General features: G+C 63.0%; 51 protein-coding genes and 4 tRNA genes. 19 read left to right on the forward strand and 36 right to left on the reverse strand.

The genetic code is table 11. The features are described 5' to 3' along the window. From ACSQ22_RS25090 to ACSQ22_RS25115, 6 genes are all read right to left on the reverse strand, one after another. A partial coding sequence (locus ACSQ22_RS25090; RefSeq protein WP_421561726.1) for a GTP-binding protein occupies positions 1-198 on the reverse strand: 198 nt, incomplete at its 3' end. A 74-nt stretch (positions 199-272) separates the two neighbouring features. Further along, positions 273-347: transfer RNA gene (locus ACSQ22_RS25095), tRNA-Thr, on the reverse strand. A 61-nt stretch (positions 348-408) separates the two neighbouring features. Beyond that, a tRNA-Gly gene (locus ACSQ22_RS25100) sits at positions 409-482 on the reverse strand. A gap of 74 nt (positions 483-556) precedes the next feature. Next, positions 557-642, reverse strand: a tRNA-Tyr gene (locus ACSQ22_RS25105). Between the two features lie 104 nt (positions 643-746). Further along, a tRNA-Arg gene (locus tag ACSQ22_RS25110) sits at positions 747-822 on the reverse strand. A gap of 98 nt (positions 823-920) precedes the next feature. Beyond that, the gene (locus ACSQ22_RS25115) at positions 921-1,580 is read right to left on the reverse strand and encodes a TetR family transcriptional regulator (protein ID WP_121507808.1); all 660 of its coding nucleotides are present in this window, start codon (positions 1,578-1,580) and stop codon (positions 921-923) included. Positions 1,581-1,772: 192 nt separating this feature from the next. Here ACSQ22_RS25115 and ACSQ22_RS25120 point away from each other — a divergent pair, with 192 nt between their 5' ends. The 4 genes from ACSQ22_RS25120 to ACSQ22_RS25135 all read left to right on the forward strand — a co-directional run bounded on the left by ACSQ22_RS25120 (position 1,773) and on the right by ACSQ22_RS25135 (position 8,646). Beyond that, on the forward strand, positions 1,773-3,032 hold the full coding sequence (locus tag ACSQ22_RS25120) for an efflux RND transporter periplasmic adaptor subunit (RefSeq protein WP_121422023.1): 1,260 nt from the start codon (positions 1,773-1,775) through the stop codon (positions 3,030-3,032). A gap of 13 nt (positions 3,033-3,045) precedes the next feature. Beyond that, a complete protein-coding gene (locus ACSQ22_RS25125; protein ID WP_436131862.1) occupies positions 3,046-6,201 on the forward strand; it encodes an efflux RND transporter permease subunit in 3,156 nt (1,051 codons plus the stop codon). Then, positions 6,194-7,609, forward strand: a complete 1,416-nt coding sequence (locus tag ACSQ22_RS25130; protein ID WP_436131863.1) for an efflux transporter outer membrane subunit — start codon at positions 6,194-6,196, stop codon at positions 7,607-7,609. The genes ACSQ22_RS25125 and ACSQ22_RS25130 overlap by 8 nt, the downstream gene beginning before the upstream one ends. A gap of 170 nt (positions 7,610-7,779) precedes the next feature. Beyond that, positions 7,780-8,646: a c-type cytochrome gene (locus ACSQ22_RS25135; RefSeq protein ID WP_121422021.1), complete on the forward strand. Its 867-nt coding sequence runs from the start codon at positions 7,780-7,782 to the stop codon at positions 8,644-8,646. Positions 8,647-8,737: 91 nt separating this feature from the next. Here ACSQ22_RS25135 and ACSQ22_RS25140 read toward each other — a convergent pair whose 3' ends face one another. The 3 genes from ACSQ22_RS25140 to ACSQ22_RS25150 all read right to left on the reverse strand — a co-directional run bounded on the left by ACSQ22_RS25140 (position 8,738) and on the right by ACSQ22_RS25150 (position 10,839). Continuing rightward, the gene (locus tag ACSQ22_RS25140; RefSeq protein WP_121422020.1) at positions 8,738-9,310 is read right to left on the reverse strand and encodes a DUF2946 family protein; all 573 of its coding nucleotides are present in this window, start codon (positions 9,308-9,310) and stop codon (positions 8,738-8,740) included. Next, positions 9,303-10,325, reverse strand: coding sequence for a YheT family hydrolase (locus ACSQ22_RS25145; protein WP_436131864.1), 1,023 nt, complete (start codon positions 10,323-10,325; stop codon positions 9,303-9,305). The genes ACSQ22_RS25140 and ACSQ22_RS25145 overlap by 8 nt, the downstream gene beginning before the upstream one ends. Positions 10,326-10,389: 64 nt before the next feature. After that, a complete protein-coding gene (locus ACSQ22_RS25150) occupies positions 10,390-10,839 on the reverse strand; it encodes a YybH family protein (RefSeq protein WP_055401297.1) in 450 nt (149 codons plus the stop codon). Positions 10,840-11,064: 225 nt separating this feature from the next. Here ACSQ22_RS25150 and ACSQ22_RS25155 point away from each other — a divergent pair, with 225 nt between their 5' ends. The 6 genes from ACSQ22_RS25155 (at position 11,065) to ACSQ22_RS25180 (ending at position 15,297) form a co-directional block, all read left to right on the forward strand. Then, positions 11,065-11,676, forward strand: coding sequence for a LemA family protein (locus ACSQ22_RS25155; RefSeq protein WP_436131865.1), 612 nt, complete (start codon positions 11,065-11,067; stop codon positions 11,674-11,676). 37 nt (positions 11,677-11,713) lie between these two features. Next, a complete protein-coding gene (locus tag ACSQ22_RS25160) occupies positions 11,714-12,658 on the forward strand; it encodes a TPM domain-containing protein (RefSeq protein WP_436131866.1) in 945 nt (314 codons plus the stop codon). Between the two features lie 2 nt (positions 12,659-12,660). Next, a complete protein-coding gene (locus ACSQ22_RS25165) occupies positions 12,661-13,206 on the forward strand; it encodes a TPM domain-containing protein (RefSeq protein WP_436131867.1) in 546 nt (181 codons plus the stop codon). A gap of 457 nt (positions 13,207-13,663) precedes the next feature. Beyond that, positions 13,664-13,951, forward strand: coding sequence for a DUF4148 domain-containing protein (locus tag ACSQ22_RS25170; protein WP_121419970.1), 288 nt, complete (start codon positions 13,664-13,666; stop codon positions 13,949-13,951). Between the two features lie 82 nt (positions 13,952-14,033). Continuing rightward, complete coding sequence (locus ACSQ22_RS25175; protein WP_121419969.1) at positions 14,034-14,327, forward strand: DUF4148 domain-containing protein; 294 nt, start codon at positions 14,034-14,036, stop codon at positions 14,325-14,327. Positions 14,328-14,502: 175 nt separating this feature from the next. Then, positions 14,503-15,297: a hypothetical protein gene (locus ACSQ22_RS25180; RefSeq protein ID WP_436131868.1), complete on the forward strand. Its 795-nt coding sequence runs from the start codon at positions 14,503-14,505 to the stop codon at positions 15,295-15,297. Positions 15,298-15,391: 94 nt separating this feature from the next. On the opposite strand, the gene ACSQ22_RS25185 is transcribed toward ACSQ22_RS25180, so the two are convergent. The 9 genes from ACSQ22_RS25185 to ACSQ22_RS25225 all read right to left on the reverse strand — a co-directional run bounded on the left by ACSQ22_RS25185 (position 15,392) and on the right by ACSQ22_RS25225 (position 22,564). Beyond that, positions 15,392-15,808, reverse strand: coding sequence for a F0F1 ATP synthase subunit epsilon (locus tag ACSQ22_RS25185; RefSeq protein ID WP_010467232.1), 417 nt, complete (start codon positions 15,806-15,808; stop codon positions 15,392-15,394). A gap of 75 nt (positions 15,809-15,883) precedes the next feature. Beyond that, entirely contained in the window at positions 15,884-17,290 is a 1,407-nt protein-coding gene (gene atpD / locus ACSQ22_RS25190) for a F0F1 ATP synthase subunit beta (RefSeq protein ID WP_055396243.1), read from the reverse strand. Positions 17,291-17,323: 33 nt separating this feature from the next. Continuing rightward, entirely contained in the window at positions 17,324-18,190 is an 867-nt protein-coding gene (gene atpG, locus ACSQ22_RS25195; protein WP_055396242.1) for a F0F1 ATP synthase subunit gamma, read from the reverse strand. An 18-nt stretch (positions 18,191-18,208) separates the two neighbouring features. After that, positions 18,209-19,762, reverse strand: a complete 1,554-nt coding sequence (gene atpA / locus ACSQ22_RS25200; RefSeq protein WP_055396240.1) for a F0F1 ATP synthase subunit alpha — start codon at positions 19,760-19,762, stop codon at positions 18,209-18,211. Between the two features lie 42 nt (positions 19,763-19,804). Further along, positions 19,805-20,347, reverse strand: a complete 543-nt coding sequence (locus ACSQ22_RS25205; protein WP_436131869.1) for a F0F1 ATP synthase subunit delta — start codon at positions 20,345-20,347, stop codon at positions 19,805-19,807. A gap of 10 nt (positions 20,348-20,357) precedes the next feature. Then, positions 20,358-20,828, reverse strand: a complete 471-nt coding sequence (locus ACSQ22_RS25210; protein ID WP_007847746.1) for a F0F1 ATP synthase subunit B — start codon at positions 20,826-20,828, stop codon at positions 20,358-20,360. 34 nt (positions 20,829-20,862) lie between these two features. Continuing rightward, a complete protein-coding gene (gene atpE, locus ACSQ22_RS25215) occupies positions 20,863-21,132 on the reverse strand; it encodes a F0F1 ATP synthase subunit C (RefSeq protein WP_007847749.1) in 270 nt (89 codons plus the stop codon). Between the two features lie 60 nt (positions 21,133-21,192). Next, on the reverse strand, positions 21,193-22,071 hold the full coding sequence (gene atpB / locus ACSQ22_RS25220; RefSeq protein WP_121422014.1) for a F0F1 ATP synthase subunit A: 879 nt from the start codon (positions 22,069-22,071) through the stop codon (positions 21,193-21,195). Between the two features lie 19 nt (positions 22,072-22,090). Further along, a complete protein-coding gene (locus ACSQ22_RS25225; protein WP_436131870.1) occupies positions 22,091-22,564 on the reverse strand; it encodes an ATP synthase subunit I in 474 nt (157 codons plus the stop codon). A 275-nt stretch (positions 22,565-22,839) separates the two neighbouring features. Between ACSQ22_RS25225 and ACSQ22_RS25230 the strand changes: the two genes are divergently transcribed. The 5 genes from ACSQ22_RS25230 to ACSQ22_RS25250 all read left to right on the forward strand — a co-directional run bounded on the left by ACSQ22_RS25230 (position 22,840) and on the right by ACSQ22_RS25250 (position 26,554). After that, entirely contained in the window at positions 22,840-23,157 is a 318-nt protein-coding gene (locus ACSQ22_RS25230) for a YbeD family protein (protein ID WP_436131871.1), read from the forward strand. A gap of 26 nt (positions 23,158-23,183) precedes the next feature. Further along, the gene (gene lipB / locus ACSQ22_RS25235) at positions 23,184-23,879 is read left to right on the forward strand and encodes a lipoyl(octanoyl) transferase LipB (RefSeq protein WP_055396228.1); all 696 of its coding nucleotides are present in this window, start codon (positions 23,184-23,186) and stop codon (positions 23,877-23,879) included. 15 nt (positions 23,880-23,894) lie between these two features. Then, positions 23,895-24,875: a lipoyl synthase gene (lipA, locus tag ACSQ22_RS25240; RefSeq protein WP_055396226.1), complete on the forward strand. Its 981-nt coding sequence runs from the start codon at positions 23,895-23,897 to the stop codon at positions 24,873-24,875. A 32-nt stretch (positions 24,876-24,907) separates the two neighbouring features. Beyond that, the gene (locus ACSQ22_RS25245) at positions 24,908-25,618 is read left to right on the forward strand and encodes an AraC family transcriptional regulator (protein WP_436131872.1); all 711 of its coding nucleotides are present in this window, start codon (positions 24,908-24,910) and stop codon (positions 25,616-25,618) included. Positions 25,619-25,720: 102 nt separating this feature from the next. Continuing rightward, the gene (locus ACSQ22_RS25250; protein ID WP_055396222.1) at positions 25,721-26,554 is read left to right on the forward strand and encodes a DMT family transporter; all 834 of its coding nucleotides are present in this window, start codon (positions 25,721-25,723) and stop codon (positions 26,552-26,554) included. An 84-nt stretch (positions 26,555-26,638) separates the two neighbouring features. Here the strand turns inward: ACSQ22_RS25250 and ptsP are convergent, their stop codons facing one another. From ptsP to ACSQ22_RS25275, 5 genes are read right to left on the reverse strand one after another with little or no spacing between them, the layout of a single operon-like run. Beyond that, a complete protein-coding gene (ptsP, locus tag ACSQ22_RS25255) occupies positions 26,639-28,408 on the reverse strand; it encodes a phosphoenolpyruvate--protein phosphotransferase (RefSeq protein WP_055395009.1) in 1,770 nt (589 codons plus the stop codon). After that, complete coding sequence (locus ACSQ22_RS25260; RefSeq protein ID WP_055395006.1) at positions 28,405-28,674, reverse strand: HPr family phosphocarrier protein; 270 nt, start codon at positions 28,672-28,674, stop codon at positions 28,405-28,407. The genes ptsP and ACSQ22_RS25260 overlap by 4 nt, the downstream gene beginning before the upstream one ends. Further along, positions 28,643-29,095, reverse strand: coding sequence for a PTS sugar transporter subunit IIA (locus ACSQ22_RS25265; protein ID WP_055395004.1), 453 nt, complete (start codon positions 29,093-29,095; stop codon positions 28,643-28,645). The genes ACSQ22_RS25260 and ACSQ22_RS25265 overlap by 32 nt, the downstream gene beginning before the upstream one ends. Further along, the gene (locus ACSQ22_RS25270; RefSeq protein WP_436131873.1) at positions 29,092-30,378 is read right to left on the reverse strand and encodes an MFS transporter; all 1,287 of its coding nucleotides are present in this window, start codon (positions 30,376-30,378) and stop codon (positions 29,092-29,094) included. The genes ACSQ22_RS25265 and ACSQ22_RS25270 overlap by 4 nt, the downstream gene beginning before the upstream one ends. Beyond that, entirely contained in the window at positions 30,375-30,923 is a 549-nt protein-coding gene (locus ACSQ22_RS25275) for a hypothetical protein (RefSeq protein ID WP_436131874.1), read from the reverse strand. Before ACSQ22_RS25275 ends, ACSQ22_RS25270 begins: the two co-directional genes overlap by 4 nt. 211 nt (positions 30,924-31,134) lie before the next feature. On the opposite strand from ACSQ22_RS25275, the gene ACSQ22_RS25280 reads away from it, so the two are divergent. Then, positions 31,135-31,638 (forward strand): peroxiredoxin family protein, encoded by a 504-nt coding sequence (locus ACSQ22_RS25280; protein ID WP_121422005.1) that lies wholly within the window; start codon positions 31,135-31,137, stop codon positions 31,636-31,638. Between the two features lie 236 nt (positions 31,639-31,874). Here the strand turns inward: ACSQ22_RS25280 and ACSQ22_RS25285 are convergent, their stop codons facing one another. Continuing rightward, complete coding sequence (locus ACSQ22_RS25285; RefSeq protein ID WP_055394996.1) at positions 31,875-32,330, reverse strand: c-type cytochrome; 456 nt, start codon at positions 32,328-32,330, stop codon at positions 31,875-31,877. A gap of 159 nt (positions 32,331-32,489) precedes the next feature. Between ACSQ22_RS25285 and ACSQ22_RS25290 the strand changes: the two genes are divergently transcribed. From ACSQ22_RS25290 to ACSQ22_RS25300, 3 genes are all read left to right on the forward strand, one after another. Beyond that, entirely contained in the window at positions 32,490-33,170 is a 681-nt protein-coding gene (locus ACSQ22_RS25290) for a cytochrome b/b6 domain-containing protein (protein WP_436131875.1), read from the forward strand. Positions 33,171-33,216: 46 nt separating this feature from the next. After that, positions 33,217-33,708 carry a GNAT family N-acetyltransferase gene (locus tag ACSQ22_RS25295; RefSeq protein ID WP_207402132.1) on the forward strand — a complete coding sequence of 164 codons (492 nt, stop codon included), beginning with the start codon at positions 33,217-33,219 and terminating at the stop codon, positions 33,706-33,708. Positions 33,709-34,654: 946 nt separating this feature from the next. Next, the gene (locus ACSQ22_RS25300) at positions 34,655-35,545 is read left to right on the forward strand and encodes a reverse transcriptase family protein (RefSeq protein ID WP_436131876.1); all 891 of its coding nucleotides are present in this window, start codon (positions 34,655-34,657) and stop codon (positions 35,543-35,545) included. A gap of 142 nt (positions 35,546-35,687) precedes the next feature. On the opposite strand, the gene ACSQ22_RS25305 is transcribed toward ACSQ22_RS25300, so the two are convergent. The 12 genes from ACSQ22_RS25305 to rpsJ all read right to left on the reverse strand — a co-directional run bounded on the left by ACSQ22_RS25305 (position 35,688) and on the right by rpsJ (position 41,866). Next, positions 35,688-36,197, reverse strand: a complete 510-nt coding sequence (locus ACSQ22_RS25305; RefSeq protein ID WP_055394989.1) for a peroxiredoxin — start codon at positions 36,195-36,197, stop codon at positions 35,688-35,690. A gap of 258 nt (positions 36,198-36,455) precedes the next feature. Continuing rightward, entirely contained in the window at positions 36,456-36,725 is a 270-nt protein-coding gene (gene rpsQ, locus ACSQ22_RS25310; RefSeq protein ID WP_055394987.1) for a 30S ribosomal protein S17, read from the reverse strand. A 9-nt stretch (positions 36,726-36,734) separates the two neighbouring features. After that, positions 36,735-36,929, reverse strand: a complete 195-nt coding sequence (gene rpmC / locus ACSQ22_RS25315; protein WP_055394985.1) for a 50S ribosomal protein L29 — start codon at positions 36,927-36,929, stop codon at positions 36,735-36,737. A gap of 16 nt (positions 36,930-36,945) precedes the next feature. Continuing rightward, on the reverse strand, positions 36,946-37,362 hold the full coding sequence (rplP, locus tag ACSQ22_RS25320; RefSeq protein ID WP_015012190.1) for a 50S ribosomal protein L16: 417 nt from the start codon (positions 37,360-37,362) through the stop codon (positions 36,946-36,948). 2 nt (positions 37,363-37,364) lie between these two features. Then, on the reverse strand, positions 37,365-38,246 hold the full coding sequence (rpsC, locus tag ACSQ22_RS25325; RefSeq protein WP_055394983.1) for a 30S ribosomal protein S3: 882 nt from the start codon (positions 38,244-38,246) through the stop codon (positions 37,365-37,367). A gap of 15 nt (positions 38,247-38,261) precedes the next feature. Next, positions 38,262-38,594, reverse strand: a complete 333-nt coding sequence (gene rplV, locus ACSQ22_RS25330) for a 50S ribosomal protein L22 (protein WP_007847806.1) — start codon at positions 38,592-38,594, stop codon at positions 38,262-38,264. A gap of 9 nt (positions 38,595-38,603) precedes the next feature. Further along, positions 38,604-38,879: a 30S ribosomal protein S19 gene (gene rpsS, locus ACSQ22_RS25335; RefSeq protein WP_010467177.1), complete on the reverse strand. Its 276-nt coding sequence runs from the start codon at positions 38,877-38,879 to the stop codon at positions 38,604-38,606. Positions 38,880-38,889: 10 nt separating this feature from the next. Beyond that, a complete protein-coding gene (gene rplB / locus ACSQ22_RS25340; RefSeq protein ID WP_010467175.1) occupies positions 38,890-39,714 on the reverse strand; it encodes a 50S ribosomal protein L2 in 825 nt (274 codons plus the stop codon). Positions 39,715-39,716: 2 nt separating this feature from the next. Further along, positions 39,717-40,031, reverse strand: coding sequence for a 50S ribosomal protein L23 (gene rplW, locus ACSQ22_RS25345; RefSeq protein ID WP_010467173.1), 315 nt, complete (start codon positions 40,029-40,031; stop codon positions 39,717-39,719). Next, entirely contained in the window at positions 40,028-40,648 is a 621-nt protein-coding gene (gene rplD / locus ACSQ22_RS25350; RefSeq protein ID WP_008906425.1) for a 50S ribosomal protein L4, read from the reverse strand. Before rplD ends, rplW begins: the two co-directional genes overlap by 4 nt. Continuing rightward, positions 40,648-41,322, reverse strand: coding sequence for a 50S ribosomal protein L3 (rplC, locus tag ACSQ22_RS25355; protein WP_055394981.1), 675 nt, complete (start codon positions 41,320-41,322; stop codon positions 40,648-40,650). The genes rplD and rplC overlap by 1 nt, the downstream gene beginning before the upstream one ends. Positions 41,323-41,554: 232 nt before the next feature. Next, positions 41,555-41,866, reverse strand: coding sequence for a 30S ribosomal protein S10 (gene rpsJ / locus ACSQ22_RS25360; RefSeq protein WP_005796953.1), 312 nt, complete (start codon positions 41,864-41,866; stop codon positions 41,555-41,557). Positions 41,867-41,890 lie beyond the last annotated feature (24 nt).

Genomic DNA, 41,890 nt, shown 5'->3' on the forward strand with positions numbered 1-41,890 from the left:
AGCGGTGTTGATCGTGATACCGCGGGCCTTTTCTTCGGGCGCTGCATCGATCTGGTCGTATGCCTTGGCTTCACCGCCGAACTTGGCGGACAGCACGGTAGCGATGGCTGCCGTCAACGTCGTCTTGCCATGGTCCACGTGGCCGATTGTGCCCACGTTGACGTGAGGCTTGGTGCGCTCGAACTTACCTTTTGCCATTTTTCCGACTCCGAAAAAAATCTATACCAATACAACTGGATCTCGGCGCAACCAGAATCGGACGCACCTGAAAGTGGTGCCCATGGCGGGAATCGGACCCGCGACCTCTCCCTTACCAAGGGAGTGCTCTACCACTGAGCCACATGGGCAACTTGACACCGCTCGCGCGACATCAAAATCTCTAACTCAACAAACCAGCACAACAAGCAATGGAGCGGGAGACGGGAATCGAACCCGCGTCATTAGCTTGGAAGGCTAGGGTTCTACCATTGAACTACTCCCGCATCGACCAACAGTCTCTGCGCACCCAGCCCCGCAAACAACGAGACCAAGCACCAACCTCATCACTTCTATTCACTGGTGGAGGGGACTGGATTCGAACCAGTGTAGGCGTAAGCCAACAGATTTACAGTCTGCCCCCTTTAGCCACTCGGGCACCCCTCCGGAGAATTTCGAATTATAGCACCAGTTTTTTGCAGCCCAGAGAAATTCATAAGGCCAAGCCACCACGCCAAGTTCATGACAGGAGGCAAAGCTATACAAATCCATGGTGCGGCTGGCGGGGATCGAACCCACGACCCTTGGCTTCGGAGGCCAATACTCTATCCACTGAGCTACAGCCGCACGACCGAAATGGCACAGCTTCGTATTATCGCACGCCACCACACGTCGAAGGAATCAATCACAACCGACTCCCGCACAACGACGAAATGGATGGCACATCAGGAAGGAAGACTACAAACCTCGGCACCCGAGGACACCGGCAGCGAGAGCCCCAGCCCCAACAAAAAGGCATCGGTGCAGGCACCACCAACACCCACAAGATCAAAACCACCCTCGCTCAGGATCCAGTTTCGAATCAAGCCATCGAACAGGGCATGCAAACCAATCGCCGCCTCGATCGGAGCCATCGGCAAGACAACCCCCTGGTGCTGCGCCCCCAACGCGAAATCACGCGCCAGCTGCTGCGTAAAACCCTCCGACGCAGCCACATGGCGGTCACGCACCCCCACAAGCTCACTCACATACTCTACTTTGTAGAGCGCAATCTCAAAAACCCTGCGCGTTCGCTCATCTGAGGCAACGCCGCGCAGCACGAGCGCCATCACCGCGCGTAATCGCTGCACAGGGTCTGGGCAGGTACTGCTCTCAAACTCCCCGTAGCCTTGCTCCAGCGGAAGTGTCACCCGATCCATCATGGCATTGAAAAGATCCACTTTGTCCTTGAAGTGCCAGTAGATCGCTCCCCGCGTAGCCCCCGCAGCCTGCGCAATATCACTCAGCGAAGCGCGTGAGACCCCCTTCTCCCGAAAAACCTGCTCCGCCGCATCAATCAAGCCGTTGCGCGTGGCAACCGCATCTTCCTTGGTTCGACGCGCCATTGGTATTTGTCTCCTCGTTCTACACACTACGTACCCACACGATCCACAAAGGCATCGGCCGTCACAATTATACATTCATGTCTGTATGTATAATTGCGCACTTATTTTGTCGGGCTCTGGCCTGGTCGGGCCCTCGGCAAGCGGCCCATCCCCTACAACCCGATTCCTTGACGCCCATCAAAAAGGACTCCCATGCTGCGTGATGCATCTGCAACCCCCTCCTTTAGCGCCTTTCCCACCCGCAGGGCTGTCTCTCTGGTTGCCTTGACAGCAACAACACTGTTTCTCGCCTCTTGTGGCAAGACGGATGGCCAAGCACCCGCTGGAGGGCCGCAAATGCCACCTGTTGAGGTGGGTGTGGTGACGGCAACTCCTGGCGATGTCGGCTTGATCACCGAATTGCCGGGGCGTGTGGAGGCCTCGCGGGTTGCACAGGTACGTGCTCGCGCCGCAGGCATCCTGCAGCAGCGCCTTTTCAAGGAAGGCAGTGATGTGAAGGCAGGGCAGTCGCTGTTCCGCATTGACCCCGCCCCCTACGCCGCCGCATCGGAAAGCGCGCGCGCTGGCCTGGCCAAGGCCCAGGCCAACCTCGCACAGGCCAGTGCTCAAGTGGAACGCTACCGCCCGCTGGTGAGTGCCAACGCCATCAGCAAACAGGATTTTGTGAATGCCGAAGCTGCCGAAAAGCAGGCACAGGCAGATGTGGCCACCGCCCGGGCTGCCGTACGTACGGCAGACATCAACCTGGGTTATGCCAGTGTGACCTCGCCCATCTCGGGCCGCATCGGCCGGGCTCTGGTTACCGAAGGTGCGCTCGTGGGACAAGGCGAAGCAACGCCCCTGGCGGTGGTGCAGCAGATCGACCCCGTGTACGTGAACTTCACCCAGTCGGCGGGCGACGTCTTTCAGTTGCGACGGGCCATGGAAAGTGGACAGTTCAAGCGTGCTGGCAGCGCAGAGGCCGCCAGTGTCAAACTCGTGATGGGCGATGGTTCGGAGTACGCCCAGACAGGAAAGCTGCTGTTCACCGACCTGTCGGTGGACGCCACCACGGGCCAGGTCACGCTGCGCGCCGAGGTGCCCAACCCCAAGGGCGAGCTGCTGCCCGGCCTGTACCTGCGCGTGCGCATTGAGCAAGCCCAGGCCAGCAATGCCATCACCCTGCCTCAGCAGGCTGTCACGCGCACCCAGCAGGGCGACACCGTGAGCGTGGTGGGCGAAGACGGCAAGGTGTCCCAGCGCACCATCAAGGTCAGCGCCGCACAAAACAACCGGTGGGTGGTTCTTGAGGGGCTGAAGGCCGGAGAAAAGATCATGGTGGACGGTTTCCAGAAGCTGCAGATGCTGCCTCCCGGCACGCCCGTAAAACCCGTCCCGTGGCAAGCTCCGGGGGCGCCTTCGGCACAGGCCGCCACACCTGCTGCATCGGCCGCTTCGGCATCGAAGCCATAAGGGGCATTCCAGCATGGCCAAGTTCTTTATCGACCGCCCCATCTTTGCATGGGTGATTGCCTTGTTCATCATGGTGATGGGCGGGGTGGCGATCACGCAGTTGCCGATCGCCCAGTATCCCCCTGTCGCGCCGCCGTCCATCGTCATCAACGCGGCCTACCCCGGCGCCTCCGCGCAAACCCTCGAAGACAGCGTGCTATCGGTGATTGAACGCGAGATGAACGGCTCACCCGGGCTGATCTACATGGAGTCGGTCGCGCAGGCCGATGGCTCCGGCAGCATCACCCTGAGCTTCCAGCCCGGCACCAACGCCGACCTGGCGCAGGTCGATGTGCAGAACCGGCTCTCGCGAGCCACGCCACGCCTGCCCTCGGCCGTGACCCAGCAAGGCGTGCGCGTGGACAAGTCGCGCTCCAACTTCCTGCTGTTCACCATGCTCTCGTCCACCAATCCGGCCACGGACACTGTGGCCCTGGGCGACTACGCATCGCGCAACGTGGTGCCCGAACTGCAGCGCCTGAAAGGCATTGGCCAAGCTCAGCTGTTCGGTACCGAGCGTGCCATGCGCATCTGGATCGACCCGGCCAAGATGGTGAGCTTCAACCTCTCGGCGGCCGAGATCACAGCCGCCATCCGTGCGCAGAACGCGCAGGTGGCCAGCGGCACCATCGGCGACCTGCCCAATGTGGCGGGCCAGGGCATCGCAGCCACCGTGGTGGTCAACGGACAGCTCTCCAGCGTGGAGCAGTTCGGCAACATCGTGCTGCGCGCCAATACCGATGGCTCCACGGTCCGCATCAAGGACGTGGCGCGTGTCGAGCTGGGCGGACAGGCCTATGCCACGGCTGCACGCCTGAACGGCAAGCCCGCCGTAGGCATCGGCGTCCAACTGTCCCCCAGCGGCAATGCCCTCGAAGCCGCCAAGGCCGTGCGCACCAAGATGGATGAACTCTCGCGCTACTTCCCCGAGGGCATGAGCTGGAGCATCCCCTACGACAGCTCGCGCTTCGTGGACATCTCCATCACCCAGGTGGCCAAGACACTGCTGGAAGCCGTGGCGCTGGTGTTCCTGGTGATGTTCCTGTTCCTGCAGAACTGGCGCTACACCATCATCCCGACCATCGTGGTGCCCATCGCACTGCTGGGTACGTTCGCCACACTGCTGGCGCTGGGTTTCTCGATCAACGTGCTGACCATGTTCGGCATGGTGCTGGTCATCGGCATCGTGGTGGACGATGCCATCGTGGTGGTGGAGAACGTCGAGCGCATCATGAGCGAGGAGGGTCTTTCGCCACTGGAGGCCACCCGCAAGGCCATGCGCCAGATCTCGGGCGCCATCATCGGCGTGACCGTGGTGCTGATCTCGGTGTTCGTACCTTTGGCCTTTTTTGCCGGGTCCACCGGCAACATCTACCGCCAGTTCTCGGCGGTGATGGTGGCATCCATCGCTTTCTCGGCCTTCATGGCGCTGTCGCTCACACCGGCACTGTGCGCGACGCTGCTCAAGCCCGTAGAAGCCGGCCACCACCATGAAAAACGCGGCTTTTTCGGCTGGTTCAACCGCAGCTTCTCACGCACGGCCAAGGGGTACGAAGGCTTTGTTGCGCGCATGCTCAAGCGGGGCGCGCGCTACCTGGTCATTTACGCCGCCATCATCGGCGCCGTGACCGTGGTGTACATGCGCTTGCCCACCTCGTTCCTGCCCAGCGAAGACCAGGGCAACATCATCGTCAATGTGCAACTGCCCCCCGGTGCGACACAGGAACGCACGCTGGCCGTGATGCAACAGGTTGAGGAATTCATCCTCAAGCAGCCCGAAGTTCAAAGCATGGTTGGTGTGCTGGGTTTCAGCTTTTCCGGCCAGGGCCAGAATGCGGCCCTCGCCTTTGTGACCCTGAAGGACTGGAGCGAGCGCCACGGCCCGGGTCAGTCTGCGCAAGACGTGGCCAATCGCGCTTTTGGCGGGCTGATGGGCATCCGCGACGCGTTCATCTTCCCGCTGAGCCCTCCCCCCATTCCCGAACTGGGCAACGCCAGCGGCTTCACATTCCGCCTGCAGGACCGAGGAGGCGCCGGGCACGAGGCATTGGTGAAGGCACGCAATCAGCTGCTGGGCATGGCCTCGCAAAGCAAAGTGCTGACCCAGGTGCGCCCGGATGGACTGGAAGACGCACCCCAGCTGCAGATCGATATCGACCGCGACAAGGCCAATGCGCTGGGTGTGCCGTTTGATGCGATCAACTCTGCACTGTCCACGGCACTGGGTTCGAGCTATGTGAACGATTTCCCGAACCAGGGCCGCCTGCAGCGTGTGGTGGTGCAAGCCGATGCGCCTGCACGCATGCAGCCGGACGATCTGCTGAAGATCAACGCCGCCAACAGCCAGGGCAAACCTGTGCCACTTTCGGCATTTGCCACAACGCGCTGGGTCAACGGCGCACAGCAGACGGTGCGCTACAACGGTTATCCCGCCATGCGCATCTCGGGCGCACCGGCCCCTGGTTTCAGCACGGGCGCAGCGATGGCAGAGATGGAAAAACTCGCCGGCCAGTTGCCTGCAGGCTTCGGCTTCGAATGGACCGGCCAGTCGCGCGAGGAAAAACTGGCGGGCTCACAATCGCTGATCCTCTACAGCTTTGCCATCCTGGCCGTGTTCTTGTGCCTGGCCGCGTTGTATGAGAGCTGGTCGATTCCGCTGGCCGTGATTCTCGTGGTGCCGCTGGGGGTGCTGGGTGTGCTGCTGGCCACCCTGCTGCGCGGCTATGCCAATGACGTGTACTTCCAGGTGGGGCTGATCACCATCATCGGGCTGTCAGCCAAGAACGCGATTTTGATCATCGAATTTGCGAAGGACCTGCAAGCCCAGGGCAAGAGCGTGATCGAGTCGGCACTGGCGGCGGCCCACCTGCGGTTCCGCCCCATCGTTATGACGTCGATGGCCTTTGGCCTCGGGGTGTTGCCACTGGCCATTGCGTCGGGGGCCGGCTCGGCCAGCCAGCGCGCCATCGGCACCGGCGTGCTGGGCGGGATGATCACCGGCACGGTGCTGGCCGTGTTCTTCGTGCCCGTGTTCTTCGTAGTGGTGCGCAGTCTGTTCAAGGGCAGCGCGCGCCAGCAGGAGATGAACCGCCGCCACGCAGAAGAAGCAGGAGTTGGAACCCATGACTAATAACCCCCGCACTACCGCCATCGCCCTGGCAACGGCCCTGCTTCTGGCCGGCTGTTCGTTCATAACCACGTACGAGCGCCCTGCAGCGCCAGTGCCGGCCACCTATGCCACCACGGACGCGGCAGCCCCAGGCACAGCAACTGCCGCGCCCTGGCAAGATTATTTTGCCGAGCCCCGGCTGCGCCAGCTCATCGAGGTGGCCCTGGCCAACAACCGCGACCTGCGCGTGGCCGTGCTCAACATCGAGCAGGCCCGCGCCACATTCCAGGTGCGCAGGGCCGACCTGTACCCCGGCGTGGGCCTGGCCGCCAACGCGAGCCGCGCGCCCGCCGCAGGGTCCGGCGATCTGACCAACTCGTTCAGCGTGGGCCTGGCCGTTTCGGCCTGGGAGATCGACTTCTTTGGCCGCATTGCAAGTCTCAAGGAACAGGCCCTTGCCCAGTACCTCGCCACCGAAGAAGGCCGCAACGCCACACAGGTCAGCCTCGTGGCTGCCGTGGCCAACGGCTGGTTGAACCTGCTGGCCGATGAAGAACTGCTGGACCTGTCGCGCCAGACCCTCGCCTCGCGCGAGGAGTCCATCCGATTGACCAAGATGCGCCTCGATGCAGGCGTGGCTTCGGAGCTGGACTTTCGCCAGGCCGAGTCACTGACCCAGGCGGCGCGGGCCACGCTGGCCCAGCAGCAGCGCCAGCGCGCGCTCGACGAAAACGCCCTGGCGTTGCTGTTGGGACAAGCCCTGCCCGATGACATTCGTGCCAGCCTCACAGGCAGCAGACTGGCAGCCGCCCCCGCCATGGCACAGCTGCCGGCGGGGCTCCCATCCGAACTACTGACCCGCCGCCCCGACATCCGCCAAGCGGAGCAGCAGCTGATTGCTGCCAATGCCAACATTGGCGCCGCCAGGGCCGCGTTCTTCCCGCGCATCTCGCTCACAGCGCAGGCAGGCACCGCCAGCGGCGAGCTGTCGGGCCTGTTCAAGAGCGGCTCGTGGGGGTTCACGCTTGCACCCTCCCTGCTGCTGCCCATCTTTGATGCAGGGCGCAACCAGACCAACCTGGAAAGCGCCCAAGCGGGCCGCAGCATCGCCGTCGCGCAATACGAAAAAGCCATCCAGACGGCCTTTCGCGAAGTGTCGGACGCGCTGGCCGGCCAGGCCACACTGGGCGAGCAGGCGCAGGCGCAACAGCTGCAGGCGCAGGCCGAGGCCTCCCGGCTGCAACTGTCTGATCTGCGCTACCGCAATGGCGTGTCGAGCTACCTGGACCTGCTGGACGCCCAGCGCTCGCTGTTCACGGCGCAACAGGCTGTAGTGCAGGTGAAACTTGCCCAATTGCAAAACCAGGTGGCTCTGTACAAGGCCCTGGGCGGCGGTGCACCCGAAACGACAGCAGGCAACCCCTCCTGACGCAGGCGGCGGCAAGCTTGGCGCGGCCCCCATGGTTTTCGGGCGCGTGCCAGGCTCAGGCTGTGTGGGGTGAGATACAGGGCGCGCGCGGGCCTGACCCGAAGGCAACAGCCCCGCAGATATAATTTAAGGTTGATTTCATCAAAGCCCCCGATACACCAGAGGACGTCATGAGCGACAACCACCACGAAGAAGCCCATACCGGCCCGATCAAGAACCCCAAGCAGTTGCTGGTCGCGGTACTTTTCTCGTTTGTGATTCCGATCTTTGCCATCATTGGCTTGGTCCTGTACGTCACGTCGGCAGACAAGCCTGCCGCTGGTGCCGTCAATCCTGAGAAAGCCATTGCCGAGCGCATCCAGAAGGTGGGCATGGTCGAGATCCGTGACGCCAACCGCCCTCTCCGGGCTGGCGAAGAGGTGTACAAGGGCCAGTGCGCCGCCTGCCATGCAACCGGCGCCGCTGGTGCTCCCAAATTTGCCGACGCTGGCGCCTGGACGGCCCGCATCGCCACCGGCTTTGAAACGCTGGTGCAATCCGCCCTGAAGGGCAAGGGTGCGATGGCACCGCAAGGTGGTGGCGACTTCAACGACACCGAAATCGCACGGGCCGTGGCCTATATGGCCAATGCTGCCGGTGCCAAATTTGCCGAGCCTGCAGCACCCGCTGCGGCTGGTGCTGCTCCGGCAGCCGCAGAAGCCGCTCCCGCCGCCCCCGCCACGCCGGTGGCAGCAGCAGCCCCCGCCGCAGAAGCCGCGCCAGCCGCTGCCGCGCCGGTGGCAGCGGCCGCCGCCGCGGGCGCAGGCGAAGCCCTGTACAAGCAGGCCTGCCAGGTGTGCCATGCTGCAGGCGTAGCCGGTGCTCCCAAGTTTGGTGACAAGGCCGCCTGGTCGGCCCGCCTGCCTGCCGGCATCGATGCGCTGTACAACAGCGTGGCCAAGGGCAAGGGCGCAATGCCTCCCCGTGGCGGTGCAGCCCAGGCGTCAGACGCCGACCTGCGCGCAGCGGTCGAGTTCATGGCTGCCGCCGCCAAGTAAGCCTTCCCCTTGCGGCATGTGCGGTGCACCCTTTGGGGCATTGCATGCAGGCATAAAAAAAGCCGGTTCAGTGGACCGGCTTTTTTGCTTTTCAGGATTGCTTTGTATCCACCATGCGCGGTGACCCAGGGGTTTCGCGGGCACCCCACTGGCCCTGCGGGCTCATGACAAAGCCGTAGCGATCAGGCAACTCTTCCGCCAGCACTTCCTGCGGCAGCCAGCGCCCCGCTTCCACGGCTTCGGCCACCAGAGGCACGTCCAGCGTATGCACCAGGCCCACGCCCAGCGCCGACGTCAGGTAGACGTAGCCCTGCGCGTCCACCAGGCAGTCCTGCACCGCCGCGCCACGGCCCGTGTGGGACACCACCGAAAAATCGGACTGTATGCGCCAGATCCAGGGCGTAGCCTCCAGCTCTACATACACCCGCTGGGGCCCGTTCTGAAAGAACCATCGCCCCTGCCCATCGGCTTCGTAATTGCGCGCGATGAAGCCGATGAGCTTTTCATGCTGCAGCAAAGACCCCTTGCTCTGCGGAAACGGCCCTGCTGCCTGAGCCTGGTCATCGCGCAGGTACCAGTGGCCACGCGCGTCCAGGCCCAGCCAGCCATAACAGTCGGGCACGTTGGGCCACTTGGCCAGCGCCTGTTTGACGATGTCATCCATGCGGCGATTGTGCGCCCGCCCGCGTCCCAGCCCCTGCGTGTTCCGCCAACCACCCGCCCACCGCGTCGGGCATGGCACGCACGTGCCCCGGCAGGCGGCCATGGGCAAAACCGACGTGGCCGCCGTGTGGAGGCTGCCAGAGCGTGACGAACCCATTGCGCACCTCGTGCGGCAGCGGAAGGCTGGCGGCCGGGACAAACGGATCGTTGCGCGCATTCACCACCAGGGCCGGAACGCGGATGTGGTGCAGCAGCGGCTTGGCCGACGCCCGCTGCCAGTAGTCCTCGGTGTTCCGAAAGCCATGCAGTGGCGCGGTGAACACGTTGTCAAACGCATACAGGTCGCGCGCGGCCATCAGTGCCTGGCGATCGAACAACCCGGGGTGCTGCGCGAGTTTGCGCAGCGCCTTGGGCACCAGGGTGCGCATGAACATGCGTGTGTAGACCTGTCGGTTGAAGCCACGCCCGATGGCGTTCCCCCCTGCGGCCAGATCGATGGGCGAGCACACGGCCGCCACGGCATCGGCGCTGCGCGCAGCGTCTTCGCCCACCTCGGCCGCCCAGCGCAAGAGCGCATTGCCGCCCAACGAGACCCCCACGGCCACCAAGGGGCCCTGGTGCGACGCACGCAGGCGCTGCAGCATCCAGCCGATCTCTGCGTGGTCGCCGGAGTGGTAGGCGCGGGGCGCCCGGTTGATCTCGCCACTGCAACCCCGGAAATGGGGCAAGGCGCAGGCCCAACCGCGCTCGCGCGCCCAGTCGGCAAAGGCCTCACAGTAATGGCTGCGCGACGAGCCTTCCAGGCCATGGAAGACCACCAACAGCGGCCGGAGTGCCGCAGGCGCCGTGGCACCCTCCTCCAGCAGAAAATCCACGTCTACAAAGTCACCGTCCGGCGTGTCCCAGCGCTCTCGGCGGTACACGGGGCGGGGGCCGAACACGCGGCGCGAATACAGGGCTGGCCAGATGGTCTGGAGCTGTCCACCGGGCAACCATCGAGGTGCTACATATTTCATAGCTATTTGCGCTTTCCTATCAAGCGCCAGACCCTAAAAAGGCTTGGATTCAAGGCCCCACCACTCAGTGCAGCACGGGCCGTTGGGCGTCCACCACCTGCGCATCGGGCGCGACGCCGGGGCTCGCATGGTGGGCCACCAGGCGCCAGCCTTCCGGGGTCTTGTGATAGACATTGGTGGCCAGCACCACGGCCTGGTGCAGGCCGTCGGGCAGCATCACCTCGACCTGCTCGACCACGCTGTGCACAGCGCTGGTCAGCGCCACCACACGGTGCACCTGCAACGGCCGCGCCCGCACCGTGCCATGCGAAAACATCGCCTCGAACGCCGTGCGAATCGCCCCAGCACCCAGCAGCCGGGGCCCGCCGGGATGCACGCAGATGATGTCGTCGTCTTCTGCCCAGCAGGACATCAAAAGCTCGATGTCGCCCCGCTGCAAAGCCTCATAGAACGCGGCTTCGGTTTCGTCCGAGGAACCTCCGAGGGTGGCGGCGCTGGCGCGAGAACGGGGCATGGTGGTTGGTGAGGCGTCTGGGATGGAAGGTGGCGCGGCGGCCATGCGGCCCGCCATGTGCGGGTTGCTATTGTGCGGCCATCTCCCAAAGCCTTGTGGCCCGCCCGGAAAGTGGCACCAGGGACGGCACTTGTTGCAGAATCAGCCAAGCTGCCGGTTGATGGCACCTTGGCATCTTGTCTCTGTGCCCCAAACTGTCCCTGAACTCCACCTGGCGAAGCCACCATGATCCAACGCATTTTTGCCCTGTTGACCGCCCTGCTGACGCTCAGCGCATTGACCGGCTGCGGCTACAACGACTTCCAGCGGCTGGACGAGCAGTCCAAGGCCGCGTGGAGCGAGGTCCTCAACCAGTACCAGCGCCGCGCGGACCTTGTGCCCAACATCGTCGCCACCGTTAAGGGCGAGGCCAACTTCGAGCAGGAAACCCTGACGCGCGTGGTCGAGGCGCGCGCCAAGGCCACCTCGATCCAGGTCACGCCCGAAACCCTGAACAACCCCGAGGCGTTCAACAAGTTCCAACAGGCGCAGGGCGAGTTGTCGGGCGCGCTGTCGCGGCTGATGGTGGTGTCCGAGCGCTATCCCACGCTGCAGGCCAACCAGGGCTTTCGCGACCTGCGCGTGACGCTGGAAGGCACCGAGAACCGCATCACCGTGGCGCGCAACCGCTACATCCAGACGGTGCAGGAATACAACGTGCTCGCGCGCAGCTTTCCCACAAACCTGACCGCCATCGCGTTCAGCTATGCGCCCAAGCCCAGCTTCGCCGTGGCCAACGAAGCCCAGATCTCCGCGCCGCCCACCGTGGATTTCTCCGCGTCCAAGCCCAAGCCTTGAACGCGGCCCTCTCCACCGCTGAAAATTTGAGAAAAATATGCCCCTAGCGCTTATTTATAAAGCGCTGATAGCTATATTATTGATAGCATTTGCAGTCCCATGGGCGCATGCTGACAGTGGCCTGTTGCCCGTGCCCGCGCTCACCGGCCCCGTCATCGACCAGACCGGCACCCTGAGCGCCTCCGACAAGGCCGCGTTGGAGACGCAGCTGCAAACGCTGGAGCAGACCCGGGGCGCGCAGGTGGTGGTGCTGATGGTGCCCACCACCGCTCCCGAAGACATTGCATCGTTCGCCAACCGCGTGGGCAACACCTGGAAGATCGGGCGCCGCGACGTGGGTGACGGCGTGCTCGTGATCGTGGCCAAGAACGACCGCAAGATGCGCATCGAGGTCGCCAAGACCCTGGAAGGCGCCATCCCCGACATTGCAGCGGCGCGCATCATCGACGGCGCCATGAAGCCCCGGTTCCAGCAAAGCGACTATGCAGGCGGCCTGCGCGACGCCGTCATCCAGCTCTCCGCACGCATAGCCGGTGAGGCGTTGCCAGCACCGGCGAGCAACAGCGGCGCCGCAGCCCACAGCCCCGACACCAGCCGCGACGGATTCGACTGGACGGACCTCGCCATCTTTTTGTTTTTCGGCGTGATGGTGGCGGGACCGGTGATGCGCAGCATTTTTGGCAGCCGCCTCGGGGGCCTGCTCATGGGCGGCGGTGTGGGCTTGTTGGCCTTTGTGGTTACCTCCAGCCTGATCGTGGCGGGCGGCGCCGGCCTCATCGCTCTGCTTTACACCTGGATCTTCGGCGGCACTGGCGGTGGCAGCAGCCGACGGCGTGGTCGAGGCGGTGCGGCGGTCGGCGGCTGGGGCGCGGGTGTCGGCGGCGGAGGCTGGAGCGGCGGTGGCAGCAGCAGCGACAGTGGCGGGTTCAGCTCGGGTGGCGGTGGCGATTTTGGAGGCGGCGGCGCCTCGGGGGACTGGTGAACATGGGTCCAGGATCAACAACCACCACCTCCATAGCGACCTTACCGGCCGCCCTCTGGCGCCTGGCCCGCCATCGCTGGGGCGAGCCCCAGACACGCCGCGCGCTGCCCGGCGACACCCTGGAGCGCCTGGCCGCGCGGGTGGCAGCCAGCGAGCAGCAGCACACGGGCCAGATCCGCATCGTCGCCGAAGCCAGCCTGCCCTGGAGCTACCTGCGCCGCAACGCCAGCGCGCGTGAACGCGCCCTCATGCTGTTCAGCAAATACCGCGTGTGGGACACCGAGCACAACAACGGCGTGTTGATCTATCTGCTGCTGCCCGAGCACGCGATAGAGATCGTAGCCGACAGGGGCCTTGCCCGGCATGTGGCAGCGGACGAATGGCGCGATGTGATTGCGCTGATGGCTCCCCGCTTTCGCCAGGAGCAGTACGAAGAGGGCCTCGCACAAGCCGTCGACGCCGTGTCGTTGCGCCTTGCCCGGCACTTTCCACGCCTGCCCGATACGCCCGAGCACAACGAATTGCCGGACGCACCGGTGCTGCGCTAGACATCGCACGCGCAGCCTCCACGGCGGGAGGCTGATCGCACGGAGTTGCCTCCAGAAAGTGGGTTGACGCTGCGGGCTTTTGACGGCCCGTCCAAGCGATTTGCGGGCCCAGCAGAAGCGCGGTTTGGCGGGGGAGTGGCTGGCGCTTCCTGCACCGTGCATGTCTTTCGGGGCATTCTCACTGTTCCAAATAAGCCGCAGGGTTTTCCTCTAGAACACCTTGTTTCAAGGCGATCTTCTCGCTCATTACGAAATCCCCGACCGAAGTTCCCAGCCTATTGTTTCCAATACTGGAACAGTTAGTTTGCGACTCGGTGGTTTTTCTTTGGACTTCACCCGCGTACAGTTCAACCCATCGATGAGCCGAACCCGCAAGGCGACTCACCGAACCCGGTGCAGGAATGGTTTTTTGACCCGGCTTTTTTGAGACGCTTTTTAACTTCCAAGGATTTTCATCATGAACAACACCGCCCGCTTCCTCTCCATCGCTGCCGTTGCCGCTTTCGCCTCTTTCGGAGCACAGGCTGACGAAGCCGATGCTTCGCAATTCGCTACCAAATTTGAAACCAACCGCACCCGCGCTGAAGTGCAAGCAGAGGCCGCCAGCGTTGCCCAGACCCGCTCCATCGAGCCGGCAGGCTCGCGTGTGTTGACCTACACGTCCACGGCTGACCGCGCTGCCGTGCGTGCCCAGGCTGCCGAAGCCCTGCGCGCTGGCCAGATCCCTTCGGGTGAGCGTGGTTGATTCTTGTTGAATCCACGGTTCACACGTTTTCGTATTGCCAAGTACCTCGTCCCTATTTTTTGAATTTCACTGGAGTTTCACCATGAACAAGTCTGTCCGTTTCCTCTCTATCGCCGCTGTTGCCGCTTTCACTGCTTTCGGCGCCCACGCTGACGAAGCCGATGGTTCGCAATTTGCCCTGAAGTTCGACACGAACCGCACCCGTGCCGAAGTGGCCGCTGAAGCAGCCACCGTGGCCCAGACCCGCAGCATCGAGCCTGCTGGTTCGCGTGTGGTGACATACACGTCCACGGCTGACCGCGCTGCTGTGCGCGCCCAGGCTGCTGAAGCCCTGCGCACTGGCAAGATCCCTTCGGGCGAATTCAGCGCCATGTAATTTGCACGGCAGGTGCTGCGGCGGCACGCCGACGCAGTCTCACGCTCAAAAGCCGAGGCCCCTCACGGGGCCTCGGCTTTTTTCTGCCCTGCCAATCGTGAACAGATTGACAATGGCCCAGTCACCGGCCCAGAACACCTCAATGGCTTCCAGCTACCGCTCCATCGACCATGTCATGCTGCGCCTTCACGCAGCCGAGCCTTTGTTTCAGCTCTTCAGCGAGACCTTCGGGTTGCCCGTGGCCTGGCCCTTGCAACGTACTGATTTCGCCACGTATGGCTGGGTCCATCTGGGCAACACTGACCTCGAATTGTGGGCAGCGACCGCCAACGGCGATCTTCCCGACCATGCGCAACCGCCCTTGATCCACGGTTTTGCTCTGGAGCCTGCTTCGCCCCTGGCCGAAAGCCTGGAGCACGCTATGGAGGCAGGCATCACTTGCAAGCCTCCCCGCGCCTTCCAGTCCGAGAACAGCCGGGGCGAAAGGGTCACCAATTTCACCAATTCCGTGCTGCTCGAGCTTTCCTCTCCAAGCTGCTGTGTGTTCTTTTGCGAGTGGGATCGGCGTGCGGCCCTCTACCCCTGGCCCGAAACCTCAACGCCGGTAGAACGCCGCGCGCAGCATCGGCAGGCCCTTCGGGACAGCGGGGGCGGCCCCCTGGGAATCACCGGACTGCATGCCCTGCGCATGGGCACCCCGGATGTGCAAACACACCAGCGCCATTGGCGGGCACTCACAGGCTCGCAGCCTGGCAATCCCATTGCAGTCACGCCGGATGTCTGTCTGGAGCTGGTTCCAGGAGAACACTTGCTGATTGAATCGCTGTCGCTGAGCGTGCGCTCACTATCTATAGCGCGTGCCTTTCTAAGCAGCCGGCATTTGCTTCAGGCGGACAGCGGCGATGTGCTTTCCGTGGCGTGTGAAGGGCTGCAACTTCACCTGCGGGAAACGTCCCCCACCTTGCCTTAAAGCAGACTTCCATGACCGCTTGCTGTTTTCCAGCAGGCGGGCATAAAAAAACCCGGCCAAGCCGGGTTTTGGGGCAGATCCACCAAGATCTGAATCACTTCTTCTGGCGGAACTTGCGAAGCGCAGCAATCTGCGCCGCCATCACGGCCAGTTCGGACTGGGCCTTTGCCAGGTCGATTTCGCTCTTGGCATTCTTGAGCGCTTCCTCGGCGGAGGCCTTGGCGGCGTTGGCCTTCTCGTCGTCCAGATCCTTGCCACGGATGGCGGTATCGGACAACACAGTCACGCAGTTGGGCTGCACTTCCAGAATGCCACCGGCCACGAAGACAAACTCTTCGGAACCGTCAGCCATTTCGATGCGCACCGAGCCCGGCTTGATACGGGTGATCAGCGGGGTGTGGCGGGGATAGATGCCCAACTCGCCAGCTTCGCCAGGCAGCGCCACGAAACGCGCTTCACCGGAGAAGATGGACTCTTCGGCACTGACCACATCAACGTGGATGGTGTTCATCATTGCTCCTAGGAAAAGGTGGGTTGCTTGATTGCTGAAGGCCGAGCGGCGGTTGGCTGCTCAGCCGCCGGGCAATCAGGCCACCTTCTTGGCCTTTTCGAAGGCTTCGTCAATGGTGCCCACCATGTAGAACGCCTGTTCTGGCAGGTGATCGCATTCGCCGTTCACGATCATCTTGAAACCACGGATGGTTTCCGACAGTGGAACGTACTTGCCTGGCGAGCCCGTGAACACTTCGGCCACGTGGAAAGGCTGCGACAGGAAACGCTGGATCTTGCGCGCGCGGGCCACGGCCAGCTTGTCTTCAGGTGCCAGTTCGTCCATGCCCAGAATGGCGATGATGTCGCGCAGTTCCTTGTAGCGCTGCAGCGTGCCTTGCACCGCACGGGCCGTAGCGTAGTGGTCTTCGCCCACGACGTTCGGGTCCAGCTGGCGGCTGGTGGAGTCCAGAGGATCCACGGCAGGGTAGATACCCAGCGAGGCGATGTCACGCGAAAGCACCACGGTGGAGTCCAAGTGGGCGAACGTCGTGGCAGGCGATGGGTCGGTCAAGTCATCGGCAGGCACGTACACGGCCTGGATGGAGGTGATCGAGCCGACCTTGGTCGACGTAATACGCTCTTGCAGACGGCCCATTTCTTCGGCCAGCGTAGGCTGGTAGCCCACGGCGGAAGGCATGCGGCCCAGCAGAGCGGACACTTCGGTACCGGCCAGCGTGTAGCGGTAGATGTTGTCCACGAAGAACAGCACGTCACGGCCTTCGTCGCGGAACGACTCGGCGATGGTCAGGCCGGTCAGCGCAACGCGCAGACGGTTGCCTGGGGGCTCGTTCATCTGGCCGTACACCATGGCAACCTTGGACTCTTCGAGCTTCTCCAGGTTCACCACGCCGGAATCGGCCATTTCATGGTAGAAGTCGTTCCCTTCGCGGGTACGCTCGCCCACACCAGCGAACACCGACAGACCGCTGTGGGCCTTGGCGATGTTGTTGATGAGTTCCATCATGTTCACGGTCTTGCCCACGCCCGCGCCACCGAACAGGCCCACCTTGCCGCCCTTGGCGAACGGGCACACCAGGTCGATCACCTTGATACCGGTTTCCAGCAGCTCTTGCGAAGGCGACAGTTCGTCGTACGCAGGGGCCTTGCGGTGGATGGAGGCCGTCAGTTCCTGGCTCACGGGACCACGTTCGTCGATGGGAGCACCCAACACGTCCATGATGCGGCCCAGCGTCGCCTTGCCCACGGGCACGGTGATGGAGTTGCCGGTGTTGGTCACCATGATGCCGCGGCGCAGGCCGTCGGACGAACCCAGCGCAATGGTACGCACCACGCCGTCGCCCAACTGCTGCTGCACTTCCAGCGTCAGGGTCGAGCCGTCGAGCTTCAGAGCGTCGTAAATCTTGGGCATCTGGTCGCGCGGGAACTCAACGTCCACCACAGCGCCGATACATTGAACAATCTTGCCTTGCACTTGAGCCATTTTTCGCTCCAATAAAGATGTTGGTTGAGCTGCTTACACAGCAGCGGCGCCAGCCACGATTTCCGAAAGTTCTTTCGTGATCGCTGCCTGGCGCGTCTTGTTGTAGACCAGCTTCAACTCGCCAATGACGCTGCCGGCGTTGTCGGTGGCGGCCTTCATGGCCACCATGCGTGCCGACTGCTCGGACGCCATGTTTTCCGCAACGGCCTGGTAGATCAGGGACTCGACATAGCGGACCAGCAGATCGTCGATCACGGTCTGTGCATCGGGCTCGTAGATGTAGTCCCAGCCATGTTCAGTCTTGTCGGCCTGCATCTGCGCGGACGACAGGGGGAGCAACTGCTCCACCACCGATTCCTGCTTCATGGTGTTGATGAACTTGGTGTACGAGAGGTACACCGCGTTGATCTTGCCTTCAGCATACGCATCGAGCAGCACCTTGACCGGTCCGATCAGCTTGTCCAGATGGGGCGTGTCGCCCAGGCCCGTCACGTGCGAAACCACCTTGGCACCGACACGGTTCAGGAAACCCAGGCCCTTGTTGCCAATGGCAACCGCCTCGGTGGACACGCCAGCGCCCTGCAGCTCACGCAGCTTGGACGTCACGACGCGCAGCACGTTGGTGTTCATGCCACCGCACAGGCCCTTGTCGGTCGTCACCACGATCACGCCAGCCGTCTTGGCATCGTTCACTTTCATGAACGGATGCACGTATTCAGGGTTGGCCTGGCCGAGATTGGCTGCAATGTTGCGGATCTTCTCGCTGTAAGGGCGGGCAGCCCGCATCCGCTCTTGCGCCTTGCGCATTTTGGATGCAGCCACCATTTCCATGGCTTTGGTGATCTTTTTGGTGTTCTCCACCGACTTGATCTTGCCGCGTATTTCCTTGCCTGCTGCCATGATGGCTCCTCGTCCGGTTTAAGCGAACGACTTCTTGAACGCGGCGATGGCTGCGGTCAATTCGGCTTCTGCGTCCTTGTCCATGGCCTTGGCCTGTTCCAGCTTGGCCAGCAGAGCGGCGTGGCTGGTCTTCAGGAACTGGTGCAGGCCGTGTTCGAAGTCGAGAACCTTCTTGACGTCGATGTCGTCCATGAAGCCCTTGTTCACAGCAAACAGCGTGGAAGCCATCAGCGAGATGGACAGCGGGCTGTACTGCGCCTGCTTGAGCAGTTCGGTCACGCGGGCGCCGCGGTCGAGCTGCTTGCGGGTGGCTTCATCCAGGTCGGAAGCGAACTGCGCGAACGCAGCCAGTTCACGGTACTGGGCCAGGTCGGTACGGATACCACCGGACAGGTTCTTCACCAGCTTCGTCTGAGCAGCACCACCGACGCGCGACACCGAGATACCGGCGTTGATGGCGGGGCGGATACCGGCGTTGAACAGCGAGGTTTCCAGGAAGATCTGACCGTCCGTGATCGAGATCACGTTGGTAGGCACGAAAGCGGACACGTCGCCAGCTTGCGTTTCGATGATCGGCAGTGCGGTCAGCGAACCCGTCTTGCCCTTGACTTCACCCTTGGTGAAGGCTTCGACGTAGTCGGCATTCACGCGGGCTGCACGTTCGAGCAGACGGCTGTGGAGATAGAACACGTCGCCAGGGTAGGCTTCGCGGCCTGGTGGGCGACGCAGCAGCAGCGACACTTGACGGTAAGCCACAGCTTGCTTGGACAGGTCGTCATACACGATCAGGGCGTCTTCGCCACGGTCGCGGAAGTATTCGCCCATGGTGCAGCCAGAGTAGGCCGACACGTACTGCATGGCAGCCGATTCGGAAGCCGACGCGGCCACCACAATCGTGTATTCCATGGCACCGGCTTGTTCCAGTGCGCGCACCACGTTCTTGATCGACGAAGCCTTCTGACCGATGGCAACGTAAATACAGGTCACGCCTTGGCCCTTCTGGGCGATGATGGCGTCGATGGCCACTGCCGTCTTGCCGGTCTGGCGGTCACCAATGATCAGCTCGCGCTGGCCACGGCCCACAGGCACCATGGAGTCGATGGACTTCAGGCCGGTTTGCAGAGGCTGGTCCACCGATTTACGGGCGATCACGCCCGGAGCGACCTTTTCGATCACGTCGGTGAGCTTGGCGTTGATAGGACCCTTGCCATCAATGGGCTGGCCCAGGGCGTTCACCACGCGGCCGATCAGCTCGGGACCGACGGGTACTTCCAGAATGCGGCCCGTGCACTTGACGGTGTCGCCTTCGGAGATGTGCTCGTACTCACCCAGAATCACGGCGCCGACGGAGTCGCGCTCCAGGTTCAACGCAAGACCGTAGGAAGGCTGGCCGTCCTTGGTGGCGGGGAACTCCAGCATTTCACCTTGCATCACGTCCGACAGGCCGTGAACGCGAACGATACCGTCCGACACAGACACCACGGTGCCCTGATTGCGGATATCGCTGCTGGCAGCCAGACCTTCGATGCGGCTCTTGATGAGTTCAGAAATTTCTGCGGGATTGAGTTGCATGACTCTTTCCTTCTTTCTTTGGTTCGCTGTCCTCGCCGCGCGTTACGCGGTGAGGGCCGCTTTCATTTGTTCAAGACGGGCCTTGACCGAAGTGTCCAGCACCTCGTCACCCACCACTACGCGAATGCCGCCGATCAGGGACTCGTCCTGCTGAACAGCGAGATTGAGCTTGCGGCCGAAGCGCTTTTCCAGCGCTGCGCTGACCTCGGACAGTGCGGCACTGTCCATCGGAAAAGCGCTGTACACCACGGCATCCGAAGAGCCGTTGCGGCGATTCACGAGGGCACGAAACTGCGCAGCCACTTCCGGGAGCGCGTTGATGCGTCCGTTGTCGATGACTGTGCGCAGGAAATTCTTGGCCGTATCGGACAGCGCCGAACGCGCAACACCCGTGAAGACGGCAAACACCTGGTCTGCCGTCACCTTGGGGTTGTCCGCCAGCTGACGCAACTGGGGGTTGGCGGCAATGGCCGCCAGTTCATCGACCCAGTCAGCGGTGCTGGCCAGGTCCATGCCCGCACCCGCAGTAGCGGCCTTGAACAGGGCATCGGCGTAAGGGCGGGCAATGGTGGCGAGTTCAGCCATGTGTGTCCCCTTACAGCTCGGTCTTCAGGCGGTTGAGCAGGTCGGCGTGAACGCCGGCATTGACTTCCTTGCGGAGAATCTGCTCAGCACCCTTGACGGCCAGCGCTGCCACCTGCTCACGCAGGGCTTCGCGGGCTTGCACCGTTTGCTGCTCGGCTTCGGCACGGGCGGAGGCAACAATCTTGTTGCCTTCTTCCGTGGCGCGTGCCTTGGCTTCTTCGATGATGGCCTGGGCACGTCGGTCGGCGTCCGCAAGACGCGAGGCCGTTTCGTTGCGCGCCTGTGACAGCTCCTTTTCGACGCGCTGGTTGGCAGCGGTCAGTTCGGACTTGGCACGGTCGGCAGCAGCGAGGCCTTCGGCGATTTTCTGGGCTCGTTCATCCAACGCCTTCGCGATCGGGGGCCACACGAATTTCATCGTGAACCACACCAGGATCAAGAAGACGATGGCCTGAATGAACAGGGTCGCATTGATACTCACGGCAACACCTTTCTAGAGTGGCGTTGAACGGGACTTACTTGGGCAGGTTGGCCAAGAACGTCGAAGCGAAGGGGTTGGCGAAAGCGAACAGCAGAGCGATAGCCACGCCGATCAGGAAGGCGGCGTCGATCAGACCAGCCAAGATGAACATCTTGGTTTGCAGTTCGTTGATCAGTTCAGGCTGACGTGCCGACGATTCGAGGAACTTGCCGCCCATCAGTGCGATACCGATGGAAGCGCCGATAGCGCCCAGACCAACGATCAGACCACAAGCCAGAGCGACGAGACCGAGAATGTTTTCCATGATGACTCCTGAGTTAAAAAAAGAAAGGTTGAAAAAGAAAAGGGAAACGAAAGGGAACCGTTAGTGCGCGTTGTGCGCCTGACCGAGGTAGATCAGTGCAAGCATCATGAAGATGAAGGCTTGCAGAGAGATCACCAGAATGTGGAACAGCGTCCAGATGGTGCCAGCGATGACGTGGCCCACAGGCAGCAGCACACCCGACAGCGACAGTGCAGCCGCACCACCCATCAGGGCGATCAGCATGAACACCAGTTCACCGGCGTACATGTTGCCGAACAACCGCATGCCATGCGATACGGTGTTGGCGACATATTCAATGATCTGCATCAGCAGATTCACGACGCCCAGAATCAGGGCGAAGATGGGGTTCTTGCTGGTGCCGAACGGAGCCGACACGAGTTCATGCGCCCAGCCGCCAGCGCCCTTGATCTTGACGCTGTACCAGAAGCGCAGGATCAGAATGGCAAATGCCAGCCCCAGGGTGGTAGACAGGTCGGCCGTAGGCACGACACGCAGATAGGCGTGGTGGGGATCATGACCAGCAGCGCCATAGATCTTGGCCCAGATGGCGGGCAGCAGGTCCACCGGCAACATGTCCATGAAGTTCATCAGGAAGATCCAGACAAACACCGTGAGACCCAGAGGAGCAATGAACTTGCGGCTCTCGGCGTTGTGGATATTGGCCTTGGCCTGGTTGTCCACCATCTCGACCAGCATTTCCACCGCCGCCTGGAAGCGACCGGGCACACCGGAGGTTGCCTTACGGGCAGCTGACCACAGGATCAAAAGGGTGAGCACACCCAGAACCAGACCGACGATGATCGAGTCATAGTTGATGACGGTGAAATCAACAATCTTGGTCTGGTTGACGTTTTGAAGATGCTGCAGGTGGTGAACGATGTATTCACTTGCAGTCGGAGCGTGCGCTTCTGCGGCCATCGGACAACTCTTCTCTATATCAATCGGTTTTTCGGACACCGGGTCGCACCAAAAGCGCCACCCAGTACGTTTTCATTGCGACCACCATGCCAACCAGCAAGGCAATCCAGCTCAAGCCCGACACCAGCCGAGGTGCCACAGCAAGCAGCGCCACCGTCAGCACGATCTTGGCAATCTCCCAACCAAAGAATCCCACCATGGCAGCACGCGGCTTGGAAGACGCCGAATGGCGCAACACACCGCGTGCAAACAACGCTGCCGGCGCAACCACAGCCAGCGCACCATAAGCCGCAGACCAGCCCACAGATGCCCTGCCCGTCAGAGCCCAGGCCACCAGGGCCACCAGCATCCCGACCAGTGCCTGACCCGCCACCACCTTCCACACAGAGATGGAAGGATTGCGACTGCGCCACACCTCAGCCTCCTCGGCCGTCAGGGGCTTGAAGTCAGATTCTTCAGCCTCAATTTCAGTCTCTGGCGGGATTGTTTTCATTGTTGAATGACGCCCGCGTTACAGACTGCAACTTTCACAAAGCCTCTAATTATAAGTAAAAACCCGTGACGCACGACAAAGACCTGCAAGCCCGGCCCAAAACCGGTGCGCGTGCATGCGCTGTTGTGGTGACAGGCCAACGGCTTTCCGATCCTTTCCGCACTGCCGTGCACTGGCCTGGGGCAGGCTGCCTGCACCCAAGCGGCAGCACAACAACCCCGCTGGCGCACAATGGCAAAGCCCCGCCAGCTATTGAAACCGAAGCAGTACGCACCATGACAACCTCCAGCCCACCACCTGCCAATGGCCTCGACACACAGGCTAACGATCCACGCAAAGACTCGTTGATCGAATACCCCTCCAGGTTCCCCATCAAGGTCATGGGCGCCAAGGTGGACGGCTTCGTGCATGCTGTCACTGAACTGGCCCGCCAGTTCGACCCCACTTTTGACGCCAGCACCATTGAACTGCGAGACAGCCGCGCTGGCAATTACCTCGGAGTAACCATCACCATCACCGCGACCAGCCGGGAGCAGCTCGACAACCTGTACCGCGCACTGTCGTCACACCCCCTGGTGAAAGTGGTGCTGTAGCCCCGGGGCTGCAGCATATTTGCCGCATGACCATCGACATTCGCATGCTGGGCCGCGTGGACTACGCCACCACCGTCCAGGCCATGCAGGACTACACAACCGCACGTTCGGCCGGTACACCCGACGTGCTCTGGGTGTGCGAGCACGCACCGCTGTACACACAAGGGCTCGCAGGCAAGAGTGATCACGTGCTGAACCCGGGCAACATTCCGGTGGTAGCCACCAACCGTGGCGGGCAGGTCACTTTCCACGGCCCCGGCCAAGTGGTGGCCTATCCGCTGATCGACCTGCAGCGCGCAGGTTACTTCGTCAAAGAGTACGTCTACCGCGTGGAAGAAGCCGTGATCCGCACGCTGGCGCACTTTGGCATCACGGGCCACCGCGTGGGCGGCGCGCCTGGCATCTATGTGCGGCTGGACGACCCACACAGCCACGCCCTGCTGCCGCAGCGTCCGCAAAAGCGCATCGGCACGGCGGCGCCAATCCCGGACTTCGAGGGCCTGGGCAAGATTGCCGCCCTGGGTATCAAGGTCAGTCGGCACAGCACTTACCACGGCGTGGCGCTCAATGTGGCGATGGACCTGGAGCCCTTTGCGCGCATCAACCCTTGCGGTTACGCAGGTTTGCAAACGGTGGACCTTTCTACAATCGGGGTCCACACCACCTGGGAAGAAGCCGCGCAGGTGCTGGGCCAGCAGCTCAGCATCCGGTTGGCGCCCTGAACCTGCCTACATGCCATGAGCACCCCTGAAGTCGTCCGCGAAGCGCAATCCACCGAAGCCTACAACCCGCTGGCCAAGCAAAAAGCGGCCGCCAAGCTCTCGCGCATTCCGATCAAGGTCGAGCAAGGCGAAGTGCTCAAGAAGCCCGAGTGGATTCGCGTGAAGGCGGGCAGCCCCACCACACGCTTCTACGAGATCAAGGAGATCCTGCGCGAGCACAAGCTGCACACGGTGTGCGAAGAAGCCTCCTGCCCCAACATCGGCGAGTGTTTCGGCAAGGGCACGGCCACCTTCATGATCATGGGCGACAAGTGCACGCGCCGCTGCCCGTTCTGCGACGTGGGCCACGGCCGCCCCGACCCGCTGGACAAGGACGAGCCCCTGAACCTGGCCAAGACCATCGCCGCGCTCAAGCTCAAGTACGTGGTGATCACCAGCGTGGATCGCGACGATCTGCGCGACGGCGGCTCCGGCCATTTTGTGGAGTGCATCCAGAACATCCGCGAGTTGTCGCCCGCCACGCAGATCGAGATCCTGGTGCCCGACTTCCGGGGCCGCGACGACCGTGCGCTCGAAATCCTGAAAGCCGCGCCACCCGACGTGATGAACCACAACCTGGAAACCGCACCCCGGCTGTACAAGGAAGCGCGCCCAGGCTCCGACTACCAGTTCAGCCTGAATCTGCTGAAAAAGTTCAAGGCCCTGCACCCCAATGTCCCCACCAAGAGCGGCATCATGGTTGGCTTGGGCGAGACGGACGAAGAGATCCTGCAGGTGATGCGCGACATGCGCGAACACAACATCGACATGCTGACCATCGGCCAGTACCTGTCGCCCAGCAACAGCCACCTGCCCGTGCGCCGCTACGTGCACCCCGACACCTTCAAGATGTTCGAGGAAGAGGCCTACAAGATGGGCTTCAGCCACGCTGCGGTTGGCGCCATGGTGCGCAGCAGCTACCACGCGGACCAGCAGGCGCACGCCGCTGGCGTTTAAGCCTGGCGGGACGCGCAACCCAGAGCACGATCATGGGCGCGGCGGAATCGCTCTCGCTGCGGCGCTACGGCGCATCGCCGGGCAGCCATAGCCACAATCACTTCCAGATACTGCTGGGTCTCTCCGGCGCACTGGACCTGGAAGTCGCGGGGCACGGTGTGCGCGTGGCGCCCGGTGGCGGCTGCGTGATTGCGCCGGGGGATCGCCACGACTTCGAATCGTCGCGCGGCAGCGTCTGCCTGGTGCTCGACAGCGCCCACCCCGGCTGGGCGCGGTGCGCCAGCGCGCAGCTCACTACCGCACCGCCCACCGATGCACTGCCCCTGGCGCACTACCTGGCCAGCGCATTGCAACAAGGCCGCCCGCTGGCGCAGACCCACGGCCCGGCATTGCTGCTGGAAGCGTGGCTGGCGGGCTCAGCGCCCCATACATCCCTCCACCGATCCACACGCCAACGCACTATCGATTGGCCTGCTCTGCAGCGCTGGGCAGCCCTGCAATGGCACCGCGAACTCAACGTTGCCGACTTGGCTGCGCAGGTGCATCTGAGCCCCAGCCAGTTCGCTACCAGGTGCCGCGAAGACCAGGGCATGGGTGCCATGGCCTGGCTGCGCGGCCAGCGCCTGGCACAGGCGCGGCTGCTGCGGGGCACAGGCATGGCCGTGGCCGAAGTGGCGCGGCGCACGGGCTACCGCTCGCCCTCGGCCCTCACGGCGGCACTGCGGCGCGCTGAAGATCACTGAATCACTGACAAAGGCTGCCGCGTCCAGCCGACGATCAACCCGCGACGACGGACCATCGTTGCGCGACGATTCCGAATGTCCTGCGCGCGTAAGCTCGGCGCCATGCAAGCCAACCTGTACGCCCTGGGCGCCATCGCGCTGTGGGCCTCCCTCGCCTCGCTGGGTGTCTCGCTCACCCACATTCCACCGTTCCTGCTCACGGGCATTGCGCTCATCATCGGCAGCGTGCCAGCCTGGCCGTTTGTGCTGCGTGACCCGTCGCAGTGGCGCATTCCACTGCGCACGCTAGCGCTCGGTGTGTATGGCCTGTTTGCGTACCACTTCCTGCTGTTCATTGCGCTGCGCCACGCGCCGCCCGTGGAGGCCAATCTGGTGAACTACCTGTGGCCGCTGTTCATCGTGGTGCTCTCGCCTGTGGTGCTGCCCGGTGTGGCGCTGCGCCTGCCGCATGTGCTGGCGGCGCTGCTGGGTTTTGGGGGCGCAGCCATTGCGATTGCGGGTGGACGCGAGCTGAGTGGCACGCTGGCCTGGGGCTACCTGCCCGCGTTGGCCGCAGCATTCATCTGGGCCACGTACTCGCTCATGACCAAGCGCGTGGCGGCTTTTCCGACCACGGCCATCGGCCTGTTCGGACTGGTGTCCGGCGTGCTGTCCCTGTTGTGCCATGTGGTGTTGGAGCCCGCCGTGGCGCTGCAGCCGCGCGACTGGGCCCTGCTGGCAGTGCTGGGCCTGGGGCCGCTGGGGGCGTCGTTTTTCATGTGGGACAAGGCGCTCAAGCTCGGGGACGCACGGCACATCGGCATCCTGAGCTACATCACTCCGCTGGCGTCCACCGCGCTGCTGATCGTGGTGAGTGGCCGCTCGTTCAGCTGGAGCATCGCACTGGCCACGGTGATGATCATCAGCGCGGCAGTGATGGGGATGCGGGCGCGCTGACCATGAGAAATACGCGTCAAATTGGCCTCTAGCGCTCATCTATAAAGCGTTAACAGCTATTATTTTAAGAGCAAAACCTATCGCTCAAGAGCTCAGCAACGCCGCAGGTTCGTCGCCCTCCAGCACCTGCTGCGCCCAGGGCGCCAGCTTGCGCGTGTCAGCGCGCAGCACCTCCTGCTTCACAGCCAGGATCTGCGCGGGGTGCATGGAGAAGCTGCGCAGGCCCAGGCCCAACAGCAGGCGCGTCATGGTCACATCGCCCGCCGTCTCGCCACACACGCACACGCTCTTGCCCTGGCGCTCCCCCTCGGCGATCACGTCGCCCACCAGGCGCAGCACGGCGGGGTGCAGCGGGTCGTACAGATGGGCCACAGCCTCGTCGGCACGGTCGATGGCCAGGGTGTACTGGATCAGGTCGTTGGTGCCGATGGAGAGAAAGTCGAAGTACTTGAGGAAGGTGCGCACCATGAGCGCGGCGGCGGGCACCTCGATCATTGCGCCCAGCTGCACCGGGCCGTAGGGTTCGCCACGCGCATCCAGCTCACCCCGGGCCAGGTCCACCTGGGCGAGCGTCTGCTGAATTTCGTGCGTGTGCGCCAGCATGGGGAACAACAGGTTGACCTTGCCATGCGCCGCCGCACGCAGCACAGCGCGCAGCTGGGTGCGGAACATGGCCGGGTCGGCCAGGCTCCAGCGGATGGCGCGCAGGCCCAGCGCGGGGTTTAGGTAGTTGTCCTTGTGGCTCTTGTGGTCCAGCGGCTTGTCCGCGCCCACATCGATGGTGCGAATGGTGACGGGCAGGCCCTGCATGCCGTCAATGGCCTCGCAATAGGCGCGGTACTGCTCGTCCTCGCCGGGCAGGTTGCCCGTCTTGCCCATGAACAGGAATTCGCTGCGGAACAGGCCCACGCCCACGGCCCCGGCGCGCACGGCGGTGGCCGCGTCGCCGGGTTGTTCGATGTTGGCCAGCAGCTCGATCTTGTGGCCGTCGATGGTGATGGCAGGGGTGTGGCGCAGCCGGGCCAGCCGCTCGCGCTCCAGCTCCACCTGGCGCTGGCGAAAGCCGTATTCGGCCAGGATGATGGGCGACGGATCGACAATGACCACACCTGCATCGCCGTCGATGATGACCCAGTCGTCCTGCCGCACCAGCTGGCTCGCGGCGCGCGCACCGACCACGGCCGGGATGTCCATGCTGCGCGCCACGATGGCCGTGTGGCTGGTCTTGCCGCCCACATCGGTCACAAAGCCCGCAAACACGCTTTGCTTGAACTGCAGCATGTCGGCAGGCGAGAGGTCGTGCGCTACCAGCACCAGGGGCACGTCCACCGTGTCGTCGAGCAGCAGGTCTTGCTGCAGGCCCAATTGCTTGTGGCGGCGCGGGCTGCTGACCGGCGGCGCCACGGGGCTGGCCACGCCCTTCATGTAGCGCAGGATGCGCTCGACCACCTGTTCCAGGTCAGCCTTGCGCTCGCGCAGGTACTCATCCTCCATCTCGTCGAACTGGCGCGCGATGACTTCAAGCTGCGTGGTCAACGCCCACTCGGCGTTGTAGAGGCGCTCGGTGATCCAGTGCTTGACGCCGCCCGTGAGGGCCTCGTCCTGCAGCAGCATCAGGTGCACGTCGAGCAGCGCGGTCAGCTCATGCGGCGCATCGGCGGGCATGTCGGTCTGCAGGCGCTGCAGTTCCTCGACCACGGCATTGCGGCCGTTGCGCACCCGCTCAATTTCGCCCTCGACCTGTTCTGGCTTCACAAAATAGTGCGCCACGTCCACACGGCTGGACGCCACCAGCACGGCACGGCCGATGGCAATGCCGCGAGCGACTGCGAGACCGTGGACGGAAAAAGTCATTCACCCTCACCAAATTTGTCGGCAATCAAGGCCAGCAGGGCATCCATGGCCTCCTGTTCACGATCCCCGTTGGTTTCAATCTCCACCTCAGTGCCCATGCCGGCGGCCAGCATCATCACGCCCATGATGCTCTTGGCGTTGATGCGGCGGTCGCCACGGCTCATGAAAACCTCACAGGGGAAGCTGCCAGCCAGCTTGGTCAGCTTGGCCGAAGCGCGGGCATGCAGGCCCAATTTATTGCTGATGGTCGTACGTGTCTTGATCATGTCGATTACGGGTGTTCTGGTTCTGCGGCGCGGAGATGGCCACCTGCATCACGCCCTGGGTGCCCCCCACCACGGCGCGGGTGACCACCGCGTCGAGGGGTTCGTGGCGGTAGCTCACGGCCCGCAGCAGCATGGGCAGGTTGACCCCCGTCACCAGGCGCGAGCGCACGTTCTCGATCACGCGCTGCGCCACGTTGCAGGGGGTGGCACCAAACACGTCGGTGAGCACCAGGGTGGAATCTGCGCCCAGTTGCTGCAGCATGATGCGGGCCTGTGCCAGCGACTCTTCGGGCGGCTGGTTGGGCTGCACGTCGAGAGCGGCCACGTTGTCGCCGCAGTCAGGAAACACATGCAGCGCACATTCGCGCAGTGCATGGGCCAACGGGGCGTGGGCAATGATGAGGATGCTGGTGGTGCTCATGGCGTGGTGGTTTGCAGCACATTATGGCGCCGCCCCTGCAGCAGGAACCACGCGTAGGCGACCGCGTTGCACGCCAGGTACACCGCCATCGCGGCCTGGAACGACTGCACCGTGGACAGGCCGGCCGCGGCAAAGGCGTCCACCCCCAGGCCAATGCCCCACTGCACCACAAACACTCCCGCAAAAATCACGAGGTTGTAGGCTGACAGCGCGCGCCCCGCCAGCGCCTGCGGGAACGCCATGGCCACCGCAGGCTGCGACAGCGACACAAACGTGCACGACACACAAAACAGCGCCCAGGCACCGCCTCCCGCCTGCGGCCCCGCGAGAATGATGCCGAGCAACACCACCAGGCACAGCGGCAAGCCCGCAGCCATCAGCCGGTCCGCTCCCAGCCCCTTGCGCAGCAGCCAGGGGTTGACCATGCCCCAGGTCCAGAACGTGCAGAGCATCGACACGTTGATCCAGAACAGCCCCGTGGCAGCCTCCAGCGGTGAGTAGCCCGCCACCCGCTGCATCCATGGGCCTGCCCATAGCGTCTGCATGGCCACCATGCCGCCGTACACAAAGAAGCCCAGGGGCGCCAGGCGCTGGAAATACGGGTGGCGCCACACCATCGCATAGCCCGGTGGCACAGTGACACCGCTGGGGCCGCGCTCCGCCGTGGCATCACCACCACCACCGCCCGCGCCCGGTGTACCCGCCGCCCAGCCGGGCACCCAGACGGCAATCACCACCATCGACAGCGCGATCAGCGCCGCCAACCCCCAGAACAGCGGCCGCCACCCCACCAGGGGCAGTGCCCACTGCACCGGCAGCGTGGACGCCACCATGCCCAGCGAGCCCGTCATCAGCATCCAGGAGTTGGCGCGCATCTGCGCCGTGGGCTCGAACCAGCGCCTATAGCCCGTGAGCGGCGCCATCAGGCAGGCGCTGACGCCCGCACCACACAACACACGCCCGGCCAGCAAGCCCGAAAACCCCGTCGCCACCGAAAACACCAGGCTGCCCACCACGGCCACGCCCAGAAATCCCAGCGCCACCTTGCGGGGGCCATGCCGGTCCAGCCAGGTGCCCAGCGGCAGCTGCGTGGCCGCAAAGCCCAGAAAGTACCCGCCCGCAAGCAAGCCCAGGTCGCTGGCCTGCAGCGAAAACTCTTGCGCCAGTGTGGGCGCCAGCGTGGCCGTAACCGCCCGCACCAGCGCCGACAGGAAGTAGGCGAAGGCAAAGGCCAGAAAAACGATGACCGCTGCCCGCCTGGGCAGCACCGCATGCCCGGTCATTGGAGCACCATCCCTGCAAAGAACTGGTCGGCCAACTCGGGGCGGGGCTTGCCCGTGTAAACCACCGCGTGGTACAGCCGCATCTGCGGCCCCGCAGCGCGCGCAAACCACACGCCCTGGGCAAACACGGGGCTGCCATCAGCACGCTGGCCTTGCACCACGGTGCGCACCGACTGCGGCAGGGGCAGTGCACCCTTGGGGGCATACGGCGTATCAGCCGCCGTGGCTGCGGCGCCCGTGCCGAGGTTGGCGACCACAGCGGCCCGCCAGTGCCGCAGGGCAGCGCCCGCCTGGGCAGGGTCTGCCAGGGCCGCATGCGACACGGCAAATGTGGCGCCGTCGGCATCGCAGCCCGCCATGGACAGCTCGACGGGGACCCCCGCCAGTTCGACCGTGCGCGTGGCCTGGTCAGGCTTGCAAGGCAAGGTGATGGTGATGCCGGCCTCGGGCAAAGGCACGCTGCGCCAGTTCAGCGCAGGGCTGCAGCCCACGAGCAGCCACAGCAACGGTGGCAGGGCAGCAGCCCGGGTTGGTGTCCAGTTCATCGGTCGATTATCGGCACAGTGACCCAGATCAACAGGCGGCATCCCCTGCGGGCGAACTTTTGCCCGCCAAGCCGACTCCATCCCAAGTCCGGCCTGCGGGCCACCCGTGAAGGTAGAAGACGGGCGTTGTTGTTAGGGCAGGTCCGGCACAATGCCGGTTGCAGGCCCGGGTACCCACAGGGGCCACAGTTTCAGGATGAATGGACAAGTCATGGCGATCAAGCATTGGGCGGCAGGGGTGGCAGTGGCAGCATTTGCGGCCGTGGGTGCCTATGTGTACCTGGATACAGGCCGCTCTGCGGCACCGGAATCCACCTTCGTGTTGCTAAACGGCACGAGCCAATCCACCGCCGATCTGCGCGGCAAGGTCACGCTGGTGAATTTCTGGGCCACCAGTTGCACCACCTGCGTGGCCGAAATGCCCGAGATCGTGGCCACCTACAACAAGTACCACGCCAAAGGCTTCGACACGCTCGCCGTGGCCATGAGCTACGACCCGCCCAGCTACGTGGTGAACTTTGCCGAAACCCGCAAACTGCCCTTCAAGGTGGCGATCGACAACACCGGCAAGGTGGCCCAGGCCTGGGGCGATGTGCGGCTCACGCCATCGACCTTCATCGTGAACAAGCGTGGGGAGATTGTGAAGACCTATGTAGGTGCCCCGAATTTCCCCGAACTGCACCAGCTCATCGAGAAGCTGCTGGCAGAAACCTGAGCCACCACAACACCTTCAAAAACAAGAGGCCGATTTCGTAAGAAATCGGCCTCTTGCGCTTATGGATAAAGCGCCAGCAGCTATCAATTTTGCGAATGGCATCTGAAACTGGCGTTGCTCAGAGGAGCGGACGCCGCGCAAGGGCCGCCCCGCCGCGCTGGCGTCGCCCCCCTTCCCGGAGCGCGTAGCGCGTAGAGAGAAGGGGGAAGCGGCTCAGCCGCTCAGGGGGATGTACCCTATTTCGCGCGGTAATTGTCGTGGCAGGCCTTGCAGGTGCCGGCGGCCGCGCCGAATGCGGTCTTGAGGTTGTCCAGGTTGCCCGTCTTGGCCGCAGCGGCCAGCTTGACGGATTCGGCTTCGAGCTTGTCGGAATGCTCCTTGAACTTGGCCTGTTCGGTCCAGATTTCAGGCAGTGCCTTGGTGGGCGCGCCCTTGTCGGTGCCCGCGCCAAATCCCGCCCAGGGCAGCTTGGCCATCTGCGCCACCACGTCCGCGTTCTCCTGCGCGGCCTTGGCGTCGAACGGGATACGGCCATTGGCCATGGCCCCAAGGCGGCCAAAGTGCTGGCCCATCACAAACAGCGCGCTCTGGCGGTATTTGATGGCGTCTTCCGCCTTGGCGAACTGGGCAGAGGCCGGTGCGGACAAGGTCAGCGTAGCGGCGGCAAGGGCGAACGCGGCAAGTGCTTTCATAGGGAGATTCCTTTTTCGTGGGGTGGACAGGCTCTGAGAGCCCGGGGCAAGTATGCCGTTTTACCGCCCATTTCGCAGCGGGCATGCTCTTTCGGGTTGACCCCGCCTCCTTCACAATGCGGCCCACCACCCTTCGTCCAACCACCCTGCCCCGCCGCCATGACGCAACACTCCGTACGCATCTGGGACCTTCCCACCCGCATCTTCCACTGGGCACTCGCCGCGAGCGTCGTGGGCCTGGTCATCACCGCCAAGGTGGGGGGCAACGCCATGGAATGGCATTTCCGGCTGGGGTACGGCGTGTTGGCGCTGCTGGTGTTCCGCATGGTCTGGGGACTGATGGGCGGGCGCTGGTCGCGCTTCACGAGTTTTCTGTACTCCCCGATGCGGGTGCTGCGGTATCTGCGCGGTTCAGCCCACGCCGAAGACAGCATTGGCCACAGCCCACTGGGCGCCCTGTCGGTCTTTGCGCTGCTGGCCGTGCTGGTGGCCCAAGTGGTCACCGGTTTGCTGAGTGATGACGAGATCGCCTTCGCTGGCCCGCTCACCCGGTTTGTGTCGAATGCAGTGGTCGGCCAGGCCACGGGCTACCACAAGGAAATTGGCCAGTACCTAGTGCTGGGGCTGGTGGGGTTGCACCTGATCGCCATCATTTTCTATGTGCTGGTTCGCCGCCAACGCCTCGTCCGGCCCATGCTGCATGGCGACAAGCTGCTGCCCGCCCCGGCCACGCCGTCTCGCGACGACTTGACCAGCCGGGCCGTGGCGCTGGTGGTGCTGGCCCTGAGTGCCGCGCTGGCCTGGTGGGTGTCCTCTCTGGGGGCAGCGGCGGGGTTCTAGCCAGACTCGCTACACTGCGGCTTCCGCTGTTTTGAACTACTGCGTTTTGGACAAGCCTTCCGTCACCCTGCTGACCCCCACCTCGCCCGCCGAGATGGAAGCGGTCCGCACCATCTTCCGGGAGTACGCCGACACGCTCGGCGTAGACCTGTGTTTCCAGGACTTCGAGACCGAACTCGCGGGCCTGCCCGGCGACTACGGCGCGCCGCGCGGCGCACTGCTGCTGGCCCAGGTCGAAGGGGCGATTGCCGGCTGCTGCGCCCTTCGGCCACTGGATACGGCCGACTACCCCAACGCGAGCGAAATGAAGCGGCTGTACGTGCGCAAAGCCTTCCGGGGCTTCGGCCTGGGCCGCGAACTCGCGGAGGCCATGCTCGACCGGGCGCGCCAGGCGGGTTACGCCTGCGTGCTGCTCGACACGCTCGACGACATGGAATCGGCCCGGGCGCTGTACACCGACCTGGGCTTTGAAGAGATTCCACCCTACTACCACAACCCCATTGCGGGGGCGCACTACCTCAAGGTTGATATTTCTTGAGTTTTTGGTGCCTAGCGCTCACTGATATTGCATCAATAGCTATTAAATTTATAGCAACTATAGAATCAGACCGGCCCGGTGCCAAGCACTTCGAGCCTGTTGATCAGGATCGAGCCGTGGGGCAGCCCCACGGTGTTGTCTTCCAACGCGTCCATCGCGGCGCGCGAACCTCCCGCCACCCGTGGCGTGCAGTTCGCACCCAACCCGCAGGTTGGCACCGGGCCAACTTCCTACACTTCGCAGCTTCGTGACGAAGACTCCAGCCCGCACACGCGCACTGGCCAAGGCGCTGGCCATGGCCGTGCTGGCCGATGCACGGGAGCCGGAGCGTCGCACCCTCCAGGCACTGGCAGCGCGCGCAAGTGCCTGCCTGGGTAACAACACGACCCTGGCGGACAGCCCCGTTCCACTGCCCCCGCCCTTGCTCGAACAGCTGCGCCGCCTGTCCCACGCGTCCGGGGCCGAATGGGCGCGGCTGGAGCCTGAGGACGTGGCCACCTGGCTGTGCTGGGGTGTCTGGTGGCGCAAAGCGGGGCTGCGCAATGGCGCCACCCTGCAGTCACTTACGACGACCTTCGACCAGCAGGAGGAAAAAGACCAGGACGCCTGGGACGAGCTGGCGGGCGACGACGATGAAAACGCCGAACCAGCCCTGCCTTTGCACCAATGGCCCGACCCCCAACTCGCCCGGGCTTTCCGCACCTGGGCCGCCAGCCCACGCACCGGGGAGCCGTTGCACTGGCTGCTGCGCTCCGCCACGGCAGGCGCGCACCCCGCATGGATGGGCCGTGAGCGCACCACGCCCGTGCTGCTGGCCGCCACCGACGTAACCGAGGCCCTGGCCGTTTCGCTGGATGACCTCCTGTGGCTCGCGCCCGAGCATGCGCACTGGCGCGAACGCCAGGAAGGGAGCCATGCCCTGCCCCTTTCGCACTATCGCTACCGCTTGCTGCCCAAGCCCAGCGGTGGGCTGCGCCTGCTGGAGGCGCCCCGCCCGCGCCTGGCCAGCACGCAGCGCCGCATTCTGGACAGCCTGCTGGCTGGCGTGCCCGTGCACGAGGCCGCGCATGGCTTTGTGCGCGGCCACGACGTGGGCACCCACGCACAGGTCCACACCCAGCAGGCTGTGGTGACACGGTTTGACCTGGCCGATTTCTTCATGTGCATCACGGCCACCCGCGTGCGCGCGCTGTGGCGGGCACTGGGCCATGGTCGCCCGGCCGCCGAGCTGCTCACGCGGCTGACCACCACGCGAACCCCTCAGGCCGTCCGGGAACGATTGCTGGAAGCAGCCCCCCTGCCGCGGGAGGCCATCGCGCAGCGCCGTGCCATCAGCACGCGCCTGAAACAGCCCCATTTGCCGCAGGGTGCGCCCACGTCGCCCGCCTTGGCAAATCTGTGCGCCTTCGGGCTGGACCTGCGGCTGAACGCCCTGGCAGAGCGCTTTGGCGCGCGCTACACACGCTATGCCGACGACCTGGTGTTTTCAGGTTCAAAGGCGCTGCACCAGCAGTGGGTGGACTTGCGCGCCTGGGTGACCGCCATTGCCCAGGACGAAGGATTCACCCTGCGCGCGGACAAGACCCGCGTGATGCCAGCGCACCAGCGGCAGTATGTGACGGGACTGGTGGTCAACGAGCGTACCAACTACAGCCGCACACAGTTCGACATCCTCAAGGCGCGCCTGCACCGGCTGGGCCAACAGCCCCAGGTGGACATCAGCGAACGGGCCCGGCTGACCGGCGAGGTCCAATGGGCCAGTCAATGGCTGGCGCCGACACGCAGAGCGAAGCTGCAGCGGCTGCTCCATGCCATCCGGTTTTCCAACGAGCTTTAGATCCGCTCAAGGCCTTCCCGGGATCACGCTTATGGCCGGCTTCGCCAGTTCTCGCCACAGCAATGGCGACCCCGGTAGCCGGCCCAAGCCAGAACGCCCCACATCGCAGGGAGCAACTCGGCGCAGCCGGTTAACGCCGAACTCAAGCCTTTTGGGCTTGCTGGAGCAGCGTGTCAGCGTCGCTCACTTCAAATTTGCCCGGGGCTTCCACGTTGAGGGTGACCACCTTGCCGTCGCGCACCAGCATCGAATAACGGTTGCTGCGCAGACCCAGGCCCTTGCCCGTCAGATCCAGCGTCAGACCGGTGGCCTTGGCGAAAGTGGCATCGCCATCGCCCAACATGCGGACCTTGCCATCGGTCTTCTGGTCACGCGCCCATGCGCCCATGACGAAGGCGTCGTTCACGCTCACGCACCAGATCTCATCCACACCTGCGGCCTTGAACTCGGCGGCCTTTTCCACATAGCCTGGCACATGCTTGGCCGAGCAGGTGGGCGTAAACGCTCCGGGCAATGCAAACAGGGCAATCGTCTTGCCAGCCGTAGCCTTGTCTACAGGCACAGGGTTCGGGCCGATGCTGCAGCCTTCGCCCTCGACTTCCGAATATTCCATGAGCGTGCTGGCAGGCAGGGTGTCACCGACTTTGATCATTGTTATCTCCTTGGGATGGTGGAATGGATAGCGGGATGAATGGGATTGGATACGCGAAGTGCCCCGCGCCGCCAACACAACATGACGTGCGCAAAACAAGGCTCAGACAAGCGACTCACGCCAAAGCGAGTTGATGCCGCATCCCGATTTGCCTGAGTCCTAAAAAAGTGGGCCACAAAGCAAAACGACCCACATTGTGGGTCGTTTTGAAAGGCTTTGCCGTCCGGGGTCTTGACCCCGGGGCAATGGGATGCTGATTTACAGCAGACCGGCCTTTTGCACCAAGCGGGTAGCCACCCAGTTCTTGGTCTTAGAGAGCGGACGGCTTTCGGTAATTTCGATCACGTCGCCCAGCTTGTACTCGCCATTTTCATCATGGGCGTGGTACTTGCTCGACTTCGCAACGATCTTGCCGTAGAGCTCGTGCTTCACACGGCGCTCGACCAGCACGGTCACAGTCTTTTGACGCTTGTCGCTGACCACCTTGCCAACCAAGGTGCGCTTGAGGGATTTTTTAGGTTCCGTCATGTGGGCTCCTTACTTGGCGGCTTGCTTTTCAGCAAGAATGGTCTTTGCACGGGCGATATCGCGGCGGGTGGTGCGCAGCGTGTTGGTGTTAGCCAATTGCTGCGTAGCCTTTTGCATGCGCAGGCCGAAGTGGGCCTTTTGCAGCGCCTTGATTTCGGCTTCGATACCGGCGACGTCTTTTTGGCGAAGTTCAGTAGTCTTCATTGCTTGTTCTCCTGAATTAAGCGCCAAGGTGACGACTGACAAACGTGGTGCGCAGCGGCAGCTTGGCTGCAGCCAGGCGGAACGCTTCGCGAGCCAGTTCTTCAGGCACACCGACGATCTCGAAAACGATCTTGCCGGGCTGGATTTCGGCCACGTAGTACTCGGGGTTGCCCTTACCGTTACCCATACGCACTTCTGCGGGCTTGGTAGAGATTGGCTTGTCCGGGAACACGCGGATCCAGATACGGCCGCCACGCTTGACGTGACGGGAAATCGCACGGCGTGCAGCTTCGATCTGGCGGGCCGTGAGACGGCCACGATCGGTGCACTTCAGACCGAAATCACCGAACGCAACGGAGGCACCCCGCGTTGCGACACCGGTATTACGGCCCTTTTGCTCCTTGCGGTACTTGCGGCGAGCAGGTTGCAGCATACTTATTCTCCTTTTCCGTCCGCTGCTGTAGCGGGCGCGGCGACTTTGCGTACGCGCTTAACGGCGGTGTTATCAGCGCCACCAGCTTCCACTGGCTTGTCGCTGCCGTCGGCCGGAGCGGTGTTACCACCGACTGGACGACGTGGGCCACGGCCTGCGCCTGGACGATCGCCACCTGGGCGGCCATCACGGCGTGGACCGCGTGGGCGGCGTTCTTCGTCTGGACGTGGGGTTTCCACGGCAGGCAGGTCGTTACGACCCAGCGTATCGCCCTTGTAGACCCAGACCTTGACGCCGATCACACCGTAGGTGGTCTTGGCTTCAGAGGTGCCGTAGTCGATGTCGGCGCGCAGCGTGTGAAGTGGCACGCGGCCTTCACGGTACCACTCGCAACGAGCGATTTCGATACCGTTCAGACGACCGGACGACATGATCTTGATGCCCTGGGCACCCAGACGCATGGCGTTCTGCATGGCACGCTTCATGGCGCGGCGGAACATGATCCGCTTTTCGAGCTGTTGCGTGATGCTGTCGGCGATCAGTTTGGCATCGATTTCGGGCTTGCGCACTTCTTCGATGTTGACTGCCACTGGCACACCCAGGCGCAGAGCGAGTTCCTTCTTCAGGTTCTCGATGTCTTCACCCTTCTTGCCGATCACCACACCAGGACGTGCCGAGTAAATGGTGATGCGGGCGTTCTTGGCTGGACGCTCGATCAGGATGCGCGACACAGCCGCGTTCTTCAACTTGGCCTTCAGGTACTCACGCACCTTGATGTCTTCGGCCAGCATGCCCGCGAAGTCGCGGTTGCTGGCGTACCAACGGCTGGACCAGTTGCGGCTGACCGCAAGGCGGAAGCCGGTAGGATGGATTTTTTGTCCCATAGTCTTCCCGAGCCTTTAGTTGCCAACCGTCACGTACACATGGCACGTGGGCTTGCTGATGCGGTTGCCGCGGCCTTTGGCGCGCGCGGTGAAGCGCTTGAGCGTGGTGCCTTGTTCGACGTAGATGGTCTTGACCTTCAGTTCGTCGATGTCAGCGCCATCGTTGTGTTCGGCATTGGCGATAGCCGACTCCAGAACTTTCTTGACGATTCCCGCAGCTTTTTTCTGCGTGAAGTTCAGGATGTTCAGAGCCTGGTCCACCTTCTTGCCGCGGATCAGGTCAGCGACCAGACGGCCCTTGTCGACCGACAGACGGACGCCCCGGAGGACTGCACGTGTTTCAGACATGGTCGTTCCTTACTTCTTCGCTTTTTTGTCAGCGGGGTGACCCTTGAAGGTGCGCGTCAGGGCGAATTCGCCCAGCTTGTGGCCCACCATCTGGTCGGTGACATAGACAGGTACGTGCTGCTTGCCGTTGTGCACGGCAATGGTCAGACCGATGAACTCGGGCAGAACCATGGAGCGACGCGACCAGGTCTTGACTGGTTTCTTGTCCTTGGTGGCAACGGCCTTTTCGACCTTGGCCAGCAAGTGATGGTCAACAAATGGACCCTTTTTAAGAGAGCGAGTCATCTGTTACCCCTTACTTCTTGCGACGCGACACGATCATGATCTGTGTGCGCTTGTTGTTACGGGTGCGATAACCCTTGGTCAGATTGCCCCAAGGATCGACTGCATGGCGGCCTTCGCCGGTGCGGCCTTCGCCACCACCGTGAGGGTGATCCACAGGGTTCATGGCCACGCCGCGAACCGTAGGACGGATACCCATCCAGCGCTTCACACCGGCCTTGCCCAGTTGGCGCAGGCTGTGCTCTTCGTTGGCCACTTCACCAATGGTGGCGCGGCATTCGATGTGGATCTTGCGCACTTCGCCGGAGCGCATACGCACTTGAGCGTAAACGCCTTCACGGGCCAGCAGCGTTGCCGAAGCACCAGCCGAGCGGGCGATCTGAGCACCGGCACCGGGCTTGAGCTCGATGCAGTGGATGGTCGAACCCACGGGGATGTTGCGGATAGGCAGCGTGTTGCCAGCGCGGATCGGTGCTTCCGAACCGGACAGCAGGGTTGCGCCCACTTCCAGGTTGCGGGGAGCGATGATGTAGCGGCGCTCGCCGTCGGCATAGCACACCAGAGCGATGTGGGCCGTACGGTTGGGGTCGTACTCAATGCGCTCAACCTTGGCCGGAATGCCGTCCTTGTTGCGCTTGAAGTCCACCACACGGTAGTGGTGCTTGTGACCACCGCCCTTGTGGCGGGTGGTGATGTGACCGTTGTTGTTACGACCGGCCTTCTGGAATTGTGGCTCCAGCAGGGGGGCGTACGCTTCACCCTTGTACAGGTGGTCACGCGTGACCTTCACCACGGCACGTTGGCCGGGCGAAGTGGGTTTCATCTTGATGACAGCCATGATTACGCGGCCTCCCCGGAGAGGTTCAGCTCTTGACCTGGTTGCAGCGTGACGTATGCCTTGCGAACGTTGTCGCGGCGGCCGATGGTCTTGCCAAAACGCTTGGTCTTGCCTTTGGTGTTCACCACAGAAACGCCCTTGACCTCGACCTTGAACATCAATTCCACAGCGGCCTTGATTTCTGGCTTGGTTGCGTTCTGCAGCACCTTGAACGTCACAGCATTGGACTTTTCAGCAACCATGGTGGCCTTTTCGGACACGATGGGAGCGACCAGCACTTGCATCAGACGACCTTCGTCAAACTTGAGTGTGCTCATGCGAACATCTCCTTGAGTTTGTCGATTGCACCCTTGGTGACGAGCACTTTCTTGAAACGCACCAGCGACACGGGATCGGCGTAACGGGGCTCAACGACGAGCACGTTCACCAGATTGCGCGAAGCCAGGTACAGGTTTTCGTCCACTTCGTCGGCAATCACCATCACCGATTGCAGGTTCATCGCCTTGAACTTGTCGGCCAGGACCTTGGTCTTGGGGGAGTCAAGCTTCAGCGAGTCGACCACAGCCAGACGACCTTCGCGGGCCAGCTGCGACAAGATGGCAGACATACCGGCGCGGTACATCTTCTTGTTGATCTTCTGCGTGAAATTTTCGTCAGGCATGTTCGGGAAAATCCGACCGCCCCCACGCCACAGTGGCGAGGAAGTCATACCTGCACGTGCGTTACCCGTACCCTTTTGCTTGAAAGGCTTCTTGGTCGAGTGACGGACTTGCTCGCGGTCCTTCTGGGCGCGAGTGCCTTGGCGTGCATTGGCCTGGTAGGCCACGACGATCTGGTGCACCAGATCTTCGTTGTATTCACGACCGAACACGGTTTCAGGAACATCCAGCTTGGACGCGCCTTGGCCTTGGTCATTCAGGAGTTCGAGCTGCATTAGTTCGCTCCTTTGGAAGATTTGGCCTTGACCGCTGGACGCACCGTCACGAACCCACCCTTGGAGCCCGGAATAGCGCCCTTGATCAAGAGCAGTTGACGCGCTTCGTCGATGCGGATGACATCGAGGTTTTGCGTGGTCTTGGTGACATCGCCGAGGTGGCCCGTCATGCGCTTGCCGGGGAACACGCGACCGGGGTCTTGTGCCATACCGATCGAGCCAGGCACGTTGTGCGAACGGCTGTTACCGTGCGACGCGCGCTGCGAGCTCATGTTGTGACGCTTGATGGTACCGGCGTAACCCTTACCGATGGAAGTGCCTTGCACATCGACCTTCTGGCCCACGGCAAACACATCGGTTACGGGCACAGCTGCACCTGCGGCATATTTGCCAGCGGTATCAGCAGTGACGCGGAATTCCTGGATGATTTCACCGGCTTCCACACCTGCCTTGGCAAGGTGGCCGGCTTCTGGCTTGGTTACGCGCGATGCTTTGCGCGAACCAAACGTGACCTGCAAGGCCACGTAGCCATCGTTCTCTTGGGTTTTGACCTGGGTAACGCGGTTGTTGGACACATCCACCACCGTGACAGGCACTGCGTCCCCATCATCGGTGAACAGACGCATCATGCCCACTTTGCGACCCAGCAACCCGAGGGAGTTGCTCAGACTCATTGGTTTTCTCCAAAACTCTCACCGCCACAACTTCAATTGGCTGCAGCGTTTCCGCAAGCTCTCGCCCGCGTGTATGAAAGAAGGTTAATAAAACTCCGCCAATGCACACCTTTTAACAGGCGCAAATTGAGCGAAGCCCTAAAGTATAACGCGAACTGCTTTTTCAAGCAAGTTCGCGTTATTTCAGACACTGCAAGGTGGGCGGACCCACCTCACAACGGCCGTCGCTACATCACTGCAGCTTGATTTCGACGTCCACGCCAGCAGGCAGGTCGAGCTTCATCAGGGCGTCAACGGTCTTGTCCGTTGGGTCCACGATGTCCATCAGACGCTGGTGCGTGCGGATTTCGAGCTGGTCGCGGCTGGTCTTGTTGACGTGCGGCGAGCGCAGGATGTCGAAACGCTTCATGCGTGTCGGCAGGGGCACGGGGCCCTTGACGATGGCGCCAGTGCGCTTGGCAGTGTCAACGATCTCGGCAGCGGACTGGTCGATCAGCTTGTAGTCAAACGCCTTCAGGCGGATGCGGATTTTTTGCTTGGACATGGCAAGTTCCTTATTCTGCTTATG

It is taken from the genome of Acidovorax sp. LjRoot38 (genome assembly GCF_964252975.1).
Classification (GTDB): domain Bacteria; phylum Pseudomonadota; class Gammaproteobacteria; order Burkholderiales; family Burkholderiaceae_C; genus Acidovorax; species Acidovorax facilis.

Bases quoted from the DNA above. Each gene is read 5' to 3' on its own strand.
- ACSQ22_RS25180 (WP_436131868.1), top strand. From the start codon at position 14,503: ATGCTGCGCCTTCACGCAGCCGAGCCTTTGTTTCAGCTCTTCAGCGAG.
- ptsP (WP_055395009.1), bottom strand. From the start codon at position 28,408: ATGACTTTTTCCGTCCACGGTCTCGCAGTCGCTCGCGGCATTGCCATC.
- rplW (WP_010467173.1), bottom strand. From the start codon at position 40,031: ATGAGCACACTCAAGTTTGACGAAGGTCGTCTGATGCAAGTGCTGGTC.
- atpG (WP_055396242.1), bottom strand. From the start codon at position 18,190: ATGGCAGCAGGCAAGGAAATACGCGGCAAGATCAAGTCGGTGGAGAAC.
- ACSQ22_RS25245 (WP_436131872.1), top strand. From the start codon at position 24,908: ATGGGCGCGGCGGAATCGCTCTCGCTGCGGCGCTACGGCGCATCGCCG.
- ACSQ22_RS25170 (WP_121419970.1), top strand. From the start codon at position 13,664: ATGAACAACACCGCCCGCTTCCTCTCCATCGCTGCCGTTGCCGCTTTC.
- rplP (WP_015012190.1), bottom strand. From the start codon at position 37,362: ATGCTGCAACCTGCTCGCCGCAAGTACCGCAAGGAGCAAAAGGGCCGT.
- ACSQ22_RS25260 (WP_055395006.1), bottom strand. From the start codon at position 28,674: ATGATCAAGACACGTACGACCATCAGCAATAAATTGGGCCTGCATGCC.
- atpD (WP_055396243.1), bottom strand. From the start codon at position 17,290: ATGGCTCAAGTGCAAGGCAAGATTGTTCAATGTATCGGCGCTGTGGTG.
- ACSQ22_RS25130 (WP_436131863.1), top strand. From the start codon at position 6,194: ATGACTAATAACCCCCGCACTACCGCCATCGCCCTGGCAACGGCCCTG.
- ACSQ22_RS25290 (WP_436131875.1), top strand. From the start codon at position 32,490: ATGACGCAACACTCCGTACGCATCTGGGACCTTCCCACCCGCATCTTC.
- ACSQ22_RS25135 (WP_121422021.1), top strand. From the start codon at position 7,780: ATGAGCGACAACCACCACGAAGAAGCCCATACCGGCCCGATCAAGAAC.
- ACSQ22_RS25225 (WP_436131870.1), bottom strand. From the start codon at position 22,564: ATGAAAACAATCCCGCCAGAGACTGAAATTGAGGCTGAAGAATCTGAC.
- ACSQ22_RS25145 (WP_436131864.1), bottom strand. From the start codon at position 10,325: ATGAAATATGTAGCACCTCGATGGTTGCCCGGTGGACAGCTCCAGACC.
- rpsS (WP_010467177.1), bottom strand. From the start codon at position 38,879: ATGACTCGCTCTCTTAAAAAGGGTCCATTTGTTGACCATCACTTGCTG.
- ACSQ22_RS25265 (WP_055395004.1), bottom strand. From the start codon at position 29,095: ATGAGCACCACCAGCATCCTCATCATTGCCCACGCCCCGTTGGCCCAT.
- ACSQ22_RS25160 (WP_436131866.1), top strand. From the start codon at position 11,714: ATGCCCCTAGCGCTTATTTATAAAGCGCTGATAGCTATATTATTGATA.
- ACSQ22_RS25150 (WP_055401297.1), bottom strand. From the start codon at position 10,839: ATGCCCCGTTCTCGCGCCAGCGCCGCCACCCTCGGAGGTTCCTCGGAC.
- ACSQ22_RS25185 (WP_010467232.1), bottom strand. From the start codon at position 15,808: ATGAACACCATCCACGTTGATGTGGTCAGTGCCGAAGAGTCCATCTTC.
- atpB (WP_121422014.1), bottom strand. From the start codon at position 22,071: ATGGCCGCAGAAGCGCACGCTCCGACTGCAAGTGAATACATCGTTCAC.
- ACSQ22_RS25230 (WP_436131871.1), top strand. From the start codon at position 22,840: ATGACAACCTCCAGCCCACCACCTGCCAATGGCCTCGACACACAGGCT.
- rpsQ (WP_055394987.1), bottom strand. From the start codon at position 36,725: ATGACGGAACCTAAAAAATCCCTCAAGCGCACCTTGGTTGGCAAGGTG.
- ACSQ22_RS25165 (WP_436131867.1), top strand. From the start codon at position 12,661: ATGGGTCCAGGATCAACAACCACCACCTCCATAGCGACCTTACCGGCC.
- ACSQ22_RS25285 (WP_055394996.1), bottom strand. From the start codon at position 32,330: ATGAAAGCACTTGCCGCGTTCGCCCTTGCCGCCGCTACGCTGACCTTG.
- ACSQ22_RS25280 (WP_121422005.1), top strand. From the start codon at position 31,135: ATGGCGATCAAGCATTGGGCGGCAGGGGTGGCAGTGGCAGCATTTGCG.
- ACSQ22_RS25115 (WP_121507808.1), bottom strand. From the start codon at position 1,580: ATGGCGCGTCGAACCAAGGAAGATGCGGTTGCCACGCGCAACGGCTTG.
- atpA (WP_055396240.1), bottom strand. From the start codon at position 19,762: ATGCAACTCAATCCCGCAGAAATTTCTGAACTCATCAAGAGCCGCATC.
- rpmC (WP_055394985.1), bottom strand. From the start codon at position 36,929: ATGAAGACTACTGAACTTCGCCAAAAAGACGTCGCCGGTATCGAAGCC.
- ACSQ22_RS25275 (WP_436131874.1), bottom strand. From the start codon at position 30,923: ATGAACTGGACACCAACCCGGGCTGCTGCCCTGCCACCGTTGCTGTGG.
- ACSQ22_RS25270 (WP_436131873.1), bottom strand. From the start codon at position 30,378: ATGACCGGGCATGCGGTGCTGCCCAGGCGGGCAGCGGTCATCGTTTTT.
- ACSQ22_RS25155 (WP_436131865.1), top strand. From the start codon at position 11,065: ATGATCCAACGCATTTTTGCCCTGTTGACCGCCCTGCTGACGCTCAGC.
- rpsC (WP_055394983.1), bottom strand. From the start codon at position 38,246: ATGGGACAAAAAATCCATCCTACCGGCTTCCGCCTTGCGGTCAGCCGC.
- rplC (WP_055394981.1), bottom strand. From the start codon at position 41,322: ATGAGTCTGAGCAACTCCCTCGGGTTGCTGGGTCGCAAAGTGGGCATG.
- ACSQ22_RS25140 (WP_121422020.1), bottom strand. From the start codon at position 9,310: ATGGATGACATCGTCAAACAGGCGCTGGCCAAGTGGCCCAACGTGCCC.
- rpsJ (WP_005796953.1), bottom strand. From the start codon at position 41,866: ATGTCCAAGCAAAAAATCCGCATCCGCCTGAAGGCGTTTGACTACAAG.
- ACSQ22_RS25125 (WP_436131862.1), top strand. From the start codon at position 3,046: ATGGCCAAGTTCTTTATCGACCGCCCCATCTTTGCATGGGTGATTGCC.
- atpE (WP_007847749.1), bottom strand. From the start codon at position 21,132: ATGGAAAACATTCTCGGTCTCGTCGCTCTGGCTTGTGGTCTGATCGTT.
- rplD (WP_008906425.1), bottom strand. From the start codon at position 40,648: ATGCAGCTCGAACTCCTGAATGACCAAGGCCAAGGCGCGTCCAAGCTG.
- lipA (WP_055396226.1), top strand. From the start codon at position 23,895: ATGAGCACCCCTGAAGTCGTCCGCGAAGCGCAATCCACCGAAGCCTAC.
- lipB (WP_055396228.1), top strand. From the start codon at position 23,184: ATGACCATCGACATTCGCATGCTGGGCCGCGTGGACTACGCCACCACC.
- ACSQ22_RS25120 (WP_121422023.1), top strand. From the start codon at position 1,773: ATGCTGCGTGATGCATCTGCAACCCCCTCCTTTAGCGCCTTTCCCACC.
- rplB (WP_010467175.1), bottom strand. From the start codon at position 39,714: ATGGCTGTCATCAAGATGAAACCCACTTCGCCCGGCCAACGTGCCGTG.
- ACSQ22_RS25175 (WP_121419969.1), top strand. From the start codon at position 14,034: ATGAACAAGTCTGTCCGTTTCCTCTCTATCGCCGCTGTTGCCGCTTTC.
- ACSQ22_RS25205 (WP_436131869.1), bottom strand. From the start codon at position 20,347: ATGGCTGAACTCGCCACCATTGCCCGCCCTTACGCCGATGCCCTGTTC.
- rplV (WP_007847806.1), bottom strand. From the start codon at position 38,594: ATGTCTGAAACACGTGCAGTCCTCCGGGGCGTCCGTCTGTCGGTCGAC.
- ACSQ22_RS25250 (WP_055396222.1), top strand. From the start codon at position 25,721: ATGCAAGCCAACCTGTACGCCCTGGGCGCCATCGCGCTGTGGGCCTCC.
- ACSQ22_RS25305 (WP_055394989.1), bottom strand. From the start codon at position 36,197: ATGATCAAAGTCGGTGACACCCTGCCTGCCAGCACGCTCATGGAATAT.